The organism is uncultured Vibrio sp., from assembly GCF_947488985.1.
GTDB lineage: Bacteria > Pseudomonadota > Gammaproteobacteria > Enterobacterales > Vibrionaceae > Vibrio.
The window spans coordinates 1-55,460 of the sequence record NZ_CANLBV010000014.1; the positions used below are offsets into that span (position 1 = coordinate 1).

The 55,460-nt window shown below is 44.5% G+C and carries 63 protein-coding genes and 2 pseudogenes (1 of these 65 running past the window's edge); 19 read left to right on the forward strand and 46 right to left on the reverse strand.

What is annotated here, in order from left to right; all coding sequences use genetic code 11:
• Positions 1 to 84 precede the first annotated feature (84 nt).
• Positions 85 to 483 carry a peptide-methionine (R)-S-oxide reductase MsrB gene (gene msrB / locus Q1A70_RS04960; protein ID WP_299689370.1) on the reverse strand — a complete coding sequence of 133 codons (399 nt, stop codon included), beginning with the start codon at positions 481 to 483 and terminating at the stop codon, positions 85 to 87.
• A 359-nt stretch (positions 484 to 842) separates the two neighbouring features.
• Between msrB and gap the strand changes: the two genes are divergently transcribed.
• The 5 genes from gap (at position 843) to Q1A70_RS04985 (ending at position 5,616) form a co-directional block, all read left to right on the forward strand.
• Positions 843 to 1,838, forward strand: a complete 996-nt coding sequence (gene gap, locus Q1A70_RS04965; RefSeq protein WP_299689367.1) for a type I glyceraldehyde-3-phosphate dehydrogenase — start codon at positions 843 to 845, stop codon at positions 1,836 to 1,838.
• Between the two features lie 315 nt (positions 1,839 to 2,153).
• The gene (locus Q1A70_RS04970; RefSeq protein WP_299689364.1) at positions 2,154 to 3,038 is read left to right on the forward strand and encodes a D-hexose-6-phosphate mutarotase; all 885 of its coding nucleotides are present in this window, start codon (positions 2,154 to 2,156) and stop codon (positions 3,036 to 3,038) included.
• A 111-nt stretch (positions 3,039 to 3,149) separates the two neighbouring features.
• Positions 3,150 to 3,965: a 23S rRNA (guanine(745)-N(1))-methyltransferase gene (rlmA, locus tag Q1A70_RS04975; RefSeq protein ID WP_299689361.1), complete on the forward strand. Its 816-nt coding sequence runs from the start codon at positions 3,150 to 3,152 to the stop codon at positions 3,963 to 3,965.
• Between the two features lie 75 nt (positions 3,966 to 4,040).
• Positions 4,041 to 5,000 carry a ChaN family lipoprotein gene (locus tag Q1A70_RS04980; RefSeq protein WP_299689358.1) on the forward strand — a complete coding sequence of 320 codons (960 nt, stop codon included), beginning with the start codon at positions 4,041 to 4,043 and terminating at the stop codon, positions 4,998 to 5,000.
• 262 nt (positions 5,001 to 5,262) lie between these two features.
• Complete coding sequence (locus Q1A70_RS04985) at positions 5,263 to 5,616, forward strand: hypothetical protein (protein WP_299689355.1); 354 nt, start codon at positions 5,263 to 5,265, stop codon at positions 5,614 to 5,616.
• A 64-nt stretch (positions 5,617 to 5,680) separates the two neighbouring features.
• On the opposite strand, the gene Q1A70_RS04990 is transcribed toward Q1A70_RS04985, so the two are convergent.
• The 3 genes and pseudogenes from Q1A70_RS04990 to Q1A70_RS05000 form a co-directional block, all read right to left on the reverse strand.
• A complete protein-coding gene (locus Q1A70_RS04990) occupies positions 5,681 to 6,262 on the reverse strand; it encodes a GNAT family protein (RefSeq protein ID WP_299689352.1) in 582 nt (193 codons plus the stop codon).
• Positions 6,263 to 6,359: 97 nt separating this feature from the next.
• Positions 6,360 to 6,521, reverse strand: a pseudogene (locus tag Q1A70_RS04995) (AraC family transcriptional regulator); the annotation flags it as partial.
• A gap of 150 nt (positions 6,522 to 6,671) precedes the next feature.
• Complete coding sequence (locus Q1A70_RS05000) at positions 6,672 to 7,565, reverse strand: DMT family transporter (protein WP_299689349.1); 894 nt, start codon at positions 7,563 to 7,565, stop codon at positions 6,672 to 6,674.
• Positions 7,566 to 7,860: 295 nt separating this feature from the next.
• Here Q1A70_RS05000 and Q1A70_RS05005 point away from each other — a divergent pair, with 295 nt between their 5' ends.
• Genes Q1A70_RS05005 through Q1A70_RS05015 form a run of 3 tightly spaced genes read left to right on the forward strand, consistent with a single transcriptional unit; the run spans position 7,861 to position 12,223 of the window.
• Positions 7,861 to 8,559 (forward strand): ABC transporter ATP-binding protein, encoded by a 699-nt coding sequence (locus Q1A70_RS05005; protein WP_299689345.1) that lies wholly within the window; start codon positions 7,861 to 7,863, stop codon positions 8,557 to 8,559.
• Between the two features lie 8 nt (positions 8,560 to 8,567).
• Entirely contained in the window at positions 8,568 to 11,090 is a 2,523-nt protein-coding gene (locus tag Q1A70_RS05010) for an FtsX-like permease family protein (protein WP_299689376.1), read from the forward strand.
• Positions 11,090 to 12,223: a lipocalin-like domain-containing protein gene (locus Q1A70_RS05015; protein WP_299689342.1), complete on the forward strand. Its 1,134-nt coding sequence runs from the start codon at positions 11,090 to 11,092 to the stop codon at positions 12,221 to 12,223. The genes Q1A70_RS05010 and Q1A70_RS05015 overlap by 1 nt, the downstream gene beginning before the upstream one ends.
• Positions 12,224 to 13,021: 798 nt before the next feature.
• On the opposite strand, the gene Q1A70_RS05020 is transcribed toward Q1A70_RS05015, so the two are convergent.
• From Q1A70_RS05020 to Q1A70_RS05125, 22 genes are all read right to left on the reverse strand, one after another.
• Complete coding sequence (locus Q1A70_RS05020; protein ID WP_299689339.1) at positions 13,022 to 14,662, reverse strand: hypothetical protein; 1,641 nt, start codon at positions 14,660 to 14,662, stop codon at positions 13,022 to 13,024.
• Positions 14,659 to 15,132 carry a DNA-binding protein gene (locus Q1A70_RS05025; protein ID WP_299689336.1) on the reverse strand — a complete coding sequence of 158 codons (474 nt, stop codon included), beginning with the start codon at positions 15,130 to 15,132 and terminating at the stop codon, positions 14,659 to 14,661. The genes Q1A70_RS05020 and Q1A70_RS05025 overlap by 4 nt, the downstream gene beginning before the upstream one ends.
• 25 nt (positions 15,133 to 15,157) lie before the next feature.
• On the reverse strand, positions 15,158 to 16,045 hold the full coding sequence (locus tag Q1A70_RS05030; protein ID WP_299689333.1) for a hypothetical protein: 888 nt from the start codon (positions 16,043 to 16,045) through the stop codon (positions 15,158 to 15,160).
• Positions 16,046 to 16,048: 3 nt separating this feature from the next.
• Positions 16,049 to 16,612 (reverse strand): hypothetical protein, encoded by a 564-nt coding sequence (locus Q1A70_RS05035; RefSeq protein WP_299689330.1) that lies wholly within the window; start codon positions 16,610 to 16,612, stop codon positions 16,049 to 16,051.
• Between the two features lie 9 nt (positions 16,613 to 16,621).
• Positions 16,622 to 18,088: a phage tail protein gene (locus tag Q1A70_RS05040; protein ID WP_299689327.1), complete on the reverse strand. Its 1,467-nt coding sequence runs from the start codon at positions 18,086 to 18,088 to the stop codon at positions 16,622 to 16,624.
• Between the two features lie 48 nt (positions 18,089 to 18,136).
• Positions 18,137 to 18,799 carry a phage tail protein gene (locus Q1A70_RS05045; RefSeq protein ID WP_299689324.1) on the reverse strand — a complete coding sequence of 221 codons (663 nt, stop codon included), beginning with the start codon at positions 18,797 to 18,799 and terminating at the stop codon, positions 18,137 to 18,139.
• 3 nt (positions 18,800 to 18,802) lie between these two features.
• Positions 18,803 to 19,996, reverse strand: coding sequence for a baseplate J/gp47 family protein (locus Q1A70_RS05050; protein WP_299689321.1), 1,194 nt, complete (start codon positions 19,994 to 19,996; stop codon positions 18,803 to 18,805).
• Entirely contained in the window at positions 19,989 to 20,357 is a 369-nt protein-coding gene (locus Q1A70_RS05055; RefSeq protein WP_299689317.1) for a DUF2590 family protein, read from the reverse strand. Before Q1A70_RS05055 ends, Q1A70_RS05050 begins: the two co-directional genes overlap by 8 nt.
• Positions 20,338 to 22,158 (reverse strand): phage tail tape measure protein, encoded by a 1,821-nt coding sequence (locus Q1A70_RS05060; RefSeq protein WP_299689313.1) that lies wholly within the window; start codon positions 22,156 to 22,158, stop codon positions 20,338 to 20,340. Before Q1A70_RS05060 ends, Q1A70_RS05055 begins: the two co-directional genes overlap by 20 nt.
• 214 nt (positions 22,159 to 22,372) lie before the next feature.
• Positions 22,373 to 22,654: a putative phage tail assembly chaperone gene (locus tag Q1A70_RS05065; protein WP_299689310.1), complete on the reverse strand. Its 282-nt coding sequence runs from the start codon at positions 22,652 to 22,654 to the stop codon at positions 22,373 to 22,375.
• A gap of 11 nt (positions 22,655 to 22,665) precedes the next feature.
• Positions 22,666 to 22,977: a hypothetical protein gene (locus Q1A70_RS05070; protein WP_299689307.1), complete on the reverse strand. Its 312-nt coding sequence runs from the start codon at positions 22,975 to 22,977 to the stop codon at positions 22,666 to 22,668.
• A 224-nt stretch (positions 22,978 to 23,201) separates the two neighbouring features.
• Positions 23,202 to 23,801 (reverse strand): lysozyme, encoded by a 600-nt coding sequence (locus Q1A70_RS05075; RefSeq protein ID WP_299689304.1) that lies wholly within the window; start codon positions 23,799 to 23,801, stop codon positions 23,202 to 23,204.
• Complete coding sequence (locus Q1A70_RS05080; protein WP_299689301.1) at positions 23,788 to 23,997, reverse strand: HP1 family phage holin; 210 nt, start codon at positions 23,995 to 23,997, stop codon at positions 23,788 to 23,790. Before Q1A70_RS05080 ends, Q1A70_RS05075 begins: the two co-directional genes overlap by 14 nt.
• A 4-nt stretch (positions 23,998 to 24,001) precedes the next feature.
• Positions 24,002 to 24,208: a TraR/DksA C4-type zinc finger protein gene (locus tag Q1A70_RS05085; protein ID WP_299689298.1), complete on the reverse strand. Its 207-nt coding sequence runs from the start codon at positions 24,206 to 24,208 to the stop codon at positions 24,002 to 24,004.
• 21 nt (positions 24,209 to 24,229) lie between these two features.
• Positions 24,230 to 24,682, reverse strand: a complete 453-nt coding sequence (locus tag Q1A70_RS05090) for a phage protein (protein WP_299689295.1) — start codon at positions 24,680 to 24,682, stop codon at positions 24,230 to 24,232.
• Between the two features lie 3 nt (positions 24,683 to 24,685).
• On the reverse strand, positions 24,686 to 25,819 hold the full coding sequence (locus Q1A70_RS05095) for a DUF2586 domain-containing protein (protein ID WP_299689292.1): 1,134 nt from the start codon (positions 25,817 to 25,819) through the stop codon (positions 24,686 to 24,688).
• A gap of 6 nt (positions 25,820 to 25,825) precedes the next feature.
• Positions 25,826 to 26,557, reverse strand: a complete 732-nt coding sequence (locus tag Q1A70_RS05100; protein ID WP_299689289.1) for a phage virion morphogenesis protein — start codon at positions 26,555 to 26,557, stop codon at positions 25,826 to 25,828.
• Positions 26,554 to 27,045, reverse strand: a complete 492-nt coding sequence (locus Q1A70_RS05105) for a phage tail protein (protein ID WP_299689286.1) — start codon at positions 27,043 to 27,045, stop codon at positions 26,554 to 26,556. Before Q1A70_RS05105 ends, Q1A70_RS05100 begins: the two co-directional genes overlap by 4 nt.
• Positions 27,042 to 27,506, reverse strand: coding sequence for a head completion/stabilization protein (locus Q1A70_RS05110; RefSeq protein ID WP_299689283.1), 465 nt, complete (start codon positions 27,504 to 27,506; stop codon positions 27,042 to 27,044). Before Q1A70_RS05110 ends, Q1A70_RS05105 begins: the two co-directional genes overlap by 4 nt.
• A gap of 121 nt (positions 27,507 to 27,627) precedes the next feature.
• Entirely contained in the window at positions 27,628 to 28,344 is a 717-nt protein-coding gene (locus tag Q1A70_RS05115) for a terminase endonuclease subunit (protein ID WP_299689280.1), read from the reverse strand.
• A 10-nt stretch (positions 28,345 to 28,354) separates the two neighbouring features.
• The gene (locus tag Q1A70_RS05120; RefSeq protein ID WP_299689277.1) at positions 28,355 to 29,371 is read right to left on the reverse strand and encodes a phage major capsid protein, P2 family; all 1,017 of its coding nucleotides are present in this window, start codon (positions 29,369 to 29,371) and stop codon (positions 28,355 to 28,357) included.
• Positions 29,371 to 30,243, reverse strand: coding sequence for a GPO family capsid scaffolding protein (locus Q1A70_RS05125; protein WP_299689274.1), 873 nt, complete (start codon positions 30,241 to 30,243; stop codon positions 29,371 to 29,373). The genes Q1A70_RS05120 and Q1A70_RS05125 overlap by 1 nt, the downstream gene beginning before the upstream one ends.
• 176 nt (positions 30,244 to 30,419) lie before the next feature.
• Between Q1A70_RS05125 and Q1A70_RS05130 the strand changes: the two genes are divergently transcribed.
• From Q1A70_RS05130 to Q1A70_RS05145, 4 genes and pseudogenes are all read left to right on the forward strand, one after another.
• A complete protein-coding gene (locus Q1A70_RS05130) occupies positions 30,420 to 32,207 on the forward strand; it encodes a terminase family protein (RefSeq protein WP_299689271.1) in 1,788 nt (595 codons plus the stop codon).
• Complete coding sequence (locus Q1A70_RS05135) at positions 32,204 to 33,235, forward strand: phage portal protein (RefSeq protein WP_299689268.1); 1,032 nt, start codon at positions 32,204 to 32,206, stop codon at positions 33,233 to 33,235. Before Q1A70_RS05130 ends, Q1A70_RS05135 begins: the two co-directional genes overlap by 4 nt.
• Positions 33,236 to 33,300: 65 nt before the next feature.
• A pseudogene (locus Q1A70_RS05140) lies at positions 33,301 to 33,411 on the forward strand (ogr/Delta-like zinc finger family protein); the annotation flags it as partial.
• 99 nt (positions 33,412 to 33,510) lie between these two features.
• The gene (locus Q1A70_RS05145) at positions 33,511 to 33,768 is read left to right on the forward strand and encodes an ogr/Delta-like zinc finger family protein (RefSeq protein ID WP_299689373.1); all 258 of its coding nucleotides are present in this window, start codon (positions 33,511 to 33,513) and stop codon (positions 33,766 to 33,768) included.
• On the opposite strand, the gene Q1A70_RS05150 is transcribed toward Q1A70_RS05145, so the two are convergent.
• Entirely contained in the window at positions 33,765 to 33,965 is a 201-nt protein-coding gene (locus Q1A70_RS05150) for a hypothetical protein (RefSeq protein ID WP_299689265.1), read from the reverse strand. The genes Q1A70_RS05145 and Q1A70_RS05150 overlap by 4 nt on opposite strands.
• 232 nt (positions 33,966 to 34,197) lie before the next feature.
• On the opposite strand from Q1A70_RS05150, the gene Q1A70_RS05155 reads away from it, so the two are divergent.
• Positions 34,198 to 34,533, forward strand: coding sequence for a helix-turn-helix transcriptional regulator (locus Q1A70_RS05155; protein WP_299689262.1), 336 nt, complete (start codon positions 34,198 to 34,200; stop codon positions 34,531 to 34,533).
• Here the strand turns inward: Q1A70_RS05155 and Q1A70_RS05160 are convergent.
• Complete coding sequence (locus tag Q1A70_RS05160) at positions 34,513 to 34,683, reverse strand: hypothetical protein (protein ID WP_299689259.1); 171 nt, start codon at positions 34,681 to 34,683, stop codon at positions 34,513 to 34,515. The two genes, Q1A70_RS05155 and Q1A70_RS05160, sit on opposite strands and share 21 nt — an antisense overlap.
• A gap of 813 nt (positions 34,684 to 35,496) precedes the next feature.
• On the opposite strand from Q1A70_RS05160, the gene Q1A70_RS05165 reads away from it, so the two are divergent.
• Together Q1A70_RS05165 and Q1A70_RS05170 are read left to right on the forward strand one after the other, a co-directional pair.
• Entirely contained in the window at positions 35,497 to 35,781 is a 285-nt protein-coding gene (locus Q1A70_RS05165; RefSeq protein ID WP_299689256.1) for a hypothetical protein, read from the forward strand.
• 2 nt (positions 35,782 to 35,783) lie between these two features.
• Positions 35,784 to 36,152, forward strand: coding sequence for a hypothetical protein (locus Q1A70_RS05170; RefSeq protein WP_299689253.1), 369 nt, complete (start codon positions 35,784 to 35,786; stop codon positions 36,150 to 36,152).
• A 40-nt stretch (positions 36,153 to 36,192) separates the two neighbouring features.
• Here Q1A70_RS05170 and Q1A70_RS05175 read toward each other — a convergent pair whose 3' ends face one another.
• From Q1A70_RS05175 to Q1A70_RS05220, 10 genes are all read right to left on the reverse strand, one after another.
• A complete protein-coding gene (locus Q1A70_RS05175) occupies positions 36,193 to 38,760 on the reverse strand; it encodes a replication endonuclease (RefSeq protein ID WP_299689250.1) in 2,568 nt (855 codons plus the stop codon).
• 6 nt (positions 38,761 to 38,766) lie between these two features.
• The gene (locus tag Q1A70_RS05180) at positions 38,767 to 39,219 is read right to left on the reverse strand and encodes a hypothetical protein (RefSeq protein ID WP_299689247.1); all 453 of its coding nucleotides are present in this window, start codon (positions 39,217 to 39,219) and stop codon (positions 38,767 to 38,769) included.
• Positions 39,216 to 39,452, reverse strand: coding sequence for a hypothetical protein (locus Q1A70_RS05185; protein WP_299689244.1), 237 nt, complete (start codon positions 39,450 to 39,452; stop codon positions 39,216 to 39,218). The genes Q1A70_RS05180 and Q1A70_RS05185 overlap by 4 nt, the downstream gene beginning before the upstream one ends.
• Positions 39,452 to 39,853, reverse strand: a complete 402-nt coding sequence (locus Q1A70_RS05190; protein ID WP_299689241.1) for a hypothetical protein — start codon at positions 39,851 to 39,853, stop codon at positions 39,452 to 39,454. The genes Q1A70_RS05185 and Q1A70_RS05190 overlap by 1 nt, the downstream gene beginning before the upstream one ends.
• Positions 39,850 to 40,455, reverse strand: coding sequence for a 3'-5' exonuclease (locus Q1A70_RS05195; protein WP_299689238.1), 606 nt, complete (start codon positions 40,453 to 40,455; stop codon positions 39,850 to 39,852). The genes Q1A70_RS05190 and Q1A70_RS05195 overlap by 4 nt, the downstream gene beginning before the upstream one ends.
• The gene (locus Q1A70_RS05200; RefSeq protein ID WP_299689235.1) at positions 40,452 to 41,021 is read right to left on the reverse strand and encodes a hypothetical protein; all 570 of its coding nucleotides are present in this window, start codon (positions 41,019 to 41,021) and stop codon (positions 40,452 to 40,454) included. The genes Q1A70_RS05195 and Q1A70_RS05200 overlap by 4 nt, the downstream gene beginning before the upstream one ends.
• Positions 41,022 to 41,102: 81 nt before the next feature.
• Complete coding sequence (locus Q1A70_RS05205; RefSeq protein WP_299689232.1) at positions 41,103 to 41,447, reverse strand: hypothetical protein; 345 nt, start codon at positions 41,445 to 41,447, stop codon at positions 41,103 to 41,105.
• A 34-nt stretch (positions 41,448 to 41,481) separates the two neighbouring features.
• Positions 41,482 to 42,021, reverse strand: coding sequence for a phage regulatory CII family protein (locus Q1A70_RS05210; RefSeq protein ID WP_299689229.1), 540 nt, complete (start codon positions 42,019 to 42,021; stop codon positions 41,482 to 41,484).
• Between the two features lie 9 nt (positions 42,022 to 42,030).
• Complete coding sequence (locus Q1A70_RS05215; protein ID WP_299689226.1) at positions 42,031 to 42,177, reverse strand: hypothetical protein; 147 nt, start codon at positions 42,175 to 42,177, stop codon at positions 42,031 to 42,033.
• Complete coding sequence (locus Q1A70_RS05220; RefSeq protein WP_029860093.1) at positions 42,174 to 42,374, reverse strand: hypothetical protein; 201 nt, start codon at positions 42,372 to 42,374, stop codon at positions 42,174 to 42,176. Before Q1A70_RS05220 ends, Q1A70_RS05215 begins: the two co-directional genes overlap by 4 nt.
• A gap of 183 nt (positions 42,375 to 42,557) precedes the next feature.
• Here Q1A70_RS05220 and Q1A70_RS05225 point away from each other — a divergent pair, with 183 nt between their 5' ends.
• Genes Q1A70_RS05225 through Q1A70_RS05235 form a run of 3 tightly spaced genes read left to right on the forward strand, consistent with a single transcriptional unit; the run spans position 42,558 to position 44,761 of the window.
• On the forward strand, positions 42,558 to 43,157 hold the full coding sequence (locus Q1A70_RS05225) for a phage repressor protein CI (protein ID WP_299689216.1): 600 nt from the start codon (positions 42,558 to 42,560) through the stop codon (positions 43,155 to 43,157).
• 30 nt (positions 43,158 to 43,187) lie between these two features.
• On the forward strand, positions 43,188 to 43,736 hold the full coding sequence (locus tag Q1A70_RS05230; protein WP_299689213.1) for a hypothetical protein: 549 nt from the start codon (positions 43,188 to 43,190) through the stop codon (positions 43,734 to 43,736).
• The gene (locus Q1A70_RS05235) at positions 43,736 to 44,761 is read left to right on the forward strand and encodes a tyrosine-type recombinase/integrase (protein ID WP_299689210.1); all 1,026 of its coding nucleotides are present in this window, start codon (positions 43,736 to 43,738) and stop codon (positions 44,759 to 44,761) included. The genes Q1A70_RS05230 and Q1A70_RS05235 overlap by 1 nt, the downstream gene beginning before the upstream one ends.
• A gap of 498 nt (positions 44,762 to 45,259) precedes the next feature.
• Here the strand turns inward: Q1A70_RS05235 and Q1A70_RS05240 are convergent, their stop codons facing one another.
• From Q1A70_RS05240 to Q1A70_RS05250, 3 genes are all read right to left on the reverse strand, one after another.
• Entirely contained in the window at positions 45,260 to 45,925 is a 666-nt protein-coding gene (locus Q1A70_RS05240) for an HNH endonuclease (RefSeq protein ID WP_299694467.1), read from the reverse strand.
• A gap of 4 nt (positions 45,926 to 45,929) precedes the next feature.
• Entirely contained in the window at positions 45,930 to 47,174 is a 1,245-nt protein-coding gene (locus Q1A70_RS05245; RefSeq protein WP_299694464.1) for an AAA family ATPase, read from the reverse strand.
• A gap of 536 nt (positions 47,175 to 47,710) precedes the next feature.
• Positions 47,711 to 48,493 carry a hypothetical protein gene (locus tag Q1A70_RS05250; protein WP_299694461.1) on the reverse strand — a complete coding sequence of 261 codons (783 nt, stop codon included), beginning with the start codon at positions 48,491 to 48,493 and terminating at the stop codon, positions 47,711 to 47,713.
• A 130-nt stretch (positions 48,494 to 48,623) separates the two neighbouring features.
• Here Q1A70_RS05250 and Q1A70_RS05255 point away from each other — a divergent pair, with 130 nt between their 5' ends.
• A complete protein-coding gene (locus Q1A70_RS05255) occupies positions 48,624 to 49,646 on the forward strand; it encodes an IS110 family transposase (RefSeq protein ID WP_299694458.1) in 1,023 nt (340 codons plus the stop codon).
• A 340-nt stretch (positions 49,647 to 49,986) separates the two neighbouring features.
• Here Q1A70_RS05255 and Q1A70_RS05265 read toward each other — a convergent pair whose 3' ends face one another.
• The 5 genes from Q1A70_RS05265 to Q1A70_RS05285 form a co-directional block, all read right to left on the reverse strand.
• Positions 49,987 to 50,802, reverse strand: coding sequence for a hypothetical protein (locus Q1A70_RS05265; RefSeq protein ID WP_299694455.1), 816 nt, complete (start codon positions 50,800 to 50,802; stop codon positions 49,987 to 49,989).
• Between the two features lie 340 nt (positions 50,803 to 51,142).
• Positions 51,143 to 51,601, reverse strand: coding sequence for a hypothetical protein (locus Q1A70_RS05270; protein WP_299694452.1), 459 nt, complete (start codon positions 51,599 to 51,601; stop codon positions 51,143 to 51,145).
• Positions 51,598 to 53,580, reverse strand: a complete 1,983-nt coding sequence (locus tag Q1A70_RS05275) for a hypothetical protein (RefSeq protein ID WP_299694449.1) — start codon at positions 53,578 to 53,580, stop codon at positions 51,598 to 51,600. Before Q1A70_RS05275 ends, Q1A70_RS05270 begins: the two co-directional genes overlap by 4 nt.
• A 4-nt stretch (positions 53,581 to 53,584) precedes the next feature.
• Complete coding sequence (locus Q1A70_RS05280) at positions 53,585 to 55,447, reverse strand: hypothetical protein (RefSeq protein WP_299694446.1); 1,863 nt, start codon at positions 55,445 to 55,447, stop codon at positions 53,585 to 53,587.
• On the reverse strand, positions 55,444 to 55,460 hold the final stretch of the coding sequence (locus Q1A70_RS05285) for a site-specific integrase (RefSeq protein ID WP_299694443.1). It continues 1,579 nt past the right edge of the window; 17 of the gene's 1,596 nt are visible here — the last part of the coding sequence; the start codon falls outside the window, past its right edge — the gene reads right to left on this strand; its stop codon occupies positions 55,444 to 55,446. The genes Q1A70_RS05280 and Q1A70_RS05285 overlap by 4 nt, the downstream gene beginning before the upstream one ends.

The following is a 55,460-nucleotide window of genomic DNA, read 5'->3' on the forward strand; positions in this document are numbered from 1 at the left end:
TCGCTGGCATTCATGTTGATGTGGCTACCGATGTATTGTTGAACACGGAATGTACAGCAAAGATCAACACGCCCTAGTTACAAGTTATTCGGTGTTTTCGGCATTTTTGTTGAAAATTAACGACACAGAATTAACACAGAATCGTTCGCCCGTTGTTTTAGGTCCATCGGGGAAAACGTGACCTAAATGGCTATCACATACACTGCATCGAATCTCAATCCGCTTCATTCCGTGACTGAGATCTTCTATATAGCGCACAGCTTCATCATTTACAGGGGCATCAAAGCTAGGCCAGCCACATCCAGAGTCGTATTTGTTATCCGATAAAAACAGAGGGGCTTGGCAGCATGTGCAGCTATAGACACCTGTCTTATGGTTATGCAGTAATTTACCGCTATAAGGGGCCTCTGTACCACGCAGACGACACACTTCAAATTCATCGTCGGTTAGGCGTTCACGCCAGTATTCATTAGGCTTTATCATCTTTTTTCCCTTTTGAATCCCATTAATATCTCCCTACTTTCTCATTTATTATATTTACTTTTTTATATTATGGCTTGCATATGGGTCGTGTTGTAGCACATACTTTCTCGCGAGAAAAACATGGTACATATATACTCATAAGTGAATCATCATTTATACGTATTTTACCAAACTGGAAGGCTACAGAACCATCCGTAATGGTCAACTTTCAACCACTTACACCCAGTTGTTAAGAAAAGCATCGATTTTTTTTGACATTAAACAAGTTAAGTCGGATTATCTATTGCAGATGTATACTGGATTCTGTAATTTTACTACCAGTTATCTTTAATCAGAAATTAAGTTGTGGAGCAACTACAATGACTATCAAAGTAGGTATTAACGGTTTTGGCCGTATCGGCCGTTTCGTATTCCGCGCAGCTCAAGAGCGTGCAGACATCGAAGTAGTAGGTATTAACGATCTAATCGACGTAGAGTACATGGCATACATGCTTAAGTACGACTCAACTCACGGCCGTTTCAACGGTACTGTTGAAGTTGAAGGCGGTAACCTAATCGTTAACGGTAAAACTGTACGTGTTACAGCTGAGCGTAACCCAGAAGAACTTAAGTGGGACGCAATCAACGTAGACGTTGTTGCTGAAGCTACTGGTCTTTTCCTAACAGACGAGACTGCACGTAAGCACATCACTGCTGGTGCTAAGAAAGTTGTTCTTACTGGTCCTTCTAAAGATGCAACTCCAATGTTCGTAATGGGCGTTAACCAAGCATCTTACGCTGGTCAAGACATCGTTTCTAACGCTTCTTGTACTACTAACTGTCTTGCACCTATCGCTAAAGTACTTAACGATAAGTGGGGCATTGAGTCTGGTCTTATGACTACAGTTCACGCTACTACAGCAACTCAAAAAACTGTAGATGGCCCTTCTGTTAAAGACTGGCGCGGTGGCCGTGGTGCTTCTCAAAACATCATCCCATCTTCAACTGGTGCTGCTAAAGCAGTAGGCGTTGTTCTTCCAGAACTAAACGGCCTTCTAACTGGTATGGCTTTCCGCGTACCAACTGCTAACGTATCTGTAGTTGACCTAACAGTTAACCTAAAAGAAGCTGCATCTTACGAAGAAATTTGTGCTGCAATGAAAGAAGCTTCTGAAGGCGAAATGGCTGGCGTTCTTGGTTACACTGAAGACGCAGTAGTTTCTCAAGACTTCATCGGCGAAACTCAAACTTCTGTGTTTGACGCTGCTGCTGGTGTTGCTCTAACTGACAAATTCGTTAAAGTTGTATCTTGGTACGACAACGAAATCGGTTACTCAAACAAAGTTCTAGACCTAATCGCTCACATCTCTAAGTAATTTCTTTTTAGAAATCGCTTTAGATAAGCATTAGCGAAGACTGTTTTGAGCAGACTTTGAAAAAGGCGACCTTTGTGTCGCCTTTTTAATACCTGCTATCTGTTGAGCCAATAAGGTTAATCTATTAAAACTAGACTATTTTTTATGCAAAGATAATTTCAGGAAAAGAGAGTTTCAAGCAAACTTTTTTACAAATATGATTGTAAGCATAAGCGGTGAGATTCAATTCCAATACAGCCTCAGCTTGTCACCCCTACCATAACAAGCACCCATCTAGTCGGTATTTGAATTCAATTTCCTTATAAGGACTATGTAATGGATTTACTTACTCTACCTGCACTGGCTGTACTTTCTGACAGCGTCACTATCGTTGAACACGAAGGTGTAAAACTGGTTCGCATTATCCACGATAAAGCAAACGCAGCGATTTCACTGTTTGGCGGCCATGTTGTGTCGTTCCAACCACAAGGCCAACAAGACCTGATTTGGATGAGCCAACAAGCTAAGTTTGATGGAAAAACGGCTTTACGTGGTGGTATTCCAATCTGTTGGCCTTGGTTTGGCCGCATTGCAGCACCTGCACATGGTTTTGCTCGGTCAAACGAGTGGCAATTGGTTGAGCACCGTGAAAGCGAAGCGGGGGTGATTGTTAGCTTAGGTCTAAAGCCTAGTGAAGAAACGCTAGCGGTATGGCCTCACCAATTTGATGCACGACTGAATATTGAGATTGGCGATCAGCTGAAAATGACACTGGATGTCAAGAACACAGATTCGCAGCCGTGGATCTTCTCTGGTGCACTGCACACCTACCTCAATATTGGCGATATCCATAGCACAACCACAACAGGCATGGGTACTGAGTACATTGATAGCCTGCAAGAGAATAAGCTCTGCCAAGGCGGCTCTGAGCTGGTGCTGACCGACACTATTGATCGCGTTTATACTCAGCCAGAAGCACAAATCTGTGTTGCTGACAAAAAGTTTGATCGCACACTGACCGTTGAAAATCACGGTCACAATTCAGCGGTACTGTGGAACCCTTGGGCTGAAGGGGCTACTGGTATGGGTGACATGCAAGACGACGGTTACCTAACCATGTTGTGTGTTGAATCAACACTGCACGCACCAAGCCTAGAAGCAGGTAAAACACTCCAGCCGGGTGAAAGCCACCAACTGATCACTGTGATTCGTTCCCAATAACCGTATAAACGCAGTTATAACAAACGATTTTTGAGCGGCTTTATGTCGCTCTTTTACTTTTTGGTTTTAGCTCGTTACACTTGCGCTGTCTATTCTCCTTTAGAGGTCTCCATGACTTACCAATGCCCTTTGTGTCACCAACCTTTATCTCAACACGATCGTACGTTTAAGTGTGAAAAGAATCACCAGTTCGACCTCGCTAAAGAAGGCTATGTCAACTTGATGCCAGCTCACCACAAACGCTCAAAAGATCCTGGCGACAATAAAGAGATGATGCAGGCACGTCGTCGCTTCCTTGAAGGTAACCACTACGATCCAATGCGCCAAGCGATTGTTGGATTATGTTCGACCTACCTACCCGAGACTAACCCGAGCTTATTGGATATCGGTTGTGGCGAAGGGTATTACACCAATGAAATAGCGTTAAGTCTTGAGCAAAACAATGGTGCGATTTTTGGCCTAGATATTTCTAAGATTGCTATCAAGTACGCTGCTAAGCGCTACCCTGCTGTCGATTTCTCTGTAGCCTCTAGCCATCGCCTACCCTTTGCTGAAAACAGCTTAGATGGCATTCTGCGCATTTACGCACCATGTAAGGCTGAAGAACTGCAACGTACCATCAAAGACAATGGCGTCGTGATCACCGTGACACCAGCCAGTCGACACCTATACCAACTGCGTGATGCGATTTATGATGGCGTTCGTTTGCATGACGAAAATCCAGAAGTGATCGAAGGTTTTACGCTTGAACACCAAGAGCAACTAAACTATATGATGGAACTATCGGGGTCAGATGCATTCGACCTGCTACAGATGACGCCGTTTGCTTGGAAAGCGACTGAGGAGTTTAAACAGCAACTCACCGAAGCTGAGCAATTCAACTGTGAAGCGGATTTTATGTTGAGAGTGTATCGCAAACAGATTTAACTGATATTGATTATCGTTTGCATTGAAATATCATCTTGCCTCCTTTAATATGCGTGTTCTTCAAGGAGGCATTTCATGCAACGTATTATTCTTATCGGATTAGCTACCCTGCTTACGGCTTGTGCTAATCAACCTTCAAACAGCACTTCTCAACAAGTGACTAACACGCAAACGGAAACCGTTTCCACATTCTATGATTACCAGTTTGCTTCTCCACAAGGTGAAACCCTTTCTCTCAATGCTTTACCCGAGCAGCTGATTGACGCCGATGTGGTTCTGATTGGCGAATGGCACACTCACTCAGCAATTCATCGCTTCCAAACCGACTTCTTAAAAGCGCGCCGTAACGCAACATCAAACATTGCGCTTTCAATGGAACAATTCACTCGAGAACATCAAGACACTCTGAATCAATATCTAAATGATGAGATTGGTGAACAGGTTCTTATCTCTCAAGCAGCTGCTTGGCCAAATTACGAAAGTGATTACCGCGCACTGGTTGAGTTCGCTAAAGCGAATGACGTAGATGTTATCGCAGCAAACGCGCCAAAGCCCTTCGTTCAGTGTATTGGTCGCAAGGGATTACCTTACCTAGAGCAGCTTTCTTCAGAACAGCGAGATTGGGTTGCGACTGAGGTTAATATTGGCGATAGCCCTTACAAAGAAAAGTTCATGGCTTCTATGCATCACGGTACGCCAGAGCAAACAGAAAAGCAGTTTGCCGCTCAGATTACGTGGGATGAGACCATGGCTGAATCAATCGTTGATTACCTGGCATCGAACCCAGATAATCAAGTAATTCATGTCGCAGGCAAGTTCCACACAGAAGGTGGTTTAGGCACGGCGGCTTCGATTCTACGTCGTAACCCAGATCTAAAAGTAGCAGTTATCAGCCCAGTTACTGAGTTCTCATCGGATACGACGGATTACCAACTAAAAGTGCTTTCTCCACCGGCGCGCTTTGTTCAGAAAGAGAATCGAATGAAAGCATACAAGCACCTATCTAAGCGTGGTGCGAACCTAGAATGTGATTAATCAAACGATGGGCTAATTAGAGATAAATAGCTCATCACTAAAGCCTCCCTCCCCTACTCATTCAGTACTTAAATACAAGCTTCTCCGGCATAAGCTTTGCTTAATAGTGTTCAATTAGCAGTGATCACAGAATAGCTGTCAGTTTAATTCAGCAGATGAAAATGTAACGTGCGAGTAAAAAAGCATCATTGTGATGATTAATTGCACAAGTTTTTTATAACTCTGCCGATAGCATGTCTAAGGATAGGTAAGGAGAAGCGAGATGACACCAATAGGAACCAGTAATACACAGCTCTATTCGCCATCACAAATCAATACACAAAATAAAGGCACTGAAGCTGAAAGAGCAGCGCCTGTTAAGGTCGAGCAAAACACTGTCACACTTTCTGATGAAGGAAAAGCGCTGTTATCTGCTCTTAAAGAGATAGAGAAAGAGACGAAAAAAGTCGAATCAGAGAATGCAACAGTCACCGATAAAGTGGAGTCATTTGCTCATGGCGCATTAGGTATGGATCACCCTGACAAGATTGAAGAAGAGAACGATGGCTCATATTCAGCAGGGCAATACTTGTCCGCTGCGGCAACGATCGGCGGAATACTTATCGCCCTGCTCTAGCCTGTTATCTTAGGGCAGGTATGACGTCGATTTGTCGACAACAACCGTGGTACTTAAGCCGCAATTAACGCGCTTCGAACTGGGCTTTGGTTATGCCATACAGCACTCGGTCATCAAACCCGGACTCTACTTTATAGTAGTCCTTTTGCGTGCCTTCTAAAATGTAGCCACACTTTTCCATGGTTTTATACGAGCCGACATTGCCTAGGTAACAATCTGCCGTCACTTTATGAGCATCGAGCTCAACAAAAGCCAGTTTTGTCATAAAAGCACACGCTAACGTAGCTATACCTTGTCGCCAGGCGTGCTCTGCAAGTTGATACCCCACTTCAAAGTTGCCTTGCATGAACATTACGCCAGGTAAGCCTGTCATCCCCATATATCTTCCATCAAGATCTCGAATAATTGCCGTTGGATTTTCAGGCCACTCTCCCTTTGCTACCGATTGCTGGGTGTTTTCAATGATTGGGTTGAAAAAACCTTCATACAATTCAATCGGCGCTGGAGCGAAAAAAAGATACTTAGCAACATTAGGGTTATCGAGCATAGCAACGATGTCTTTAAGATCATCTTGAGTGATCAACTGGATGGTCAATGTGTCACTTAGAGGTACGGCTTGACCTTGCTTGAATAGAGAGAAAGACATTGGGTATTACCTTGTTTTGAATAGAGGCTAATAATAAGAGTTGAGCGCCGTGCAGGATTGAATATTTGCGACTTTTATACTTTTATACTTTTATACTTTATAACAGAAACTCTCCCGGCTCAAAGTCGCCATAAGCATCTATGACTAAGTCTCGAGCATTTAAGTAACCCGACGGTGTCACCCCAATGACTTGCTTCATTTGTCGAATCAGATGAGGTTGGTCGCTAAAACCAAACCGACTCGCTATCTCCGCCCAATCGGACTTATTGGGATGTTTCCAAGTAATCATGCGGCTCCCTTTTAACGACCCTATCAGTATATCGTCAATAGAGAGCCAATCAATTTATCTCTTATCTCTTATCTCTTATCTCAGCGATGCATTTTGTTCACGCATCGGCGCGACCATACATTACGACTTAGGTTGATTTGCCTCTACCTCAAACGAAGCATGGCTATCTCTTCTAAACAACGTCTTCCATTTGATTGGCATCATTGGCACGACAATCAGACTGATACCGACCAGCGTCAACATGTCTGGGATCTCATCAAACCACATCACACCAAATAAGGTCACAAACACCAGTCCCGAATATTCCGCGAGCGCAATCTGGCTTGCCGGTGCTTTTTTATAAGCCACCACAACCAGAGCGTGGTATCCAAGAACGAATAGGTTGATTGCCATGATCCACCCAACATGCTGCCACTCAATCGTCGCCCATGCAGGCAGAGCAAGTACTAGTGCAAGCGGTAGGGTCATAATGCTCGTCCAAAACAAGGTCGAAATAATGTGCTGTTCCGCGTGCAGTCGCTTAATCAGAATATTGCCCACACCCATCGCGAGCGCACTGCCTAATCCCGCAATCGCAGCCCAGTGAAATTGCTCGGGACGCAACACAATCAATACACCAGCGAAACCAATCAGTGTCGCAATCACTTTTGAGGATGTCGGTTTTTCTTTCAGCAGTACAATCGATAACGGAAGCATGAGTATCGGCCCTACATAGAACATTGCGTTCGCTGTAGCCAAAGTCAGATGTGTAATGGCAATCATCGCGCAACCACTGCCCACAAGGATAAATTGCGCCCGTAAGAAGTTAATACGGCAACCACCTTGCATACGTGTCTCTCTGGGTAACTTGAGCCAAAAAGGAAGCAGTAGCATCACACTGAGCAATTGACGGATAAACACATACTGGAACGTGGGTACTTCACCGTTAAGTACTTTTAGTGAGACATCCGAAAAGGATGCAAGCAGGTTAGCTAATACCAAAAGTAAAATGGCGTGGTTGATGGTTTTTGTCATACTGAAACAGAGCTACACATTTGTCATACAATTTTGGCGCACATAATACATGAGAATGAAAAAGAAGTAAGAACAAAGTTGTCAGATACTTTGTGTGCCATCGGCAATCTCAAAACTCATCTCGAAAGTAGTCGGCACAACGCACTTCTTGATCCATTCCTTTAAATTTACAGTACAAGTTATCAATGACGGGATATCAATCGCTAGTTTTTCAGATTGTTGTCTACAGTTTAAAGGGTTTACCGATAAGGCCATGGCTAAAAAAATCAGCGCCTGTTGATTGTAGGGAGAAGAAATGGAAAGCCCAATAGTGACACTCGCACGTGCCAATAAAAGCTTTGTTGATGGCAAAGATACCCATCACGTGTTTGAAAATGTCGACTTCGCTTTGGCGACAGGGGCAAGCGTGGCTTTGACAGGGGTGAGTGGCAGCGGAAAAAGTACTCTGCTGAACATCATTGCGGGGTTTGAACCTCTATCTGGTGGCGAGTTGTGGCTCGATGGCGAGGACACCTCAGATTGGAAAGACCCACAATGGAGTCGATACCGCTATCAAAAGCTGGGGGTTATCTTTCAGCAGTTCAACTTGTTAACCCCACTCAACGTAAAACAAAACATCGCCTTCCCACTCCATTTAAATCAACAAAAATGGAGCGACTGGTGCGATTATTTAGTTGATGTATTGGGCATCAGCGAGCTACTCGAAAGACACGTATCCGCACTCTCTGGCGGTCAGCAACAGCGAGTCGCCATCGCACGCGCTTTAGCTCACAAACCTAAACTACTGCTTGCCGATGAACCTACAGGCAACCTCGACCACAAAGCAGGCATTGAGGTAATGAAGCTGCTGAGTGAAATCACTACACAAGCCAACACTGCCGTGCTTTTGGTTACGCACAGCCCGGAATGTGCCAACTTTATGCAGACAAAATTGGTGTTAGATGATGGTTGTTTAAGGAACGTAGATCTAACACCAAGAGCAGCAGCGTTGTGAGTCATTCAATGAAGCAAACTGGCTTCGCACACAACCAGCTCACCCATACCAAACTGACATTAAATCTATTCGCAGCGCACTATCGTCAATCGCCATTGCAAGCCGCAGCGATTCTGATCGGCATTGTGCTTGCGGTCACCTTGTTTGTCGCGGTGCAAACCATCAACCTCAATGCCAAGCGCAGTTATGCAGAATCGACCGAGCAACTTAGCGCCCAAGCGCAGAACCTTATCATTCCACCAGCAGGGCAAAACTATTTGCCGGAAGCGCTTTACTTGAGCTTAAGACAACGTGGATTAAGCGCAGCGCTACCTGTGATTGAAGGGCGAGTAAGAGATGAGCAAGGTCGACGTTGGTCAGTTCAAGGCAGCGAGCTGGTCGCTGCCCTCACTTCAAGATCTCGCCACTCTCGCGTCGACGAACAAAGCAATACTCAAGCCAAAGAGCCAAACATTTCCCTGTTCGACAATGCCTTACCTTTGCCGCAACTCTTAGCGGGTGAACCCATTGTGATGATGAGCCAGTCGCAACACAGAAACTTAGGAGAAATAGACACACTCACTTTGGATGAAGTGCCCACTCAAGTGGTAGTGCTGCCAGATGAATGGCAGCTAGGTAGCCGAATGTTGATGGACATTGGGTTTGCTCAGCAACTGCTTAACAAGCAAGGACAACTGAGCTATATCGCTATTTTTGACACTAAGAGCGACACTCAGGATAAATGGCAGAGCATCATAGGCGCGCAAGGGCAATGGATTACCAACAACCAAAGTACGGATCTCGGTTCAATCACCGACAGCTTTCACCTCAATCTGACCGCCATGAGCTTGTTGGCGTTTTTGGTTGGTCTGTTCATCGCTTACAACGGTGTGAAGTACAGTTTGCTGAAACGTAATCGGCTGTTGGTGCAAATTCAACAAGCCGGTATTGTTCCAAGCATCGTGTTTTCAGCTCTGTTAATCGAGCTGATTCTTTTAGTCACACTGGGCGCGTCGTTTGGCTTCATTTTCGGCATTCAACTCAGCCATTGGCTACATCCCACCGTTGCGATAACGCTTGAGCAACTTTACGGTGCCACACTGCTTCCCGGTACATGGCAGTGGCAATGGTTAGTGCAAGCACTGCTGCTCACGTTGGCTGCTACGCTTGTCGCATGTTGGCAGCATTTTAAACAGCGATTGCGACACCCACTCTCTTCTCATGGCGGTTTCTATCAAGCGCCGGAAACGTCCAACGAAAATCAGCTGTTTGTTATCGGGTCAGTATTCACCATTGTCGCAATAGCAGGGTTATGGCAGAGCGAACATCACCGCTTCACCATGGCATGGCTCGGTGTGTTAGTGATGTCGATTCCCTTGTATCTGCCCAGAACGCTCAGTTTGCTAGCGAACTGGAGCGAAAAACATACCCAATCGGGACTAATACACTATCTGTTCGCTGAGCTACGTGAACTTATCTCCCCTCTTTCCCTTGCCATGATGGCGTTGCTTCTCGCGGTCACCGCTAATGTGGGAATGAATACCTTAGTCGGTAGCTTTGAATCCACGTTAAAGCAATGGCTTGAACAGCGTTTACATGCCGATATTTACGTTAGCCCAGCCCAAGGTGAAATCGCAAATGTGGAGCGTGCGTTAGAGCAGTTTGATAATATTGACACCGTCTATAAGCAATACTACGTCGATGATAACTTGCTCGGCTTACCAACTTTGCTCGGCACCAAAGACAAAGACACACTTGAGCAAACCATGGTGTTCCAATCCGACCTTGATGACTTCTGGACGCGCTTTTACCAAGGTGAATTAGTGGCGATCAGCGAACCTACAGCGGTGAAGCTCTACTTGTCCCTTGGAAGCCAACTCAAGCTCGACGCGATCCAAGACAAAACACTCATCGTCGGGGCGATTTTCTACGATTACGGTTCACCGAATGGTGAAGTGTTACTTGCGCCTAATCTATGGTTCGAAAGCGGATTTACTGACTTACCCACCAGCTTGGGAATCAAGGTATCTGGCGACCCTCAAGTGGTGTACGAACAGCTACGCCAACAACTGAATTTGCACCCAAGTCAGCTTTACGATCAAGCACAGGTCAAATCGATTGCTTTAGATATCTTCTCACAAACCTTTGCCATCACTCGGGCGCTTAATGGCGTCACATTAATGGTGGCGGTGATTGGGTTGTTCTGCGCCTGTTTCATGTTGCTTGATGCACGCAAAGCCGCTATTGCAAGGTTGTATGCGCTCGGTGTTAGTCAGAAAAAATTGATGACAATGGTAATCGGGCAAATCGTTGTTCTGGTCGCCTTCACTCTGGTTATCGCCTTACCACTCGGCGCTATGGTCGGTTATGTGTTGACGGATATCGTCACCCTGCGCGCCTTTGGTTGGAGTTTAAATTATGTATGGAATTGGAGTGACGCACTCAGCATCGCATCTATCACCATTTTAGTGGCTGTGATTGCGACCGTGATTCCACTGTGGCGTTTGGTCAGTAAACCCGTGGTATCCAGTTTGCAGAGTGAGGTGTTGTGATGAATCGACCAATAACAGCTTTGGTTCTCACACTTGGCATCTTGATCCTTTTAGGGTGCGATGAATCCACACCACAAACCGCTCAAAATATGGGTTCGATACTCGGCACTGGAACACAAGCCGAGAATGAAACAACAATCGATCAAGCGCAATTTTCTCCGGTATTAAAAGGCGTGGAGATCACCTTCCCTGCTGACCATCAAGCCCATCCAGATTTTCGTCATGAATGGTGGTATTTGACCGCAAACTTAATTGATGAAGAAGGCAATACTTTAGGCGTGCAGTGGACACAATTCCGCTTCGCGACGACGCCACAGGAAGGTACCAATAGCGCTGAGAAAACCACGTGGCAAAGTCAGCAAATCTACATGGCACACAGTGCTGTCACCACTAAAAACAAGCACTACGCCGATGAGAAGTGGTCTCGCGATCAAGCTGAACTAGCAGGTGTAAGCACTTCGCCGTTTCGTGTTTATCTCGATGATTGGCAATGGACGTCGACTAGCGATGATCTGTTCCCTGCGACATTGGTCGCTAACTCGGAGCAATTTGGATACTCGCTAAAGTTAACCAACAACGCGCCTTATCAAAAGCAAGGCGAGCAAGGCTACAGCACTAAAAGTCGCGATGGCAAAGTGGCTTCCTATTATTACAGCCAACCATTCATTAATGTATCGGGCGAGGTAACTATTGATGGCGTCAACCATCTGGTTTCCGGTAAAGGCTGGATTGACAGAGAATGGAGCTCGCAGTTTCTGCTCGACTCTCAACAAGGCTGGGATTGGTTTGCGCTGAGGCTGAGTGATGAAACCAGCTTAGTAGTGTTTCAGCTTCGTAACTCAACGACAGGCAAAGAGAGTTATTCCCACGCAAGGTTAATGCAGAAAGATGGATCTGGTATCACGATTAAGCAGCAAGACATCCGCCTAACCGCCACCAAGAAAACTGAAATCGATAAGCGTGACTACCCAACAGAGTGGCAAATTTCGATTCCGACACAACAAATCGAACTGACCGTCTCAGCGCTCAATCCAAATGCCAAAATGCCGCTATCGATCCCCTATTGGGAGGGGCCAATCATGATTAAAGGCTCTCATTCCGGATCTGGCTATATGGAGCTAACGGGCTATTAATCATCAATAGCCGATACTGAAATGAGAAACGCTGGAGCGCCTAGCCTCGATTTGGATGATTCAAAATGTGATCTTATTGAGCGTGATGAATATAATTCAATTAAAACAATTAGATAAATACAACCTACATTGAGTTTGTCCCAAAAATGTCCACACCACAACTTCACGGCACTTAGTTACTCTTCCCCGCACTCCAAAACGAAAACCCGCTTTTCGTCACTCCATAAACTCGAAATAAGCAACGAGAGCTTTAATTTTTTGACTGTCCTGTTTTGAAAAAATGTAAATCCACTAAAATTCGCTTTCAAGCCTTGCCCTATCTAGCTTCACAACACACAAAAGAGATCTTTAAAAATCCATTCCAGATCATCGAAACAGTGACAAAAAACACACCAACCATTATTTATCAATAACTTACAAACAGTTGCTAGATCTTTTCTGATCGTTAATTTTTCAATTTGCTGAAAAAAACTGAAATGACTGAAATTCTATATAGGGCTATATAACCCATTTTGAGAGGCTTTAACCCACCCCTAATCCCCTTATAGCAAAAGGCTTTACGCCTTATCTGCTTGGCTTTCTGGCGCTCTGATTTTTCATAACTCTAAAACTGTAAAAAAACTGATCGAAAAACCGCGCAGGCGGGTGAGGAGAGTGCGGATTTTGTCATCCGGTCTTTGTGTTTCGTGGCTCTGTGGTCGCTGTTTGCCCCGTAGTGGTGTTGTTCTGGTTTTGCCTTGATGCAGGCATAAAGAAACGCAGCCGTTTGGCTGCGTTGATTGTGGGCGTTTCTGTGAGCTAACTTGTTTGTGTAATTGGGTCGAGTCGCCCTTTAAGGTTGGAACTATCCGAGCCATGGCCACTAATGGCACTCGCTTGTACTGGTGCTTTGGTAGATGCATTGCCAGAAGCAACACCACTGTGCGTATGAGTCGCTAATGTGTCGGCAAATTCTTTCACTACCTGCATAAGTTCAGACAATAGAATCAAGACGTTCTCTTGCTTCGAGCCTACCCACGTTTTTGGTGACTGCAGCCATTGGTGATCAGCGGCAATACTTCGGCGAACTTTGCCGATAGTCTCCACCAATTCGCCAGCAGTCGCGGTTTGCATGTTGCCCAAACTGCCTAGAACAATATCATCACCTGCTATTAGGTTAATTGCGCCTAGTGCTTCAATAAGCTTTTTGCCGATCACTTCTTCAATGCTGTGCTCATCAACCAAAATATGGTGCTGACCAAATTCACCACGATAGCGTTTTACTTGGTCTAGCTTTTCAAATGCTTTTTGGTTTTGCGTTTGGTCGGTCTTCTGGGTTGTATTTCCTGCTGCATCAATTCGGTTGCTGACCTCTTCACGTTGCTGCTGCAGTTGTTCCCCCGGCTCAATCGACGGCAACGCATATTCACGGCCATAAATACCACGGATGATAGGTCTGTCATTGCGACCATATGCGAAAGCGATTTCAACTAATGTTCCCTCTAGAGGGTAAGACAGCAATCCAGATTCATGCCCACTCATATGAACAGGCAATGGAATCGAACGATAGACAGGCACATTAATGTCTGGGTTTAAGTTTTCATCAAGCACCTGAACATCTACCGCAAACCTTGGGCGGAATGGGTCAGCAACTTGCCCGGCTGTCGCTGCGTCTCTCACCACCTCAACACGGCCAAACTTGGGCAAATGAAAACCTGCTGCCAACTCTGGGAAGTTCTGCAGCGTTTCACGCTTCTTCGGTGGTATTTCGGATAGCTCATTCTTCCAATAAGCGGTCATTTCGTCTTGAATCAAATCAACTCGATTAACTCGCTTGTCGTTCATGACTCTGCCCGGCCTTAGCATAGGGAACGAAACAAAGGTGACACTGTTACCACTTTGGCGACTAGTGAACTCTTCCGGTAGTGCCATCGGCTTATTGTGGAAGTGACTATCTTGATACGAACCGAAGTACACGACCTGATCAGTATGTTGGAACCAAACACAATCAGGAATAGAAAACGCCTTGGCGATTTGTTCTAAACATTGATAGCCCGTTCCCTGACAAACAAAGTTTGGAATGGTGGTTTTGATGTAATCCGCTTCAGGCAGATTGAATTCAAGCCCTGTCAAACCTGAAAGAACGCCGATCACCTGCTCTGCGGTTGGGTGCTCTAAGCTAACCGCCCAACGTTTAGACAAAATGCCTGTTAGCTCTTTGACCGTGATCTTGTGGTAACCGTTGGCTGCAGGTTGAACTTTGTCGATGTACCCTTCAAACCAAGGAGCAATTTTATTTTCATAACCGATATCTAAACGTACAGACGCAAACGGCTCTGGCTTTGCTTTGGTTTCAACTTCAAAGATAGCAACACTGCCTAGTGATAGCTTTAGGCTCACCATGTTACTCACCAGCTTGACTTCTTCACCACTGATAAACAGGCGTTTCTCTAGCTTCATTGCGTTGCTTCCTCTGCGTTATTCAGTGCCTGTTTTAGTCGTGTATTTTCTCGCTGTTCTGGTTTGGTTTGCTCTTTGGCACGTTGCTCTTTTTGCTCTGCCACACTGTTGTGCTCTCGCAGCTCAAAAGAGACGTTCCAAGCCTGTAAAGTTTCATGCTCTCTCGCATTGATACGGCCAGTGAATTTTACGTTGCGAATCTTGAGTGCTAACGCAATATCATTACCAATCCGATAAACCCGGCGTGTATTGGTTTCGTCTTTGTCCGATGCAAGCGAATACAACTGGGTAAGCGTTTCTACACGTGTGAAAGGAACACGACCACTAAAGGTCAGTTTCTTTCCTTTATCGCCTTGCTCTGCCATATCAGTACCCGATGATTGACCGCTCATGTCTTGGTCTTTTAACTCCATCGACATTTCAACTTTCATCGAGTCTAAGTTAACCGGCACACCATCGAGAGCTAACATAACTTGTCTCCTACCAAAGCTTTATTTAACAAAGCAATTCCTCAAAAAAGGTCATGGGTTCATGGCTAAGCAATAGACTCGCCACGGTGAATTGATGATTGTTTGGCGCACCTGCTTGGCTAATCTGCGTTGCGATACTTTCAGTACTGCCAGAAACAGAAAAAGCGTAAATACTACCTTTTAGGCTTTTAAGTGCATTTATCTGGGCTTTGACATCACCCAACCTTGTAGATCTCTTTGCTGCCAGAGCCTGCAACTTACCGATCACATGGTTCGCATCATCAGCTAACGATTCGAGCGTGGCGATTTGTGCCCCCTGCCAATGCAAAGCGTCATGCAATGGATTGGCATTGAGTTTCGCCATAGGTTTAAAGCGAGGTTGGACGATTGCAGCAGGTTGGTGAAGCTTATCGGTTTCATTGGTCACTAGTGCTTGAGTTTGCCTAGCCACCTGACACCAATCTGGCAAAGGAAACACGGAAACAAGATCCGTCAACTGATTAGCGAACTGTGCTAATTGTGAAGCTGTCACCATAAGTGCGATACTGTGAAGATTGTCATTTGGTCGATACTTATCAGCATGATCACGCAACTTACCAGCTAACGCTTTAACTGCAGCTTGTGGGTTCAGGTAACAACCCGAATCCAACTTGGTACCAACTTGAAATTGGTAAGGTGTGGCGGTTAGTACGGTGCCAGTTCTTAACAAAGACTCAAGATCACCACGCAACCCAATTAACGCATTCGCTTCTTCACTTAAAGAGTGACGCCCATAACTGGCGTCACTTTCAAGGTTAGTTAAGCGGCTAACTGCATCATTCATCGTTGTGCCGATTTGGTCTGTTACCTGCTCGGCACTGGTTTGGATTGCTTGTGAACTGCTAGGCCAACTTAGTGGAGATTCTTGCCACATACGCTAGACCTCTGGCGGAGTCGGCCAAGGATGTTCAGCTTGGATTTTCTGCCTAGCAGCTAGTGCTTGTTGCTCTAGTTCGTCCGCTTCGGCAATCGCTTCCGGCGTCTTAATCAAATCACGTTTGATTTTTGCCTCATCTATGAGCGGGGTAACAACCTGAAAGTAAGCAGCTCGGCGGGCATCATCTACCTTGTTGTATTCAGCAATGTATTTATTGCTTTCGTTTGTCACCCAAACACCATTCATCCATTCATCAAACTTTGTCGTTGGTACTTCTAAAGTCCAGCCGTCAGGCAATGGGCCAAGCTCTGTTACTTTTTGGAATTTGTTACAGTTTGATTGGTCATACACCGTTTTATCTCGGTGATCTTCTATCAATTCTGAACCAATAGCTAAACCATCATCACCTATTACTGCAATGACAACAAAACCGTCTTTTCCATCTACGGGTTTAGTTTTTAAAGCTGTACGTGGAATATGATGAATGCCACCTCGGTACATTGCTTTCACTGGTTCGCTAACTTCTTTGGTTGAAGGGTCAACTGGCCAATAATATTTATTCATGTTAACTCCTTAAATAGAAATAGCCATTGCACGTGCAACGTTTCTAGGACGAGTTTCATTGCCTCCTGAATACGATGTCGCGGCTCCGCCTGTATGACCTTCAATGTAGCGACCAGAACCACTACTTGCCACTTCGGCTGCTAAAGTTTTATTGATATTAATATCATGATTATGCTGTTGAATCATTTGACCCTGGGCTGCATTTGATGAACGACCAGAATCAACACCACGACCTTGATCGAGCACTCGCAAGAACTCACCGCGAATCTCACCAGTATTAATTGTGTTACCAGTGACTAAATGTGGATACCGACGGGCTAAACGCCAATAAACAGCAATAGGTAAATCAACATTGATTTCCATCACCGCCCATTCTGGCGGATTAGTATCAATCCAGTAGAAAGGCATACCAATTTGATCACCTGTGTATGGCACCCAATAGAACGGTTTACTGCTATCTGACCAACCAACATGTCGGTTAGCTTCTAATAATGGGTTTTTCCCAGCCAATGATTCAACATTGGAATACCATTGCCAGTAGCTCAACTCGCCCGTAGCTTGGTCTTTGGTGTAGCAAATCTCACCAGTCGTATAAACTCGCTCTGAGTCATAAGGCATAAACTGCGAAACTAACACATGCTCAGCCAAACCACCCTTAACACGCCAATCAATCACAGAACCATCAGCATTAATTCCGGCCAGTTTAGCGACATAGTGCTTATCACCGTTTCCGTCCACATAATCGGTTAGCTCAGTTTCTGAAACTGCAATCGAGACTTTGTTTTCCCATACTGAAAGCGCAGTACCTTGGCGAACAACATCGACATACAAACCATTGGGTTTAGTGGTGATGGTTTGCAACACTTCACCAGTTAATATGCCACGCAAACCACCGACATAAACAACACCAGGAGTCACTTTGTATTTGTTCGGGTCAGCTTGTTGGGCCACGTCAAACCCATCAACAAATGCCGTGTGACCGTAGTTATCTAAGCAGGCCAAACGGTGGTCTTCTTCGATACCTTTCAAACGTGCTTGATAGTCAATCTGCCAAGTCGAAGCATCAACGGTAATTCCAGCGATTTGCGCGGCTCCGTCATAGGCTTGCACCAATGACTTAGTGCTCGCCATACCATTTTCTTTGGTTTCTTCGACTTTGTGCACCACCATTCCGCAAGAATTCGGCACATTCTTGTCACGTAGATAAATCGCATTAAAAGTGAACTCTGCAACGGTACCGGGGATCACAACTGAGTACGCCAGTGCGTTGTCACCCAGTTTGCCCACTTGGTCGATGTCTTGTTGATGTACCCATAGCGAAACATCAGGCAAACCATTTTCACGGTTAATTGGCAGGCTTGGGTCTAGTCCCGGAATGTGCGCAAAAATCATTTCGTTCATGTCTGGTGCAACACCACCACTAATCTGATTTTGCAAGTAACGCTCAAATTCGAGCGGGATTGCCGTTTGGCTCATTGGGTACCTCCCTTATTTTCTTTAACTGGCTATACAAATGTTGACCCACTAAAGGCTGGCAATAAATACTTGTTGTTGATGTTCAACTGGCTGTGGTTTCACATTCATTTCAACGGCTTGTTTAGTCTCTGCTAAAAACAGGCTGAAATTGTGTGAGAACTCACCACTAGCAACGGTTAAGGTTGTCTGGAACGTCACTTGAAAACGGTAACGGCGACACGTCCGGCCATACTGCTCAATCAGTGTTTGAACCAACTTGGTATTATTGGAAATATCACCGTCTGTTAGCTCAATGGTGCAAACATCCCACTGCACTGCATCTTCACGTTCTTTAAACGCGACGATACCAATGCCCAACCTTTCAAAAATTCGCTTAAACCCTGCAACGCTGCCTGCGTCTTTGGCATTCACAGCAGCGAATTTCACTCGCTTACGAAACAAAGAAAGCGGTTCACCTTCAAAGCGTTTGATGTCTCTATCCCAAGCCATTAGCTCCAAGGTGTTTTCGCTGCATGTCAGCGCATCCATTTGGCGAAGTGGAAACAGCAACCAACCCCAAACCATTTGAAAGAATGCAAACACGCCTTTTGATAGAAAGTGCGGTTCTTTGATTTCTTCCGATGTAGTGCTGCCGTCTTGCCACCATGGAATAACCGTTTCCGGTAACTCTGGTGCATGTTGCTCTTGGTTGTAACTTTGAGGTTCAGACATGGCTTACTCTCTTACCGTTAGCGTTTTCAAACGTGGTTGCTCTAGATCGCTGATAATGTCCTCTTGAACCTTGCCGCCTACGGTGAACTTTACCGATTCGACCTGCACCATATTGGTATGAATTTCAGTACCAAGCCGAGAAAGGCTAAAGCGGCTCTCGGGTTTGGCGCGAGTCATTTCTGGATAAGCAGCAGTCTCACGAAATGCCGCCCTGATACGGTCTTCAACTTCTAGCAGCTCGTTAACTTTGGTTGCTTCGTCTAAATTCGCCACCAAAACAACATCGGCGATCACATCGTGCTCAGTATCTGGAATAGCCTTACAAGTCAGCACATCACCATGGCCATGATGCCCTTTAGCCATAATGTGGTCATTTAACTGGTCAAGAACGGGCAGTGGCGTTGCTCCGACTTCCATCAAAATCAACGCTTCTGCAGTCCCCGGCGTCACTTCACCTGTATTATTGAAATAGATGTTATCGCTACGAACCCCAGCAACACTGGAAATAATGGAGCGATAAACATCATCAATGTGCCATTCACCCGAACTGGTGAAAGCATTCTGAATTCGCAGTGCCAGTTCTTCTTCGCTTTCAACGCCTGCGCCCAATTGGGTTATCCAGTCAGGTTCGTTAACTGCGTCAACAATGCCTGGGATCTCTTCTGGAATGATATTGAAGTAACCGGCAGGCAAGTTAAAAGCAGAGCCTGCTTCGAATGCTTCAACCTGCACTTTGCCCGTGAGCTGCCCCGCATCAATCACGGTTTCAGCAAGCACTCGAACTTGATACACCACACCATCAATCGGCAGGGTTTGAACCACCTTACCCGCTTCAATCGTGACAGCATCAGCAGCGTTCGCTTTGGTTAAGGTGATGTTGCCTTGTGTTTTCTTAGCCTCTTTCGGCTCGATGTCATGCTCCCAAGCTTTCAGCTCTAAAGCCCAACGCTCTGCCGTTGCCACAAACATATTTGGCATGACGTGTTCTGCTAGTAATGTTCTGATCAGCCACACACATGGCGTCACTACAGCAGCGCTAACCCATCGCCAAAACGGTGACATTTCAGAGTCATTAGATACCTTGCTGCCAGCTCCCACGACTTCTTGTTTTAGCTTGGCTTCGAATTCATCTTCGGTAACAGGCACACCCGATTCACTTAGAATCTCAACAAAGTCTGCGTTTGGTCGTTTACTCATGCCCGTTCTCTCCTACAGAAACTTCTAGCTCGCCATATTCATAAGCGGTTGCGGTTAAGGTAATTTCACCCGCTTCTAATTCTGTTGCGGTTGCAGTGCCGGGAACGACTCTCACATCACGCTCGGCTAACTGCTCAATCTGCACCATCACATCAGCGCGTAACGCAGGGTTCCGTTCAGCAACCAATTGACGGGCCAAACCCGATTCCATAATGGCGTGCTTAATATCTTGTGCGATGCTGTATAAATCACTGCATTCGGCAGGCTGTTGACCTGCGTCCATATCCCAGCCACCGTCAATCACTTTAATGTCGATGTACTTTTTACTTTCTGATAAATGGCTATCCGGCATTGAGTTCATCCCATTCGGCTAACTGGTCTGGTGTGATTCCATTCGGTGCAGTGATGTAAACGTCACCGTATGAGTTCATGTTGCCGCCTTGCGGTTTATGGGTAGTCGTTACGTTTTGAACCATGCTTGGCGGTAGTGTTGGCACTGCTCCCGGTTGCTTGTATTCGGCAATGCTGCCACCGTTACCCGTTGGCACTTCAGGGGCTTCGAACGCCATTGGCTGAATAGATTGAGGTGCGCTGCGTTCGGCTTGAACGGCTGCACTCACTTCTGGAGTGTCAACCTTGCTACCCAGTTCAATATTCACACCGGGGATCATGTTCAGCAGGTCAACAATGCCCTCAATAGCTCCGGCAATAACATCAAACCAAGCCGTGTCTTTGAATGCTGCGGTTAAGTCGTCCCACCAATAGATTGCGGCGGCCACACCACCAATAAGCAGAGCAATACCAGCCACTACCCACGTAATTGGGTTCGCCCATAAAGCTGCATTAAATAACCAAGCGGCGGCAGTGCTTGCAATTGTGGTAATGCGTAGCAGTTTCATGATGCTGTTTAAACCCGTCATGGTGACGGCCCAACCTGCAGACATCATTTGCCCAATCCCCATAACCAGCGATAGTGTTGCGACTACACCACCAAGGGATAAACCCGCAATAGCGACATAGCCCAGAATTTCGGCAAGCCAAGGGAATTCATCTGTCCAACCAGTGATGTAAACTAAGCCATTAGCCATTGAACCCACAATGGCATTGATAGATGGAAGAATGGCACCAAACACTGCAGCACGAACAGCAAACCATGAGGCTTCGAGCCGTTCCCATTGGTCAGTCATTGCACTTGCCATTTCTTCGGCTTTTGACATGCCTTGGACTTGGCCCAATTGTTCAATGCTTCCTGCTAACCCATCAGTATCAGCCATGAGCAACTTGATCATGCTTACGGCTTCCTCTGAGCCAAATGCTTTTTTCAAGTCAGCAGATTCGGCAACGCTGAGCGTGTCACCGTACTTACCTTTCAACTTATCGAGAATATCCAGCATTGGCAGCATTTGCCCTTGGCTGTCTGTAAAGGACAAATTGAGCTTATCTTGAGCATTAGCAACGCCAGCTAGGAACGCTTTATATTTGGTACCTGCTTCACTGCCGCTCATAGTGGCTTGCAAGGTCCCTAAGACCGCCATTTGCTCAGACATCGCAATGCCTGCCGATGTAGCGTTAGCGCCCACACTGGTAAAGGCGCTACTCATTTCACTGCCCGTTGTCTTAAACATTTGAACGGCACTGGCGGTCATGCCTGCTACTTGTTCAACCCATTCACCTTTGCCCATTTCTGTGGCTTGGTTCTTAAATATCCCGTACATGGTCCCCATGTAACTGGTGATAGTGGCAGTGTCAGCTTTAGTCGCAGCAGCAAGCACACCCGAAGCTTTAGTAAATTGGGAAAGCTCATCACCGCTTAACCCCGAAATAGCGGATTGAATATCATAGGAAGCACCAACAAACTCAGTTGCTGATTTACCGTACTCAGCAGCAAAGTCTAAAGCCGTTGCTTGTAACTGTTTTAACGCATCATCAGTGACACCAAGTGATTTAACCTCACCGAGTTTTCTGTCCATTTCAATGGCAGGCATCAACGCATTTTGGATAGCAAAGCCAGCAGCGACCAAACCTGCACCACCTGTTGCCATGTTCTGCATGCCTTGCTTGCCTGCTTCCATGGACGATTGCACTTCTTTGGTAATGCCTTGCAGTGGCTTGGTAACTTGGTCAACCAATGCCACGTGCATTAATAGCTTTTCCATACTCATGCGTGATGCTTACCCGCTCTTGATTTCAACTATTTACTAAACAATCGGCTAATTGCGCTCATTACTGCTCGCTCGCTGCGTTCAAACTGGTTTTTATCCAGCCAGATAGCGCGGCTTAAACTTTGTTCGTCGTCGGGTTCATTGGGGAGAAAATGACGACGCAGGGCAAAGGCTTGTTCAAGTGGGTTATCCTCAATCCGCTTTGCCCTGTCAGTTATTTTTTTAGTGAGATTTCAATGCCACCTTTAGAGGCATTACTCACCGTTGCGAACAGCTCAATGGTTAGACCGGGCACACTATCAAGTAACTCGATCAGCGCATCTTTCTGCTCTGGTTTAACAGTGCGAGTTAAATACGTGTATGCAGGAGCCACTTTGTTATTCGGCATCATGTCATTGGTATAATTGTTCGCATCTTGCACCGTTGGGGTAAATTCAAAATCAGTAGCACCGATAGTCACTACTACAGGTTTTGATGTGAAAGCAGGTTTCGTCATTTTCATCTCTCTTAGTTTTGTGTGTGCTTAGCGTGGTCGTGCTTGGCACGCCATTGCAAATAATCTTCGGTTTGCTGTGCGCATTTACTCAGGGCCGCTTTTAATTTGGGTACATCTTCACTCGCGGTGATTAACGGGCTAGTACCTTGAATTTCTGGTTTATGACACGGAACAATCAGCCCTGCAGGGGGCAACTTGATCACGACTTGAGTTGCAACCAACTCAGTACGGTTCGCGCAACCTGTTAGCAACATCACTAGGCCAAGGCTTTTGATAACACTCATTGCCAACCAACTGGCCTCGAAGCATTTCAATGTCTTCATTGAGCTGTTCCTCTATCGTGCTGTGCTGCCGAGCCCTTTTGACCAGTAACTGATTTGCATCGCTGTTTTCTTGGGTGAGCGTGTCAATGCTGGCTTGGCTAACTTGATTCGTTGATAAGGCATTATCTAAACGAGCCCTTAAAGCGGCCTGCTCTGACTTACTTGCTTTCAGCATTAACCACATCGACACCATAACAACCCCCACTGCAGCAATAACTAGCCACTTAACCCATTTGATGCTTTTCAATGGAAAGGCAGCGATCATGCTCTTTATCCCTACGGTCAATTAAACCTTTCAACTTCACACCACCGCCATAAACCCACCTTGGCAACTCATGGCAGGCGCTCGTAAAGTCACCTTGTTTGATGAAGCGATAAATTTGTGTTTCGCTCCCATCCCGATTTTGCATAAATCGAGTGCAGCCAGTGTTAAAGCTAAAAGAAGTGAATGCATCGAACTGACCTTGTGACATCTGTTTGCCAGAATCTGCCTCTGAACTACGGATACATTGCTCAGCTTGCTGCAAGTTCTTCACCCAGTCGGTTGCTATTTGCTCTAACGACACAACTTGGCCATTCACACCATGAGTGTTACCAATGCCATTAGTTGCCAGTCCTGCGGGGCATGTGTACGGGTCTTGTCGACACCCCTCTGCATCACCGATAATTTCCAAGCCAATAGGGCTCGTTCTTAGTTCCCCAACTTGTGCGCCTGCAATGGTCACGGTGCCAGTTGGGAGTTCTGAACTGTTCAGTGTCACACCACCTGTCACCAAACCGATCACAGCTGCGACAGAACAAATAATGCGTTTAGTCAGTTTCATTGAGTGCCACTCCTTTTTCGTTAGCAATACGTTGCATCGCTCGTTTATGCCAGTAATTCAACCCTAGAGCTGCCAGACCAATGACAAGCGATAAAACGAAGTACCATTGTTCAAAGGTCAGTTTGCTGAAAGTCATACCCGCTAATGACACGATATAGGCAATTCCACTGGTTATTTTGTCGTACCAGTCTTTCATTCCGTTACTCCCGCTCTGCTTGGCAAGATGCACAATAACGACACCCCGCTATCGCCACTCGACGCGCTTCTGGGATTTCATCGCCACACTCGTAGCACTCTTTAGCGCTTTCTTGTTGGCCTGTCTGCACTGACCGTTTACGTTGGCTTGCAATCGCCATTTCGGTGAATTTGGCTTCATGACTACTGGCATGGTCGATAAAATCCGGCATTCGTTATCTCTCTGGTTAGGCTTAAAGCAGACCGCGTGTGTCGTCTGAACTCAGGTATGAAATACCATTGATGCGGACAAAGTGCGCACTCGTTACAAAGCCTTTCAGTTTGCGTTTGGTCTTATCACTGCTGTTAGGATCGACACTGAGTAGATCAGAGATTTGAAGCTTCACACCGAACAACTCCACTTTGTCTTCATCGTCACCTGTATTTGCATAAAACATGCAATCGTGAGGCTTAATGCCGCGCCAGCTACCTGCTTCACGTGCTTTTTGCTGCAGCTTGCGGAAGTTGTTTAAATCCAACTCATATTCCACATCACAGTTAACTGCACCATGCGTAAAGCCCGTTGGTATCCCACGCTCTTTATCAACGGCTGATTCGTCATTGATGGTTGCTGTTGCCGATTCCACATGAACCAGAACACCCAGCATGTTTACGTCGAAGCTTCGACCTGTATAACGAGAAGTCATTTATTACTCTCCTAGTCGTTGGTTGAGCATGATTCCGATGGTGATTTTCACTGGGCATGCATAAGGCGTAACAGCGAGCAGAATTTCCACTTCTTCACTGTTAATCCAAGTGATGGTGATGTCTTCATCTTGTGGCGGTTTGATTTCACCGGGGAACTCGTAATCACCGATTTTCGTTACTACCGCCATTTCGCGCAGGTCTTGGGTAAAGTAGAGTTTTGCGCTTGCTTCACTGCCTGGCGTTGAATTGAATTCACGGTCTGCGATTCGAGCAATCGCACGGACACGAACTTTACGCGCCGCTTTCATCGCCACACGGATATGACGAATGTCTTGAAAGTCTCCACCCGGAACATCTAAGGTACGGCCCGTTGTCCAGTACTGCCCCGGATAATCTGGGTACCACATTGGAACCGCAATTCGGGCGGCTTCCAGTGCTTTAAGGGTTGCTAACTCCAACGGCTTGCCGTCTTTATCCGTTGCTAGAGTCATGCTACCCAGTACGCTGCCTGTTTTGACTCGTGCAGGGGAATCAGCAATAGACACTTCTTGGTTTGCTAAACGTCCAGCGTAAATACCTACTGTTGAGTTTTCTTTGTGAACTTGAGGAACAACGGTGATGTACTCACTTGCGATGCTCGTTGGTACCGCGACTGTTGCTGCCAACCACTGTGCCCATGTTTCCCCATCGACGGCATCATTATTGATGCCAGGCAGAGTGCATATCATGAACACTTCACGACCTAACTTGGCTTTAAGTTCAGTGCGGAAAGCCGCAGCTTCTTCAAGAACCGTTGTACCTGTCTCTGGTTTATCCAGCACTACAGCTTCAAAGCTCGATGTTTCATTAGCTTTAAACACAGCGTCTTGCCAGTTATCTGCGGGGGCTAAGACCATCACACCTGCGGTCCAGTTCTGCTTCCCGTTTAACTGAGCGGCCTTTAGTGTAAGCAGGTGCACAGGGTCGATGTTATCGAACGTGCTATCTGCAAAATCCGTGGTGTTGTCCACCATGATGAGGTTGCGCTCTGTTCCTGCGACTGTGCCGTACACAACAAACAGAAAGTGAAATTCAACGCCCGGGATCGGTCCGCGCATCATGTTCAGAATGTTAATAATGACGGTAGGCCATGCCATGAGTATTTATCCTCTTTTTAGGTGTTTAGGTTGAACGTTCCAACCGTAATCAATGCCTTGGAAAGCTCTTGTCCATGCCTTTCTCAAGTTTGTTCTTGAAGCCCCTAGGAACTTGCGAGGTGGTACAACAATTTCCCAAGCACTCTTAATCCGAACTAGGCCAAGTTCCCTCAGTTGCTTAAATGCGCCTCTAACTTCGTACTGAGTTAGGTTTTGAGTCATCCACTTAATCGTTGGGACTCGCTTTGAGCCTCTTTTAGCTTTAGGGTTAATTCGCCTTGCATAGACTTCATAACCAATATCCCGTAGGGCTTTCGCTTGACCACGAGTACACATAGCAGTGTCACTAAGCTTATTTTTTCGCCCCGATGGAGTATTGTTTTTGTGCGCTCTGCGCTTGTGTCCTTGCTGATGGAAATTGGCAACATATGCACCGTGGATGCCGTAGCTACCTTTTCCCACTGAGATTGTCGCGGCGTCTTTGTTGGCCTCTACATAAATCAGCTTCTTAAAGCCTGTGAGCATTTTTTTGCTCTTACCCTTACGCTTGTTCTTTCGAGCTTTCCACGCCTTACCATCAGGACTTTGCTGTTTGGTAATATTCCGCTTTGATATTTTTTGAACTTCTTTAGCGACTCTTCGTAAAAGGCGTTCTCGTTTTTTTGCTGGCATAGCAAGGGCTTTCAAGATCTCGCCTGTTCTAAGCACACCCTTTTGATCCCACTGGACTTCAATCATTGTTTTAAATCCAAGGTGAATCGCTCAGCTATCCAAACTTCATATTCGGCTAAACTGTATTGCTTCCCATGCCAATGAATCGGCCCGCTTTCGTCTTCGATCATCGTGACAGGTTCAATAAACTGAATATCAATTTCCACATTGGCTGTATTGTCACTTTCTGGCTCAACTTTGAATCTAGGGTCTTGCAGTTCATAAGTTTCACGGTATGGGTCATTGCTTTGTAACCAAGCCATAACCGAAGCCATGACGATAGCTGGCTCAAATTCTCTAAAGGGAAACCGCTCTATTGAAATGACGGCTTCGTATTCCATCATTCCTAAATCAAACCCCAAGCCTTGATGCTTTGGTGTAAGTTGCAGTTCTGCACCATCCATCCACGATTCAAGTAACTTGTGGCACTTTTTAGGGATTACAGTCAGTAGGTGAGCGGTTAGCGTTTGGAGCAAATAGCCCATTTCACTTTGACCTTTAGACTCAATACTCATATAAGCTCCACACCCACTCGGCCTTTGCCTTTAATTGCTCTAACGTGCTGCTGACTTTCTGCAAGCAAGCTATCCTTTGTGTCAGTTTCTTTTTCAGCTACTCGATCACCGGCATCTTTAGTTTGTTGGGTTGCGAACTCTGGCAATAAATCTGCCTTGGCTCTCGCATACACAGCCTTTTCATACAAAATGACCAAAAGATTCTTTTCACCGATACTTGGTTGCCCTGTCACATCAGAAGCTTTAGCGAATCCGCTTTCTTGGTATTTCTCTTTGGTCGTTTGTAATTCAATGTTTAGCTGTGCAATTGCAGCAGCTACAGCGTAAGCAATTGCTTCTTTGTCCATATGTGCCGGAACACCACGACGTTTTTCAAAATCACCTGCATTGATGTCTGGCCAAAAGCCGTCATTGGTGATGTTTGTGTCTTGATAATCTGTTCCAGCTGAACCATTAAACATCGAATTGCCCTTGCTCTTTGTATTAAGGAATAAGTGAGCCTCTAGCCACTGGGTCGACGGTATCGAGTTAGCCTATCGGCACTCTTACCTCACCAGCCGAGGCTCGGCGGCGTAGGAGTCTTTACAGATTCTTGTTGTCTTTAATCGCGCGAATACGTTGCTCGATTTGACCAATCTTGGTTTTCACACCCACTTTGTCGTACTTGTCGTGAGCGTGTTGCAGTAGCACCAAAGCTTTTTCTAGTGTTTCTAAGCACCCGATAGCCGTTGGTTGTGGTTGGCCCTCTTCATTTCGAATAAGGTACAAGCCTGCGAATCGGTACCACTTGGCATGAACTTCTTCATGCAATCGCCACTCTTTTTCGACCTTTTCAAACACCTTGCTGAAATAAGGCTCAATTGAATGACCACGGCCAGATTCTTTTTCTGCCCACTCAAGCACTGCATCAGCACAGACAGTCGGCCAATCACGGCGGAAGTTGTCTGGTGTAGGTAAATCCAGCTCGATAGCGTTCAAACACCAATCAATAGCGGTTTCCATGTCGTTGACATCGAATAGCCAGATCACCATGTTGGTAAAGATTGGGTTTTCGAATACTTCGCCTTTTGCTAGGTAAGCTTCCACGTAAGGCTTGTACTTCGGCACTAAAACTTCTCGCTTATGCTTCACTTTGTCTTCGATAGCATTGAGCTTCTTTAGGTACTTGCGATCTTCTTCAAAGTCGATCAGCTTGATGTGCAGGCTCTCGGTATCTGCACCGGAAACCATTTCCGATGCAGACTGGTTAGCTTGCTTTTTAAGAATCTTTTTACGTTGTCTTGCTAATGGGCTAACCATGTATCACTCCTTACGCTTCAGGCTCAGGCTCAGGTTCAACAACAGTGACAGCTTCGATTGCAGCGAACTTTTTAAGGTTGCCCACTGCATAACCTTCCATACGAATATGGTTAGATTCGAAACGTAGCTCATCGTCATTGTTTTTCTGGCGACGCTGTTGTGTGTTTGCTTGGGTAAGAACTTGTAGGTTCTTCGTATTTGTCACCCACACTTGGTCAGCAGGGAAGAACGGTGGCGTATAAGCTTTTTTGCCTGCAATGGTTTTTGCAAGAGCTTGTGCCGCTTTATGTTCTGTCGGTGAGTTTGCCGCTTCTAGCAAACGATGTTGTTCAGCCGCGACCAAATCAGAACCAACCAACACGACAAGATCAGGGTCTTGACGATGTTCTGGGGCAATAGTTGTGTTGATTAAGTCTTGTACCAACGAATCAAGGTTTTTGTATGAATCCGCTGCCGCACCAGTAGGGTCTAGCTTCGCAGATGCCAAAACTTGACTAGCTTTCTTCTCTTTTACGACTGTAAGCCAACCCTTGTTTACGTCTTGGCCTAGTGGATTAGCTTCTGGGTCAGTAGGCGTTGCGATTGATGTACCGTTGAAACCTACACGGAGAATATCCAATGCAAAAACACGAGAAATCGCGTTTAGCATTAGTTTCAACCATTCGCCTTTTTTCCCTGAGTTCGCCCATTGGGTCATGGTTTCCCAAAGAATATGAGCACCAGAATCCGTTTTGGTCAGTTCGTAGGTATTACCACTTTGGCCCATTTCACGACTGAAACGACCTGATGAAGTACGACCTGTAGAAAGACCATCATTACCAACATCGACCACTTGACCTTTAATCTGCTGCACAGGTAGCAGAGAGATCATGTTTAAAAATTCATGAGACTCTAGGATTGCCTGACGTAGAGCGGTTTCCATCGGTGGTGTGATGTTAAACGTTCCATAAGGGACGTCTAAACCAGCGGCTTGAGCTACGGATAAACTGAACTCAGCTAAGTATTTCGTTGAAACAGTATTAAGCATTAAAATACTCCTTCCATTTTGTCACTCGTACCCTCACCACCCGGCTCTTGTCCCGGCACTTCTTGTGAAAGTTTGTTAAATTTCGATACTAAACCGTTCACTGTTTCTACTAGTGGGTTTAGCTTGTCATCCAAAGCTGCAGAGAACTGCTCAACAGTTGCCCCTGTATTTAATTCCGGCTCTGGTTCTGGGTTTTGCTGCGAAAACTCTTGTTTGAGTTCATCTTTCAGCGAGGTTTTTAAGGCACTAAATTTTTTATCAAATAGTGCTTCTAGTTGCTCTGGAGTCACGTCAATGTCCTCTGGTTCAGGCTCTACAGGTGTAATGTCTGGCAGTGCCCCGCCAGATTGGAAATGTTTTGCCAAATCTGAGAAAAACTTAGAGATAGGATTTGTTGTGAAGCATTCGGACACATCTAACTCTTCAAGATCACTACATTCAATCTTGGTCACTTCACCTTGCTTGCGTGAGAACTCAAGGCGGTCTGTTCCTGTAGATGCTGGGGAGTCAGTCACAGCTAGGCCCATCAGGTAACATCGCCCCTCGCCCTTGTAATCAGGATTAGGCTCAATAGATGTAAATAGCTTTTGTCCATCTTGGTTAGCATCAAGCAAATATTGGTTTGGCGTAATTTTGGCGAATAGTCTCAACTTGCCGTCTTTCTTTTCGGCTTTTAGTTCTTCAACTACACCCCAGTTTTTACCCTCAAACACATTCCAGTGAGAACGTGCGTGTTCAGGCCAGATCATCGCGGTGTACTCAGAAGTTGAATACAGCGATGCCATGTCTTTAATCCATGCTGCAGTTATTTGGCGACCATCTACAGTAGCCCCCTCAGTTGCAACAATTTTCCAATCACTGGTTTTGCTCATGTTTGTCGTTTGCCTAGTTAAATCACGTCAAATAAATCTCGGTCACGACAAACAATACGCCTTTGAATGGGTGGTTTCAGCCACTTCAATTCCTAGAAATTCGGATTGAGCCCATATCCGAATTCATCCGAATTTTAGTTAGTCATTTGCGAGTTTTCGGGGCGTATGATGCGCTTATGGCATATTCTCCCGAAGTACGACAAGCCGCCCGAGCACTCTATTTGAAAGCTTGGACGCCACGTGAAATCGCTACCGAACTGAACCTAAATAATGAGCGCATCATTTATTACTGGGCAGATAAATTCGGTTGGCGCGATATGTTGCGTGAACAAACTATTGATGAAGCAATCGCAAACCGCATTCAAACGTTGCTCGAATTGGAAGACCCAAGCAAGAACCAGCTAGACATGCTCGATAGGCTTATCAAGCATCACGCAGCTTTGAAGAAACAAAGGGCACAAGAAAAACAGCAAGGTGAACAGCCTTTAAATTCTGGCAACAAAAAACACGAGAACAAAAGTAACCGTGGTGATCATCAATCTGGCAGCAACTCAAAGTCGAATAAGAAACGTAAAGGTAAAAAGAATGACATTAGCGAACTGAGTGAAGAAGACTTTGCCACGTGGCACGATTCGCTTTTCGCTTATCAACACGTAATGCGCAACAACATCAAACAGCGTATTCGTAACATTCTTAAATCCCGCCAGATTGGTGCAACCTACTATTTCAGTGGTGAAGCTTTAGAAGATGCGATTCTGACTGGTGACAACCAAATCTTTTTGTCAGCGTCACGAGCTCAAGCGGAAGTTTTTCGCAGCTACATCATTGCTATTGCAAAAGAGTTCTTAGACATAGAGCTGACCGGGAACCCGATCATTCTCTCTAATGGTGCTGAACTTCGTTTTTTATCAACCAACAGTAAAACCGCGCAAAGTTACCACGGCCATGTTTATGTTGATGAATACTTCTGGATACCGAAGTTTGACGAACTAAACAAACTCGCTTCAGCAATGGCTACCCATAAAAAATGGCGTAAAACCTACTTTTCGACACCATCATCGAAAATGCACCAGGCGTACCCATTTTGGACGGGCGACCAATGGCGAAAAGGCAGAGATTCACGCGCTAAGATTGAGTTTCCAACGTTCGGTGAATACCGCGATGGTGGTGTGCTTTGCCCTGACAAACAGTGGCGTTATGTAGTCACTATTGAAGACGCTGCAGCTGGCGGTTGTGAGCTATTTGATATTGAAGAACTGCAGGACGAATACAGTAAAGACGATTTCGACAACCTGTTTATGTGTGTCTTCGTCGACGGCTCTTTGTCTGTATTCAAATTCGCGGACCTCGAAAAAGGCATGGTTGACGCAGCCCACTGGCAGGACTTCAAGCCGAAAACAAAATCACCGTTTGCCGGGCGTGAAGTATGGCTGGGTTATGACCCCAGCCGAACACGTGATAATGCTTGCTTAGTCGTTATAGCCCCGCCTGCAGTTGCGGGTGAAAAATTCCGTGTTTTAGAGAAACACTACTGGAAAGGCCTTAACTTCCAGTACCACGTGAGTGAAATTGAAAAGGTATTTAAACGCTACAAAGTCACTTACATAGGCGTTGACACTACGGGGATTGGCGGCGGTGTTTGGGACTTAATCAAGAAAAAACACCCACGTGAAGCCCACGCCATACATTACAGCAACGAAAACAAGAATCGCCTTGTGATGAAGATGATCGACATTGTAGAAGCCAAGCGCCTGCAGTTTGATGCCGAACACAAAGACATTGCTATGGCATTCATGGCGATTAAGCGAGTACCAACCAATAGCGGTAACGCTATGACCTTTAAAGCAGAGCGAAGTGAGACAACAGGCCACGCCGATGCGTTTTGGGCTATTTCACACGCCATCATTAACGAACCGTTAGATCACGATACTCCAACGAAATCAACTTGGGCCACTGCAGCATGACCTACACAACAGAAACACTAGTTAAGCAAGAACAACATGCAGAGTCTGTTTATCACATAGACTCTTCGCCAGAAGCAATCGACTCAACCAGTTGGATGACGTCTTACTCTGAATTGTTCTATAACGACTCCGACGACTACTGGGAGCCACCAATTTCACGACAAGGTTTAGCAGAGACTTCACGTGCAAATGCCTACCATGGCTCACTTCTAAAAGCTCGTGCAAACTATGTTGCTGCTCGTTTCACCACTGGCGGAGGTGCTAGACGTCGGCAGATTCAATCTTTTTGCAATAACTACTTCACTTTTGGTGACGCTGCTTTTTTGAAAATCCGCGATCACTTCAAGCGTGTTGTTCGTTTGTTCCCTTTACCAACGATGTACTTACGTCGACGTAAAAACGGGGACTTTGTGCTACTTGAGCGTGACAACAAGCAACGCGTTTATAAGGCGAATGACATTATTTTCTTACCCCAAGAAGACTTACAGCAACAGATTTATGGCTTACCTGACTATTTGGGCAGCTTACAAAGCAGCTTACTAAACAAAGACGCCACACTATTTCGTCGCCGATACTACAAGAACGGTGCTCATATGGGTTTTATCTTCTATGCGACTGACCCAAACTTAAGTGATGATGACGAAAAGATGTTGAAAGATAAGATCGCCAGCTCTAAAGGCGTTGGTAACTTCCGCAGCATGTTCGTCAATATTCCCGGTGGTGCAGAGAAGGGTATTCAGCTAATCCCTGTAGGTGACATTGCTACGAAAGATGAATTCGAACGCATCAAGAATATTACAGCGCAAGACATCTTAGTGGGGCATCGTTTCCCAGTGGGTAAAGCTGGCATTATTCCACAAGGGACAACCAGCTTAGGTGACCCGATCAAGATTGGGAGTGAATACGCCAAAGACGAGATCATACCTGTATGCGAACTGGTTATGGATGAAGTGAACAACGACCCGGAAATCAGAAACATAAAAAGCCTACATCTAAAGTTTGATGTTACTACCGGGGAAAACTCATAGCCCTGTACAAAAACACAGCCATTGACGTAATATTATGCTGTCAGTCAGTTAAGTTAGGTCAATGTATGCGAGTTTATTGCAAATGTGGTGAGCGCGCGATTGTAAGTAGAAGCATCGCCAAAGATGCCAATTGCGCAGATTTATCTTGTTCCTGTTCTAACCCAGAATGTGGGCATACCTTTGTGAGTTCTATCGGCTATCGCCACTCACTAAAACAGTCAAAGCTTCATTTCGGAATTGGTGCGACGAGTAAACCGTCCATAGGTTTTGGGAAAATGCTTGGTAGTCGGATTCAATGCGGCTGTGGCGAACGGGCGGTGATTAATAAAACCAACCGCCTATCGAACGACTGTGCAGATTTGTATTGTGAGTGTAAGAACCCAGCGTGCGAACATCAGTTTGTAATGTCTTTGTATTTTAGTCACACACTAAGCCCATCATCGAAAGATACCAGTGAACTGGCTAACTGCTTAATCAAGGTGCTAAAGCCTGATCACCGTGATTACTTAAAGCAGCAGCTGGCCTTGTTTTAACCGGCCCCCACCTTAACCAATTCATTCTCGCATTCATGCCCATTAACATGGACAGCTTTTGGCTGTCCTTTTTTGTGGGCAAGAATCAACGAAATTAAGAACATGCCAATGTCTTGATTTTCTTCTTGGTTCCCGCTTGTATTCTCAGCCAAAGCGCATAAAACAAACGCTTCCGCATTGTTATGTAGTTCAGACATTTAGACTCCCAACTGACGATTTACTGTATATTAATACAGTAGTTTTCCCTGTACAAATTTAATTGTTTTTTGTGTGGTTAACTACACTTAATTTGTACTGTGACTTTTCACGGCACATTCTAACCACATAAAAACTATAAATATTTGAATTAATTAGCATTTATTTAACTGCTAACCACGGCTGGCTTTTCATCCACCCAATACGCCAAATTTGGCGCGCTAAGGGATTGAAATGCCGAAACTTAACAACAACATCTATTCAATTAATCAATACTTCACCCAATTAAGGATCGCACGAGGCGTCACACAAAAAGGCATATCAAAGCAAACAGGCATTCCCTACCGAACTGTGCAGCGACTCGAACAACACAAAGCGGTTATCAACGCAGAGCAAATTGAAGTGCTCTGCGAATTTTATCAGGTAAGCTTGGTTGAAATGGCTAAAGGAACACTGGTGCAGCGCCCAACTAACAGCATCGAGTTCCTAACCCACTTTGAAAGACTGCCAGAGCCTGTAAAAAAGTCGATCATTGAACTCGTACTAACGCTATGTAGCCGTATTCAATGACGCCCAGTCACGCTCATAGATAGCGTCTTGCAATGCACAAAAGTGGATAAGGATATTAAACTTATCTTCTGCCGTTGTGGCTTTCTCCAGTTCTTGTTCTCGCAGGTCAACGATGTACTGATATGTCGTCTGTTCTTTTAATTGGGGCATGGTTCTCTCCTGTTCGTATTTCTTGCTGTGAGCTTTCAGCATAATTAAGTTAAAAAAACATCCGAAGTAACGTGAATTACTCCATGGTTCTATTGCTTAAACGCCATTGGCCTTAGCTTTGCACTTCGGTTATGCCAAAAATGCGGTTTAATTTATTAACCTATCACTGCTTTAAAATTTCCAAAGTCCGTGTTTGTTGCTGTTCAGTGGTGATATCTCGGTTTCAAAACCACTATATCGTCCTGAAAAACCATCCAATATGTTGTACTTGTCGATCAGCGACCAAATCCGCTCTATCGCCCGTGGTTACCGGGGTCAACGAAAATACGAGCTTAAAAAATATTTTTAAAACGCAATGATGCTTAATAAAATTGAGTGTGGAGAGATTGGGAAGGAGGGTGTATTTATACTGCCAATTCCATTTTATGAGTCAACAACATTCTTTGTACAAAAAAACAGCAATAAAATAAACCATATATTTTCAACACGTTAAAGGTGGTAACTATAGTGCCACAGTCGAAGTTGTGAAATACATCACAGCTTGAATGATGGCTAAGTATCTTCATTAATCTACCTAGAGCCTAGTCACGAATTACCACAATCTGTACTTACACTGGGTCTGATGTGAACTATCATAATTAATGTTATGTGCGGATATTGATAAACATTGACTCATATTGATGAAGATTTAACAATTTCCTTATTGCTCAACTTCCTAGGCTCAAGTACGATTGATGTAATTAGAATATTTACATGATAATTAGCACAACCGACATAGTTGTGCTTTTTTCGTAGTTAGGTTTGGAGTATTAAATGGCCGTTTTTATAGTAACTTCTGCATCACAAGGTAGCGCCGAGCTAGTAGAAGACGCAATAAAAAGCGCTTTCTCAGAAGATGATATTTTATCTTTGGGACCATTGACTTGGCTTATCAACGACGAGAACAACAGTAACCCTATAGCAGTAACAGAGAAGCTTGGTGTTCTTGATTCAGAAAAAGCCGGAGATATTGGTCCATACATTATTAACCAATTTAGTAACTATTATGGCTACCACAACAATACGGTTTGGGACTGGCTTCGCGCTAAGGGACTGTAACTATGTCGCCACCATACGAAGAACAGTTTCACTCAAGTGCTAGTAATCCTTTAAACCAACAGTCAGGCCCAAGCGGCTCGACTGAGTTCCAGTGGACAATGCAGCACTTAAATAAGCTTGATGACAAAGTTAGCAAGCACATATCGGAAATATCTGAGTTAAATGCAACCGTCAAACACCAAAGTGCAGAAATCCAAGATCTAAAAACTTCTATAAACTCTCTTTCAGATGATGTAAACAGCTTAAAAAGAATGATTTACACCGTAGGAGTTGTTTTTACTGTAGTAACGGCTCTTGGCGTCTTCTTCTTTGGTTCTACCGTTCAAGATGTAATGAGCTCAATCCAAGCGTTGAGCGAAATACCTAAATAACCAAGAAAATACACTCATAGTATTTTCTTGGCTTTACTCGTTATGCTAACGGCCAGTCGCTTTCCAACTCAGGGAAAAACGAAAGATCTGGTTGTTGATACTCATCTTTTGCTTGCTCAGGTTGGGCAAACACCTGGTCCCAACCCTCAAAATCCATCCATTTCAGATCATCTTCAGGTGCACGGCTTACCTCGACCAGTTGCGCTGGGCGTTTATTGCCATGTTCGTCTACCTCCGCAGGGCGGATTTGAATGCTTGTCTCATTATCAATTCGAACTGAGCTGCCTTTTAGTAAGGCAGAAACCGAAAAGGCACCCATATTTGGTGGGCTATTCGCCACTATTTCATTTGGGCTTAACAATCTAGTTAGCTGATCGCAGACCTGTACTTTCTCGAGCTCCGTACAGTTATTGACAGAACTCCGAGAGGAGCCAGAGTCTCCAGAAAGAGCAAGATCAGAAGCAAGAGCAAGAGCCCCCGCTTCCGCTTCTTCGTTAACTGGTGTTTTCTTCTTAATCGTCCAAACTTTGGTGCGTGTTTTGATGGTTTCTTCTGGTGTAGTGAAACCCTCAATTTTGCGAACGTCTTCCCCATGTGGTGAAGCAAACGGCAAAACCTCATAAGAGTTCACGATCAGTAAATCTTCACGCTTAACGAATGGACCACCTTGCCCCATGATGTAACCTTGCCAGTTACCATGGTCGGCAGCTTTTAAAGTGTCTGTGATGCTTGCGTCTTCGGTCTTCATGCGTGACTGGTAGCTATCACCAATCACTTTCATTAACTCTTCATTAGTGATCAGCTTGCTCGGCTTGATAGGCCCAACCAAATCACGCTGTAACATAGAGTAAATAGTGAGTAGGTCGACGCGCTCTTGCATGAAGAGGTATTCCATAAACGCTTTTTTGTTCTGGTTAGCAAAGCGGCGTAACTCGCGGTATGTCGTAACCGGAGCCCCACCAAAGAACTGGAACTGGCGAATGTTCCAACGGCTTTTCCAAGCGCTCACGTTTTTCGCCATGTCTTTAGCTTTTTTACCCTCTTCCTTGCCTGTCTTAGGATTAATGCTGACCGTTTCATCTGCCAAGTCATCATCCATCGCGAAACCGTCAATGTTCTTAGAAATGTATTTAGCGATGTAGCCTGTTGCGGTGCCTAACTCTGGGTCAATTTCACCTACATCACAACGAGCAGAGTGATCAAACCTGCCTTGTTTATCAAAGAGCTCATGCTTGTCTTCTTTCGTTGCGTAATCGACAAATATTTCTGTAACTAACTCTTTGTCCTCTGGCTTAACCCAGATAAGCAAGTGCCAGTGTGGTGTGCCATCGTGATGGGGCTCTGCCACACGAACCCCAAACCAACGGATGTCTTTGCGGCCTAGCTTGGCACGGATTCGTTGCCATACATTGTTTAAGTACGTTTGTGCATCACGTGGGCTTGCGCCGTTCCAGTGACCAATGAAACCGCCTTTCTTGTATGAGTTGTGATATTTAGCTGGCGTGGTCAGCGTTAAGAACAAACCTTGTAAACCAAGCTCGTTACCAATGTCTTCACAGCCACGACAACGCACCATTAATTCATGACGACGTATCGCAGGGTTAGCCACACTCTTTTTGACCATATCCCACAAATCAGCTTCTTCACCTGTTTCTTCATCTAATAGCTGACACTGTTTGATGTATTCATAGTTGGCCGTTTGCTGTTCTTGGTGTTCACGAACACAATCCCAAGAAGCATACGGTGAAGCCTTAGAAGATACTTGTCCCATTGCAATGGCTAGGTGTTCACGCATGATTTTGCGTGTTTTGTTAAGGCGTCCATACCACCACTTTTCATCTAACATGCGTGAAATGTCATTGAGTGCAGTTAGGTCGGTTTGTTTCTTTTTCTTGCGCGGTGGAGTCATACCAAAGTGGCAGACAAATTCGGCCAATTCTTCATAGCCGATCACCTCTGGAATTTCGTCTTCATCCAGATCACGGTTAGCCACACGTGCAGCGATAAGAGGGAATTTAGCCTTAGTGATTTGGCTAATCTTGAAAGCCATGTCTTTAACTTCTGACGGCTCAAGTTCTGCCAGTAGTCGACTTTTAACTGGCTTGCGGTTGCGCTCTGCCTTTTCGAAGTCAAAACTCATTTGTTCTTTTTGTGCAAAGTCACTTTGCTCAGTGTCGCGCTTTTCATCAACGAAAGCTTCACTAAGCAAAGAAACCTTTTGGGTTGTCGGTAACTTTTTGTATTTACGTAAAACCATCAACGCACGCTCTGCAGCTGGCCCCATGCGCTCACGCAAAAAGATGTTGGCATCTTTACGACCTTTCTTTTCGAATACCGAAACATAACGAGTAACAAAGTACTTGGTTAGGTAGTCCGGCAGGTCTTTAATCTTATCTTTCGCCCACTCGAAGTCGTCTGGGTTCACTTCAAATAGTTTACGTTCAGTGACACTCATGCCTTCAGGTTCACGATCAAACACCGGGCGTTCTGCCGAAATTTCTACCGTCTTAGGCTTTTGCGGATAAACGAGCAAATGCCCCCATTGCTGACAAGCGATGGAGGCTGCACGTTTTTGCTCATTGGTAAATTCAGTGTTTGAAGAACTCAAAACAGTTCACCCATTACGACGAATGCGGTAGTTCAAAACACATTGGACATAGCTGTAATCAAGTTCCATTTTTTCAGCTATTTCGCAAGGTTTCAGACCTTCATCACTCAGTGCTCGACACAGCTCCACATCATGAGCGCTGTGTTTAGCCAAATGGTGCGCGTCACCATGCTTTTGAAACGTCACACCAATCTGTTTAGCTTTGCTTTTAATGCTAACTTCCGTTCTTTCAAGGTATTCACCCATCTGCTTTGAAGTCATGCGTTGCGCGTTGCGTCTCAAGAACTGAGTGTCAGAAGAAGACCACGGCTTTTTAATGACACTCATCAAACTGAAAGCAAGTGAAATACCTCGTTTTGAAGCGGCTGATCTCAGGTAGTCGCTAGAAATGCCATAATCTTTCGCTATATCTTTTGCTGGGCGTAGGCCAGCTTCTTTTAATGCGGCCTGTATTGTCATACTGCCTCCAGCTCTTGAGTGGTCATCAACATATAACCACCCTTGCCGCGGCCTTTGCTGATAACGCCTCTATCCACAGGGTGCATTACGCAACAATCTAAATCGCGACAGGCTTGGTTTACGGCATCCATGCGCGACTCGAAGTCACCAACCAAAATATTGGCGACTTCTTGCGTGTCTTCGTGGCGGATAACACCGCCACCAGAACAAAGTGCTATTGCTACATATTGCATTACCCCGCCTCCACAGTTGGAAAGCCATGTAGTGGCACACAATCACGCCACCACATTTGCATGGTTGCGTTTTGGCTTGTGCTTTTAGTGCAAGCAGAAACAAAGAAGAGTGCGCGAATTGCGCCAAGAGCTTGAAGCTCGGTAGATAAGTCATTTGCTGTGTTGTAGACCACAACCCAGAACACCCACCAAGCGGTGATAAAATCTTCAAGGCAAAGCCCTTGCTCGGTGCCGTTCACGTTCACCAACATAGCGCGAGTAGAATCCAGCTGAAGCATTACCCCTTGGCTTGAATCCACACTGTTGAATACACGAATGAACTGTTCAATTTTGCGAGAGGTAAAACCTTCACCACGAAGGCCGTGCTCTAAATCTTTGCGAAATACAGTAATGATGCTCATGCTTCCACCTCAATGAACGCTCTTGCGTCATCAGCATTGGAAACGCCCATGTGAAATTTCTGCCAAATCTCTGAAACGTATTTAGCTTGGAACTTCGCATCATCTAACGCGGAATGGTGGACACCTTGACGAGTAAATGTTGTTTTAGGGTCAATACCAAGAATCGAACGTCCCATTTCAACAATGGTTCTCACGTCACGGTCATTCCAATGAGAAAAATGAGGTTTGATGCGAACAGCTTTAAAAGCATTCGCTAAGATCACGTTATCGAATCCACTACCATTACCCCAAACTTGAATATCTCTTGAGTCACCAAGATCAGCAAACCACTGGTTCAGTTCAAGCAAAGCATCTTTCAAAGATGACTTAGGCGTATCTCTCAGGAAGATTGAACGCGCTTCTTCACTCTGGGTCAGCCACCAAGTTACTGTCGAAGCATCAATATCGCTGTAGTAAGCAGAGCTATTAAGGTTCACCACCTCTTCAAACTCAGCACCAAGTGCGCCAGTCACAGGTGAGAACACAACCGCACCAATGGAAACGATTGCCGCATTACTTGTATTCCCCATGGTTTCTAGGTCTAACATCACGTGAATGCTCATGCTGTCACCTCTGCTTTAGTTTCAGAGGCTTCACGCGCTTCCGCGATCAGGTCAATCAGTTTGTCTTCTAATCTCAATAACTGGCTTAGAACCGTTTCGTTGCCTTTTAAAAATCTGTCATCTAAATCAACACTCTCATGGAACAAACACGGCACATTTTGATAGTTGTACTTTTTCATATCACCAAGCTTATAAACTTGGACTGACACATCTTCGATACTCGTGACATGCAAATGAATTTGGAGCACATCACTATTTGCTAGTGCTAGATTCACAAGCGTATTGATCACATCCGATTCTTGTCTTTTCGATACCTGCTCAAGAATGCTCTTGGCTTCATCTTCTAACGCTTCTGGGGAAATAACTTTTAAAAAATCGCCTTGGTGTGGCTTAGGTAATAGAGTGCTGAACGCATAACAAACACGGCGTTGGCTAACTAACATTGCATCATGCATTTGGCGAGTTTGAGCCATGCGCTCTTTTGTTTCTTCATTCAACTTTTTGGCAACAGCTTGCGCTTCTCTTGCCATTTTCAACGCTTCTTTTGCTTCTAAATTAATATCCATCTTCTATGCTCCTACGCTAAGACGAAAAAAAAGCCCCCATTCCAAATGGAATACAGCGGGGGCAAAGGGCTGGCTAGTTATCTAATTCACTTTACAAATATCAGAGTGTTTCAAGCGGCGAACATCGCCAACTTTGCGGTCGAACTTCATCACCATCTCTTTAAGAAGCTGCATGCCAGAACGGACTTTTTGCAGCTCTAAATCATCGAATGAATCAAACTCACGGCTGTAATCTTTTGGCGGCATACCACCCGCAATCAAAATCAAACCACGGCTACGATCATTCAACTCGTTATACATATCGCGTAGCTTCCTACGCTTTGCGCTTTTATCGAAAAGCGACTTACACGCCGCAATACTTTCTAGTGCACTTGGTGTACTTACTTGATGAACAAGTTGTTCTTGTTTATTAACTAACTGACTCATGGTGTTCATATCCTCTTAATCGGGCTCAAGTTGTTTAGGCTAAGCCGGGAATAGGTGCACCATTAGCCAGAAAATCTGTACCAAATTGCATGAGTGGCTGCAGGCCTGTGGTGCGGTGTTCAAGGTCATTGATAAGCAAAACCAAATTACCCAAAGCAGCTTGCGCCTTGGCTAAGGTTTTGCGTTTAGTCGATCGCGGTAAACGCTCTGCGGTGCACATGGCTAACGCATCGCTAGAAAGCTCACCGGAATGTGTATTAAGTTTGAGAAAACGCTCAAATAAATTGAGGTCATCGTCTGCTTTTGGAAGCGGAATGGTTACGACACCATCATTGGCAAATAACGTGTTTACGATTGAGTAATCGCCAGATTCGCGGCTAATAAGACTAAGTACTACAGGAGTAAGTACTCTCGACTGTGCAGGGTTAAGCATGTTTCGAATGACTTGCCCATCAACGCCGATTCTGCGCCCAATCGCTTCACAATCGTGATTGACAACAAAATCACAGCAAGCTGCATCAAAAGCTTGTTGTTTGCGTTCACGTAATACATACATTGAGTTATTTACGTCCATAACTAATACTCAAATGAAGAAGAACGGTGCGAAAACGAAAGCCCAGCCAATTACTTCTAGCCATACTGGGCATTTGTTCGGGTATTTATCTTCCCAAGACTCACTCATTGCATCTTGCTGGGTGAGTTTGGTTTTAGGTGGGATAGCGAAGCTCATACTTGTTGCTCCGCAGCTCGTTGGTAAACCTTTACCAAGTTGATTAGAACGCTACCGCGCTCACCTTTTTTTTCTAGGATAGGGATGTCACCTGCCGCAATTGCTCGGTCAAGTGAAGATGTTGACCAACCAGTGCGACGTAGAAACTCTTTTTTAGTACAAAAAGGTGCGTCAACTGCTATTTGAATACTTGCCATAGTGGTATCCTACTTGTTTGAGATTTGTTGATGCTTATTGGTGGAATATGACAGCATCAATTGAATATGAAATTATATTTGATCGAAAACGCAATCAAAGCAAGCTTTAAATGCAATCTGATTGAAAAGAGGATTGCTGGCAATTGATTTCGGGATCTAGATCTATTTGACAGGGCTAATAAAATGAGTCGCATTCCTGCTAAGGTTCCTCCTTTCGAATACTCCAGTGGTCGAGAATTTACCGATAGACTAAAAGAAGTGACGGGCTGTGATAGCTACAACTTGCTAGCAGATCACTACGGAATCCCAAAATCGACCATCTTAACTTGGCATCACCACAACCGAATTGCACACGAATTAATTGTTCGTGAGCATCTAACATCCGGCGCTTCTGTTAAGTACCTTGCTCTTGGTGAGGGTGAACCATTCTCTGGAAGCCATAGCCCTAATGAGAATCTAGCCATTTACAGACTGGAAAGTGGCTCTTTAGAAAAAAGCGGCAGTATGTCTCTTGATTTGGCAACGCTTGATCGCTTTGGCTTAAAACCATCGGGCACACAGGTAATAGAAGATGATGCAGTTATTTACTACGTCAACAAAGAATCAGTAGACCCAGTATCGGGTGACTATCTAATTGATGTTGATGGACGCCTATCTATCAATTATCTACAGCGATTACCTGGCAAGAAGTTAGCAATAGCGTTCGACACCTCGACTATTGAAGTATCCGAAGAAGATATAAAAGTGCTTGGGCGTGTAGTGATGGAAATGAAGAAGAAATAATAATTTTTAATTGGCTAGGAGAACCAACCAATGACTAAAGGAAAGCAGATCACTTGTAAATCGTGCAAAAAAGCTGTCGAGAAGAATGCAAAAGAATGTCCACATTGCGGAGTAAAGAATCCAACCTTTACAGCAAAGCAAGGCTGTCTGGCTTGGATTGTTCTCTCGTTAATTAGTGGAATAATTTTGTACGCGTGTTCTGACAACTCAGAAACTCAACAAGTTGCTGAATCATCACAACAAAGTGCTGTTCAAAACCATGACGAACAAATGGAACAGGTTATTTCATACTACGCTGTCGACTATGAAATCACTCGTTCACAAGATTTGTCCCATGGTAGCCGTACTCGATACAACTCAAACATTCTTGCACCTACAGCTTTAACGCATGAGCAACAAGTAGCGACTGCAGCAAAAGCGGCTAAACAGATTCAAAATGATAAGCGCGTCCAAGTGTCTAGCGTGAGTTTAATGATTGAAAAAGATGGTGTACCTAAAGTTGCTGTAAGTTACGCACCCGATCAAAAAGGTTGGTCTGGCGAGACAAATACAGGCAACCGTTTCAACTTAGAAAACTAATGTCTGTTAGAAAAGTAGAAGACGGAAACAAAAAGCCATGGATTTGCGATGTCCGGCCAAATGGTCGCAACGGCAAACGCATAAGAAAACGCTTCGTTACTAAAGGCGAAGCGATGGCTTACGAAAAGTTTGTTTTAAAAGAGACAGACGATAAACCGTGGTTAGGTGAAAAAAACCAAACTCGCAGCCTACTGGATATGATTGATTTATGGCAGGAACGCCACGGCCAGTCATTATCCCATTCAAAATACACCTATAACAAATTAAAAGTTATTGGTTTGGCAATGGGCGATCCGCTTTATCAAAAAGTCACGCCAGCGATGTTCACCGACTATCGAACTCGACGCATTGCCGGAGAGGTGGCAGACCTGAACGGGCGAAAAGTGGCGGTAACGTTTCGCACCTGTAATAACGAACAAGACTTGCTCAATGCGGTGATTGTTGAACTGCAACGAATGGGCGAATGGAAAGGTGAAAACCCTCTGCAGTCTGTTCGACAATTCAAACTACATGAAACGGAAATGGAGTTTTTGACCGTTGAGGAAATGCAAACACTGATTGCCAATGCCGAAGCGCACGAGTTCCACGACGACATGCACAAGATCATCAAACTTTGTTTAGCGACAGGTGGTCGATTCCGTGAAGCATCCCGACTTACTGGCGCACAGCTCACTAAGTACAAAGTCACGTTTACGCAGACGAAAGGCAAAAAGAATCGCTCGGTACCAATCAGCCCAGAACTTTATGATGTGATTTACAAAGAGGGTTCAGGTCCATTGTTTAACATTGGTTATTCGACGGTTTACCGATTCATCGTGCGTAATGTTCCACGGCTAAAGCAGCAAGCCGCCCACGTTCTGCGCCATACTTTTGCGTCTTACTACATGATGAACGGTGGTAACATTATCGCCCTGCAACGAATCCTTGGTCACAGTGACATAAAACAGACCATGCGATACGCACACCTCGCCCCCGATCACCTAGAAGATGTGGTCACGAAAAACCCTTTAGCGAACCTCAAATAAGTGGCTAATGTGGACACTAAAACGTCCACATTATGCCCACAAATTTTCAGAATATAGATAAATATTGATGCTTATTGATGAAGTGACCACAAGCAAAGCCTTGATACACCTTGCTACGCCTAGCCCCTGTTAGGATGATTCAATTTCTACAAGAATTAATTTTTGTTTTTATGAATCATGAGAGAGACCAGCAATACCAATGGGTTCATGACTTTCTCAACAAAAAGCCCCTTCTCTAAGCAAAACCTGAGAAAATCATCCAAAAATTCTCAACTATCCCATCAAGTCGATCAAAGCAATTCTCGACATTTTGTTGCTAACCAGCGCTCTGCGATACAAGCAAGCAATCCTCCGTTGCATCATACATGCCTCTCATACAACCACAACATCAACCACAACTCTGCGTAAGAAACTTTTGGACAAAAATGAGTTAGTGGCTGTGCTAGCTCAGAAAGTAACGAACTAAAGAGAGCGTGAAAAAACTGATATCGAATCCTATCAGCCTATACCTATACAATCATGCAGCATCGGCCCTAGCTCTTCATCTTCCATAATGCACCAACTTATAAATGCACTGTATGGAGAAGAAGGTTTTAAGAGGAGTTTGATTCGCTCAACGGCTCTATCTTTTTCATCGGGTAACGCTAGCGGATCATAGTAATTGTTCAATTGTGTTAACAATAAGTTGTATTGCTCAAACACTTTACGTCTGAGGGATGAAGCCGTAACTGCCTTATTAGGCGTGTGCTCACTATTAAAGACTCGGTTTAAAAGTTCTGCTGTTAATTTAGTCTTATCATCATCACTTTGAGCTTCAACTTGAAGCTTTTTGGCAAATGGGGTTAATGGTGGTTTATGTTTTATCGCCCGAACGACATCGATATCAGGGTCACAACAGTCCAAAAGATCATCATACTTAGCAAGCTTAATGTTATTACACCGACCACAAGATAAGTACAAATTATTCCAATCGTACTTTAAACCCTCATCACCCTCATGTGGTACAAAGTGTTCGACATTGATTTCTAATGGAGAACTAGTTTCACAAATATAACACTTCTTATGAAACACCTTTTGTAAGGCGTTCAAAACATCTTCTGAGTCATATTTTCTTTTTCCAGCCAGTGATGCAGGAGCTGGTTCATTTCTAACTGCATTGAACATGCTACTACCTCTTTGCTTTGTTGATCGCTAATTTTGCTGAATTAACAAAGTAAAGTGATTCAGAATCTAATGAATCTTCATCTGGTGGTAACTTATCCAAAAGTGATTGGATCTCTTCGACATCAATCGTGGGCTTGTCTAATAGCTTGGCTAGAGCTTCAATATTTTGTTGAAGTAAGCTAGAAATTGGGAGTACGCCGAATAAACCTTCAAGTACGGATTCGTAAGAGTACATTGATAGATCTTCGACCTGCTCTCGTTTTGATAGATCGTAAATCACTGCATCATCAATCGATGAGACAACAAACGGAGAATGAGTCGATACGATGAACTGAACTCTCGGAAATGCCTGAGTAAGAAATGATAAGATTTTCTTTTGCAATGAAACATGAAGGTGAGCATCAATTTCATCGATCAATACCACTCCAGTTAGCTCTTCGGGGTCTATTGAGCGTAGAGATACCTTAGTAATTAGATCTGCATACACAGCCATAATCGACGAGAAACCAGAAGATAATGTTTGAAAAGTGTACGGTTCTTTGTGTGGTTGATGTATTTCGAAAGAGAACGAGTCTGATTTAAAAACTAACTCAAGATCTCTATCTTCAAAGAGGTTTCTTAAATCGTTCTCTAGCTTAGCAAACCACTTATCAATCCGTGCTGCTTCTGCAGGATCGTTGTTGATTTTTTCTGACTCGGCAAAAGCCTGATTCGCTTTATTCGTGACTAAGAACCGTTCAAATAATGATGAGGTACTGGTTTTCCTATTTACTTGTTGAACTGTCTTTTTGTCTTGATCTCTTAAACTACTAATGCTCGAAACCGAAGACGGCTTAACAATCTCAGATTTTCTCATCGCTTCAAATTCAATTAAAAGAGCTTTTAGCTCTTGATAGTTCACAATGAAATCTTCAAGATTACTAGTTTCTAATGAGGGATACTTTGTATCTTCAAGCTGTCGACTATATATCTCAACTTGTTGCGTGTAGTGCTTATAGTGTTGATGAGCAGGACCGATACGACTAAGGCTATCTTGATTGGACTTCAAGCTCCTTTCAACGTCAGCTAAATTGTAATTTTGACGGTCGATAACTGAAACTTTCAGCTTTTCATAAATTAACTTCAGCAACTGTGTCTTACCGCATCCGTTGCCACCGGTTAAGATCAGTGTTTTACCGTTGACGTCTATATTTACTTCTCTATCAGAGTAAGGAATCTTCGTTTTAATTTTAGTTAGATAACCTGACATATCTTGCCCTCAAATGATACTAGTGTGATTGTAAAGCATTGAGTTGGAAAATATTATAGTGGTAAGGCCCAATTCAACGAAAAAGCTCATTCCTACCCCTCTTGAACCTCATTATGAGGGGTTTATCTAAAATAGCTAGAGCTGAGTAATATACAAAAGTATGGTCAATTACCTGTAGGCCAAAATAATTCTCATGACGGCTTCATGTGTTCTAAACACGCTTTGGGGCAAAAACGTGCTAGCACGTCTCTGGACAAAAGCGTGTTACAGATTTTGCTAAATTAGTAAATCACGGATTACTTTTAGTATCAAAAATGCACTCATCGTGAGCTAGAAATGCTCACGCCCGATTAAGTGGCGAATGAACGTGTGCCATAATCATAGCGAAGCGAAAATGGCACGCGTTCATGAGTCCGTCTTGAAGCGTTTGTTAACTGCTTTTCTTCTTAGTGAGATCTTCGTTAATCATACGAACACGAGGAGGCTCAGGTGGTGGCGGTGGTGGTGGTGAATCATTTTTCTTCTCATCAGACATATTATTCTCCTGCATTTGGCAATGGACGATCATTTTCGACTAATGGGCGAGCATCTGGTTCCTGGGGTGGCGGTGGTGGCGGTGGAACATAATTATCTTCAACTTCTGGCACTAGATTAACTCCTTGTTTTAGCATTGTGTTTAAGGTTATTAATTCATGTTTGATACCATCTAACTGAGCTGTGGCTGACAGATCTGCAATCGGGGTTTCTTTTTTCGGAGATGAAATGTCCAAGTCATAGCCAATGAAAATAACACTTGAAACGAACATAGGGATTGACGCAAATAATAACCATTTAAATGCTCGGTGAATCTGTTTTGAGCGTCGATCATTGACTTCAGTGTTGTGAGAAGAACAATCTCGGAATTTTTCGTATAAATGCTTTGAAACCAATGAATCAACATCAATTTTTGTTTGTTGGTTACTAGGATACGTTTGATTGTATTCTTCAATCGATGTTTTGTGTGCTTTTAGCTTTTCTCTATACTCGTCAGTTTCAACTGGTGAAGGCATACCCTTATAGGTGTTTCCCCAAAATGCTCGCACTAAAAAGTACACACAAACGAAAGATAATACGAATGTGAATACAGTTGATACACTGAACACCAAAGTTGCATTATCATTTACGGTATTGTCGAACATCCTCAGCATATAGCTGAGAATGGTGTACCCCGTAGCAACTAAGGCAAAAGTAATTTGCACTCGGTTGGTAATACGCTCTCGTACTTCCATTTCATGAAAGTAAAGCTTTTCATATAACTCAAATAGCTGTTCTTTTTTCATTCAACTCAACTTTGATGGATCCGATTGCAGCTAACTCCCTGTTAAGGTGATGAGATGGTCTCCCCCTACCACTTCACATGACTGTAAGCCATGCTTGGAGTGTTCAGGTCCGAAGTAAAAGGAGAAGACCATGACTCAGCATAAAATCATCGGCATCGATTTAGCAAAAAATATCTTCTTTCTTTTTGAAATCAATCATAAAGGAAAGAACCTTTCTCGTAAAAAACTTCAACGAAGTAAGCTACTTAGCTACATCGCCAATAAAGAGCCTTGTACCATCGCTATGGAAGCATGCTCTGGTGCCCATTATTGGGCTCGTGAATTCTCTCAGTTCGGTCACAAAGTGATACTCTACGCACCCCAACATGTGAAAACTCAAAGGCGTAAACAGAAAAACGACTATAACGACGCCGAAGCCATTGCCGAAGTCGCGCTCTATAAAAGACCTCACCCTGTCCCTCATAAATCCGTCGAGCAACAAGACATCCAATCTCTTATTCGAATGAGACGGCTGCTCGTCACTGAAAGAACTCGCATCGTTAATCAAGTGCGTGGCCTTATCTCTGAATACGGCATCATTATGCCCAAAGGAGCCGCTGCCTTTAGAAAGGCCATACCCGAAATACTCGAGAACGATGAAAACCAACTGTCTTGTATATTAAGAGAGCTGATATCCCATCAGTACGAACGATATTTATACATCGACGAACAAGTAAAATGGTTCGACGATAAACTTAACCAAACCATCAAGCAGTTCGAAAACGCAAAGCGACTCATGTCTATTCCAGGCTTTGGGCCACTCACTAGCCAAGCCGTTGCGGTATGGCTTGGCTCTGGACAACAGTTCAAAACCGGTAGAGATGCCTCCGCCGCAATGGGCCTTGTGCCGAAGCAAGATACCAGCGGTGACAAAGTCATTCTTCTTGGGATAACCAAAAGAGGCAACACGTATATCCGCTCCCTACTCGTTCATGGAGCAAGAGCAGCGCTGAGGCGCGCCAAATTTAAATCCGATAATCTCAGTAAGTGGATGCTTGAACTTCAAGAGCGACGAGGACCAAACAGAGCCGCTGTCGCTTTAGCAAACAAACTCATGCGCATAGCGTGGGCAGTTATCACTAAAAATGAAGAGTATCGACCAACACAAAGCTAATGAGAATCACCAACCCTTTGCAAAGTACGTAGTAAGATGAATAACAGGATAAATCCTACACGTTGAAAACCTTATGCTCACACTGTCTTATAAAGTCGATAAGGTGATTAGGACTTCGTGTTCGACTTCCTCATCTTGGCCAAGGCAATAGCCGTTAAACAGGCCGTATATATGGAAGTTAACCTGCGCTTTTAATCATACTGCTGGCTTGCAAAACTGGGGGAGACCATATATGTGAGCAACGCAATACAAAAGCCACCGCATACCGCCTTAAACACTAAAACCAACGCATAGTAAAAATGCCACACGTTGCGAATCACTCTTTAACATTTTATTAAACTCATTTAGTCTCATCTGTAACTTTTAACTGCTCTGAATACTTAATGATTTCAGTAGCTTCTTTTAAGCGCTCTTCACTAATGCCTTTACCTGACAGAAAGTTTTGAATTTCTGAGAGTAACAACTGCTCGATTTCTTCTAATAAATAGAATGCACCCGTAATTTCATATTTTTCGATAAATTCTTTTTGGTGAGGCAAAACTTTTGAAACTAGTTTTACGAGCTCTTCAGACTTAGTCATTTTCTTGTCCAACCCAAGCTCAAACATCTTTGCGAGAACAACGTAATGCAAAACTATAGACTGGTATGCGGAAAAATACGCCCATATTGGCTCAGATACAAAAGGTCTGAGGGATGTAGAATTTACCCCTCCAAGGGTTTGTAGGTCCACATTTTGTCCAATCATCTTGAAAGATTCTTGAAGATTTGTATCCCTAGCTATCGTTTTGGAAACTTCATCAATGTTAATCCGTGACATCAATGTCGAAACTACTTTTGCGGGAGATAGTGCGACAAAAGACTTCCATAAGTTATCGACTGCATCCAACTGTTTTTCAAACAACAACGATTTCTGATGGGATAAACCAGATAAAGCGGAGTCACGGATAGCTGCGACTTGAAGGTCTCGTTTTTGTAACTCAGCCTGAAAACGTTGCTCCGATTCTTTATGATTAGCTTTAATCGCCTCAAGCTTCACATCGTATTCATGCTTAACTGAACTAGTAAGCCGAGTGACAATTAAGTTTTTGCTAAGAAAGGCTACAACTCCAAGTCCCCCTGATGTAACAAGAGGTGGAATCCAATCAATAATATCCATACTACCTCTAAATAAGTTTAACGCTTGTTATACGGCAACGTGCCACATAATTCCCTACAGCACCGCCACCTATCCCACCACCAACAACAAACCTACATCAACATAATCCCTACATTTCAGTAATTTATCAACCGATTAAGTCAAACATGTGTCGCAGTATGATGTATATTGCCGCCAATAAATTAGTCAGCGCCCTAGATTCCATTCAGCCTCGTAAGGTATAGGGAAAGGTAAGGCAAAGCGCATCGCTATAGTTGAGGGGCTCAGTGTCGCTAGCACGAAAAGGGGCAGAAACGTGTTACGTCCCTTTACCCCATTACACTTTGAGCGTGGGAAAGTGTTACTTTATCGGTGTCACAACTGAGTTTTCATCTAAAAGCTCTTGTTGTAGGTCAAACACCCTGAAACGGAGCCTGGCATTTTCAACCTCTAACTGCTTCCGGGCCTCAACTGCATTGTTTCGTTGCACCCTGTATTTATCCTTAAGCTCATTGGCTTTCTTTAACTGATGTTTTAGCCTATCAAGCTCAGACAAAGGGGTATCTAGCTCAATATCTAAACCTGTTGTCATCGCCTTATCGCGGTTGAGATTGTATTCGTCGATAACAGGTTTGGCGTAGGCCACAAAATTTTTGAACTTATGGACGTAGCTATTACCTAGCTGCGCTTCATTATTGATTCGGTTTAACGTGAGCTTGCCCGTAGCCTTAATATGAAGCGGCCTACCATCTAGTAAGCGCTGAAATGCATTGACCAGTAATCCCTCGGCCTTGCAAGTTGCCTTATATTCTACTTTCATGACCATACCGCCTTAATATCATCATTGAAGCTATCAAAAGGAATGCGGTGTTTGACCAATGTTGGTTCAATAGATTGAATTTTCTTCTTTCTGGCATCCAGAATTAATTCATTGGCATAATCGCACATGTCATTTATCGACCTGAATGAAGCAATGAGGTTATCCCGCTCCCTCGATAGTCTTTTAGCCGCTTTGTCAGTGATTATCTTATGCTTGCAGGGAGCTTCAACAATATCTATCAGGGAGCAAAGGCGTTCACAATTACGGTTGGTGCAGTACCCCCCTGTAGGAAGCAACACAATGGATTTGTCACCAGACCTTACCAAAGCGAGCAATTCACTTCGGGACATCACTATTTCTTCGCCCTGTGCTAGCCGCTCGGCTTTATTCTGGGCTATGCGCTCGCCTTCAGCGCCACTCAAGGTGTCGGATACATTGTAAATCTCATCCCATGCGTCCACCGCAGAACTTTCAATGGCCTCCTCAAATTCATTCATTAACTGAGCATCCATTAGCAACTGGTTGGTACGCGCCAGTTCGGAATAGTTCGCATACCAATTGGACATATTAATATTGCGGTGTTTAAGCTGGTATTTTACGGTGAGTGCGTTGCCCAGTCGGTTTTTCACCATAAAGACCACAAAACTCCGCCGTAAATCATGAGAGCTAAGCTTAGGTAAACCGTCTCCAACCTTTAAACTTCCTGCTCGCTCTGGATTTAACAGGTCGAATTCGTCAACGTCTTCGGTGGTCGCAGTAATGTTGAACTCTTTCATGTTCAATGCATCATCAGCACCATCAACCTTGTACTTTAACGATGTTTTATTTATGAGCACCTCACTGTCATAAGGGATATCTGAAGAAATAAAGGCACTCTCAAGGTCTTGTTTCTTTGCGTTGTATTGGTCTAGGGCTAGTTGACCATTTTGATAGCCGTCATCCAGTCTTTCCAAACTATATTTCCTCGCAGCTTCCGTTGCGTCAAAAGCGAGCTCCAGCGCCAACTTTGCGATAGGAGCTGTATTCCACGTTGTATAAATCTTTTCGCCTTTATTGCCTTTTGTGGAAAACCCTGAGACCTTGGGTACAGCAGCCAGTGAATCGTCATAGCTCTCTTTGTTCATAGAGAGTAGCTCTTCTTTTCGGGCAGCGGAGAATAAACCGACACAGATAAAGCACATCCTGAGCATTGTTCCTAACCAATTTCCACGTCTGTGAAATGAGAAGTTAGGAATGACTTTTCGTTCAGGCCACTTCCTTGTTTTGTAGGACATCCTCATTCGGAGTGCACGCATTTGCCTCTCGTTAAGGGCACTCACATCGAGCGCTTTAAGCTCAGCGTTGAGCATTTTATCCTGATAGGTGTAAAGCTTTTCCATCGCCGCTGAAATTTGGTGGCGATAGGGGTGATAGGTTTCAACAAACTCAACAACGGTCTTTAATATACTGACATGAATCGCTTCAGGAAACGCAATTGCCTGACCTTCACCAGCATCAGGGTTAACCCACTTGGTATACTCCCGTTTATGGACATAACGCGTTACAAGACCCGCTTTATTCAATGCATTGATCGTAGACGCAATGTGTTGGCATACACCTACGCCGCCAACCCCATGTAATGCTTTTGTACACTTTTTCCACTCTCGCTCGCTCGAAAGCAAGCTGAAATCACTTTTTCCCCAGCGTGTTGCGATGGTGTTTAATTTATCCCTATTCGCTTTCAGCATGCTAACAGCCACATGGGAGTTAGAGTTTGATTTTTCCTTTTGCCATTGCATCAGCGCATAGAGGTAAGACTGAATATCGTGGCGATACTTCTCATCAACATGCCTAAAAGGCAATGTTTTCACATTCTGGTTCAGGGCGTGGAAATCCCACTTTGCATCAAAGACACGAGAAACACCTTTCCCGTCAGAGTCAAACGTCACATACGGATTTTCAACAAGTTCTTGGCGAAGCTGTATAAGTTTTTCAGACATAAAATTACCCCTTAAAAAATTGGCTTGCGCTAGCTCGGTCTTGATAAAGCGGGTGGTACTCACCGTCATCCACTTTTTGTTTTGCTAGAGCGTAGTTTTTAGGTGCTTTCTGTTTCAGCCTGAGAAGGACTTTTTTCAACATCCCCTCCACCACAAAATACTCATCCTTCGGTGCGGAATTACTTGCCACCATCTCTTTGAGGTCTTCAATTTGCTCTAAAAATGACAGCATCAACCAGATATCATTTTCTGACGCCACCAATTTATGACTGTCGCAATCAAAGCAAGCAAGAAAATCCGTGCAACGCCCCGTATCTTTCGAAAAATCGATGCCCAACTGATTCATGCGCCTTGTTTCCGCAATAAGCTTCTCTGGTGTTGCCCCTGCGCATTTGATGCCACTGGGCGTTGTCATTAATGGCTGCTCTTTGCTTTTACGGCTGCGCAAATTCTTATAATCATAATCTGACAAAATATCGCTGCGCATCGCCTTTGCGTCCTCGATGGCTTTACCAATCTCCTCGCCCTTGGCAACAGCGTATTGTGCGTCCATCGTGGCATTAAGGTTGTTATCATGGTCTGCCTGAACACCACTAGAGTAGCGTTGGGCGACAACATTTATTTCATTATTCAGCCCTTGTGACACAAGGAAGACATCTTCAGTGACTCGCATCAGTACATCAGATTTTGTCGCCCTGAATCGGCTTGTATTAACCGTTAAGCCAGTTATCTTCTCAAGCTGAGTATTGATGTAGCCAATATTTGAACCATGGTTATTGAATGTCCAAACCTCACCATTGCTATTGAAGAAAGGGCAAAGCGGCAGTTCATTTGACAGCGGGATACCCAGTGATTGGTACATCACTTTAGACGTTTTAAGCCATCGAGTAACCAGCTCCTTGGTTCGCTGGCTAAAGCCAGCGCTATTATCCAAACTCTTATAACCCGCCCTGAACTTTTCTCCGTCAAAAACAAACCGCCCACTGCCAATGCTTTTAAATGAAACGTCCTTATGCTGTACATTAGCGAGCACCGATCTATTCATGCCTGTCAGCATTGAGAACACGAAAAACCAATTGCGTGATGCATGGTTATAAAATACCTGCCGATTAAGTCGTTCAAATGGAAGCGAGGCGTCCTTTAGGTTTGCAGGCATGGGTTTCATGCACTTCTTGAAGCCCTTTTTCTTGTCTGCACCTTGCCTTAATGTCCAGCCATTACGCTTTGCTTGTTCATCAAACCGCTCTTCATCAAAGAACGGATGAATATCTAGCAACTCATTGTTCTCAATCGCTTCCTGAAAGGCCAGTGCGCCTTTAACCAATATTTTGGATAACTGCTTCAGCTCTGTTTCCACATGAAACGCTTTATTTGCAGCCAAAGGGCGTGCTCCAACTTCTGGCAGTACCTTAAGGTCAGCTTCTCTGTTCCACTGCCTTAATAAGAAAGATAAGCTTTTTTTAACCCCAGAGGCTTTAGATACCTGCACACCTTTTTCGCGTAATTTATTGAAGTGCTTTAAGCAATCAATCATGACGGCATTAGTAAAAAGGTCACCGTGATAACCAATGCCGTCAAGATATTGGAAGTAGTTAACAAGCCCAGAAAAATAATTGCTCTTTGATACATTTTCAGGTAGGGGGTTTAGCCGTTGGTGAATGTCCCTGACGATATCATCCCGATTCGCTAGCACGCCACTTCCTGATTTTATTTGCTTTACTGTCGGCACGTTACGGTAGCGTAGGCGGCGGGTGTAGGCTTTCTTTCCATTGCCACTATCTAAAACCATATCTTCAAAACGAAGTGGAATAATAGGTGCGCTGCTCTTCTCTATCGTAATTTTGGTACGCTTACGCCCTTGCATCATACTGCCGCCTCCA

Bases quoted from the DNA above. Each gene is read 5' to 3' on its own strand.
- msrB (WP_299689370.1), bottom strand. From the start codon at position 483: ATGATAAAGCCTAATGAATACTGGCGTGAACGCCTAACCGACGATGAA.
- gap (WP_299689367.1), top strand. From the start codon at position 843: ATGACTATCAAAGTAGGTATTAACGGTTTTGGCCGTATCGGCCGTTTC.
- Q1A70_RS04970 (WP_299689364.1), top strand. From the start codon at position 2,154: ATGGATTTACTTACTCTACCTGCACTGGCTGTACTTTCTGACAGCGTC.
- rlmA (WP_299689361.1), top strand. From the start codon at position 3,150: ATGACTTACCAATGCCCTTTGTGTCACCAACCTTTATCTCAACACGAT.
- Q1A70_RS04980 (WP_299689358.1), top strand. From the start codon at position 4,041: ATGCAACGTATTATTCTTATCGGATTAGCTACCCTGCTTACGGCTTGT.
- Q1A70_RS04985 (WP_299689355.1), top strand. From the start codon at position 5,263: ATGACACCAATAGGAACCAGTAATACACAGCTCTATTCGCCATCACAA.
- Q1A70_RS04990 (WP_299689352.1), bottom strand. From the start codon at position 6,262: ATGTCTTTCTCTCTATTCAAGCAAGGTCAAGCCGTACCTCTAAGTGAC.
- Q1A70_RS05000 (WP_299689349.1), bottom strand. From the start codon at position 7,565: ATGACAAAAACCATCAACCACGCCATTTTACTTTTGGTATTAGCTAAC.
- Q1A70_RS05005 (WP_299689345.1), top strand. From the start codon at position 7,861: ATGGAAAGCCCAATAGTGACACTCGCACGTGCCAATAAAAGCTTTGTT.
- Q1A70_RS05010 (WP_299689376.1), top strand. From the start codon at position 8,568: ATGAAGCAAACTGGCTTCGCACACAACCAGCTCACCCATACCAAACTG.
- Q1A70_RS05015 (WP_299689342.1), top strand. From the start codon at position 11,090: ATGAATCGACCAATAACAGCTTTGGTTCTCACACTTGGCATCTTGATC.
- Q1A70_RS05020 (WP_299689339.1), bottom strand. From the start codon at position 14,662: ATGAAGCTAGAGAAACGCCTGTTTATCAGTGGTGAAGAAGTCAAGCTG.
- Q1A70_RS05025 (WP_299689336.1), bottom strand. From the start codon at position 15,132: ATGTTAGCTCTCGATGGTGTGCCGGTTAACTTAGACTCGATGAAAGTT.
- Q1A70_RS05030 (WP_299689333.1), bottom strand. From the start codon at position 16,045: ATGTGGCAAGAATCTCCACTAAGTTGGCCTAGCAGTTCACAAGCAATC.
- Q1A70_RS05035 (WP_299689330.1), bottom strand. From the start codon at position 16,612: ATGAATAAATATTATTGGCCAGTTGACCCTTCAACCAAAGAAGTTAGC.
- Q1A70_RS05040 (WP_299689327.1), bottom strand. From the start codon at position 18,088: ATGAGCCAAACGGCAATCCCGCTCGAATTTGAGCGTTACTTGCAAAAT.
- Q1A70_RS05045 (WP_299689324.1), bottom strand. From the start codon at position 18,799: ATGTCTGAACCTCAAAGTTACAACCAAGAGCAACATGCACCAGAGTTA.
- Q1A70_RS05050 (WP_299689321.1), bottom strand. From the start codon at position 19,996: ATGAGTAAACGACCAAACGCAGACTTTGTTGAGATTCTAAGTGAATCG.
- Q1A70_RS05055 (WP_299689317.1), bottom strand. From the start codon at position 20,357: ATGAACTCAATGCCGGATAGCCATTTATCAGAAAGTAAAAAGTACATC.
- Q1A70_RS05060 (WP_299689313.1), bottom strand. From the start codon at position 22,158: ATGAGTATGGAAAAGCTATTAATGCACGTGGCATTGGTTGACCAAGTT.
- Q1A70_RS05065 (WP_299689310.1), bottom strand. From the start codon at position 22,654: ATGACGAAACCTGCTTTCACATCAAAACCTGTAGTAGTGACTATCGGT.
- Q1A70_RS05070 (WP_299689307.1), bottom strand. From the start codon at position 22,977: ATGAAGACATTGAAATGCTTCGAGGCCAGTTGGTTGGCAATGAGTGTT.
- Q1A70_RS05075 (WP_299689304.1), bottom strand. From the start codon at position 23,801: ATGAAACTGACTAAACGCATTATTTGTTCTGTCGCAGCTGTGATCGGT.
- Q1A70_RS05080 (WP_299689301.1), bottom strand. From the start codon at position 23,997: ATGAAAGACTGGTACGACAAAATAACCAGTGGAATTGCCTATATCGTG.
- Q1A70_RS05085 (WP_299689298.1), bottom strand. From the start codon at position 24,208: ATGCCGGATTTTATCGACCATGCCAGTAGTCATGAAGCCAAATTCACC.
- Q1A70_RS05090 (WP_299689295.1), bottom strand. From the start codon at position 24,682: ATGACTTCTCGTTATACAGGTCGAAGCTTCGACGTAAACATGCTGGGT.
- Q1A70_RS05095 (WP_299689292.1), bottom strand. From the start codon at position 25,819: ATGGCATGGCCTACCGTCATTATTAACATTCTGAACATGATGCGCGGA.
- Q1A70_RS05100 (WP_299689289.1), bottom strand. From the start codon at position 26,557: ATGATTGAAGTCCAGTGGGATCAAAAGGGTGTGCTTAGAACAGGCGAG.
- Q1A70_RS05105 (WP_299689286.1), bottom strand. From the start codon at position 27,045: ATGAGTATTGAGTCTAAAGGTCAAAGTGAAATGGGCTATTTGCTCCAA.
- Q1A70_RS05110 (WP_299689283.1), bottom strand. From the start codon at position 27,506: ATGTTTAATGGTTCAGCTGGAACAGATTATCAAGACACAAACATCACC.
- Q1A70_RS05115 (WP_299689280.1), bottom strand. From the start codon at position 28,344: ATGGTTAGCCCATTAGCAAGACAACGTAAAAAGATTCTTAAAAAGCAA.
- Q1A70_RS05120 (WP_299689277.1), bottom strand. From the start codon at position 29,371: ATGCTTAATACTGTTTCAACGAAATACTTAGCTGAGTTCAGTTTATCC.
- Q1A70_RS05125 (WP_299689274.1), bottom strand. From the start codon at position 30,243: ATGAGCAAAACCAGTGATTGGAAAATTGTTGCAACTGAGGGGGCTACT.
- Q1A70_RS05130 (WP_299689271.1), top strand. From the start codon at position 30,420: ATGGCATATTCTCCCGAAGTACGACAAGCCGCCCGAGCACTCTATTTG.
- Q1A70_RS05135 (WP_299689268.1), top strand. From the start codon at position 32,204: ATGACCTACACAACAGAAACACTAGTTAAGCAAGAACAACATGCAGAG.
- Q1A70_RS05145 (WP_299689373.1), top strand. From the start codon at position 33,511: ATGCTTGGTAGTCGGATTCAATGCGGCTGTGGCGAACGGGCGGTGATT.
- Q1A70_RS05150 (WP_299689265.1), bottom strand. From the start codon at position 33,965: ATGTCTGAACTACATAACAATGCGGAAGCGTTTGTTTTATGCGCTTTG.
- Q1A70_RS05155 (WP_299689262.1), top strand. From the start codon at position 34,198: ATGCCGAAACTTAACAACAACATCTATTCAATTAATCAATACTTCACC.
- Q1A70_RS05160 (WP_299689259.1), bottom strand. From the start codon at position 34,683: ATGCCCCAATTAAAAGAACAGACGACATATCAGTACATCGTTGACCTG.
- Q1A70_RS05165 (WP_299689256.1), top strand. From the start codon at position 35,497: ATGGCCGTTTTTATAGTAACTTCTGCATCACAAGGTAGCGCCGAGCTA.
- Q1A70_RS05170 (WP_299689253.1), top strand. From the start codon at position 35,784: ATGTCGCCACCATACGAAGAACAGTTTCACTCAAGTGCTAGTAATCCT.
- Q1A70_RS05180 (WP_299689247.1), bottom strand. From the start codon at position 39,219: ATGACAATACAGGCCGCATTAAAAGAAGCTGGCCTACGCCCAGCAAAA.
- Q1A70_RS05185 (WP_299689244.1), bottom strand. From the start codon at position 39,452: ATGCAATATGTAGCAATAGCACTTTGTTCTGGTGGCGGTGTTATCCGC.
- Q1A70_RS05190 (WP_299689241.1), bottom strand. From the start codon at position 39,853: ATGAGCATCATTACTGTATTTCGCAAAGATTTAGAGCACGGCCTTCGT.
- Q1A70_RS05195 (WP_299689238.1), bottom strand. From the start codon at position 40,455: ATGAGCATTCACGTGATGTTAGACCTAGAAACCATGGGGAATACAAGT.
- Q1A70_RS05200 (WP_299689235.1), bottom strand. From the start codon at position 41,021: ATGGATATTAATTTAGAAGCAAAAGAAGCGTTGAAAATGGCAAGAGAA.
- Q1A70_RS05205 (WP_299689232.1), bottom strand. From the start codon at position 41,447: ATGAGTCAGTTAGTTAATAAACAAGAACAACTTGTTCATCAAGTAAGT.
- Q1A70_RS05210 (WP_299689229.1), bottom strand. From the start codon at position 42,021: ATGGACGTAAATAACTCAATGTATGTATTACGTGAACGCAAACAACAA.
- Q1A70_RS05215 (WP_299689226.1), bottom strand. From the start codon at position 42,177: ATGAGCTTCGCTATCCCACCTAAAACCAAACTCACCCAGCAAGATGCA.
- Q1A70_RS05220 (WP_029860093.1), bottom strand. From the start codon at position 42,374: ATGGCAAGTATTCAAATAGCAGTTGACGCACCTTTTTGTACTAAAAAA.
- Q1A70_RS05225 (WP_299689216.1), top strand. From the start codon at position 42,558: ATGAGTCGCATTCCTGCTAAGGTTCCTCCTTTCGAATACTCCAGTGGT.
- Q1A70_RS05230 (WP_299689213.1), top strand. From the start codon at position 43,188: ATGACTAAAGGAAAGCAGATCACTTGTAAATCGTGCAAAAAAGCTGTC.
- Q1A70_RS05235 (WP_299689210.1), top strand. From the start codon at position 43,736: ATGTCTGTTAGAAAAGTAGAAGACGGAAACAAAAAGCCATGGATTTGC.
- Q1A70_RS05240 (WP_299694467.1), bottom strand. From the start codon at position 45,925: ATGTTCAATGCAGTTAGAAATGAACCAGCTCCTGCATCACTGGCTGGA.
- Q1A70_RS05245 (WP_299694464.1), bottom strand. From the start codon at position 47,174: ATGTCAGGTTATCTAACTAAAATTAAAACGAAGATTCCTTACTCTGAT.
- Q1A70_RS05250 (WP_299694461.1), bottom strand. From the start codon at position 48,493: ATGAAAAAAGAACAGCTATTTGAGTTATATGAAAAGCTTTACTTTCAT.
- Q1A70_RS05255 (WP_299694458.1), top strand. From the start codon at position 48,624: ATGACTCAGCATAAAATCATCGGCATCGATTTAGCAAAAAATATCTTC.
- Q1A70_RS05265 (WP_299694455.1), bottom strand. From the start codon at position 50,802: ATGGATATTATTGATTGGATTCCACCTCTTGTTACATCAGGGGGACTT.
- Q1A70_RS05270 (WP_299694452.1), bottom strand. From the start codon at position 51,601: ATGAAAGTAGAATATAAGGCAACTTGCAAGGCCGAGGGATTACTGGTC.
- Q1A70_RS05275 (WP_299694449.1), bottom strand. From the start codon at position 53,580: ATGTCTGAAAAACTTATACAGCTTCGCCAAGAACTTGTTGAAAATCCG.
- Q1A70_RS05280 (WP_299694446.1), bottom strand. From the start codon at position 55,447: ATGATGCAAGGGCGTAAGCGTACCAAAATTACGATAGAGAAGAGCAGC.